This window comes from Rhizobium sp. LCM 4573 (genome assembly GCF_001854865.1).
GTDB lineage: Bacteria > Pseudomonadota > Alphaproteobacteria > Rhizobiales > Rhizobiaceae > Neorhizobium.
The window spans coordinates 1-40,565 of the sequence record NZ_MDDW01000016.1 but is presented as its reverse complement, the minus strand read 5'-3'; the positions used below and the strand labels follow the sequence as shown (position 1 = coordinate 40,565).

Below are 40,565 nucleotides of genomic sequence, written 5' to 3'. Positions count from 1 at the left end.
CATCGGCGCGCTGACCATGGCGACCGCCGCAATCGGGATCGGCCCGCGTGATCTGGGCAGTACGCAAGTCGGCATGGCTTTCGGCACGGTACAGAGTGCGTCCGCTATCGCCGTCGGCGTGAACCATTTCGTGACCGATCAGACCGTGTTCACCTTCAGGGGAGCCATCGGCACGAGCAAGGCCGTTTCCGGCGCCTCTATCGGCATCGTCAAAGGCTGGTAACAGCCCAGCGACGCCGCTCCAGCCCCTCCCATTCGGAAGGGGCTTTTTTACTCCTTCCCGACGAACGGTTGCGCAATGTTGCGCTAAATTGCGTTACTTTGCTTGCGCAGACTGTCCGCTTTTAATAGAATTGCGAACAACGAAACGCAAAACCCGACAGGGAGAAAGGACATGAACAAAGCGCGCCGCAAGCAAATCGAAATCGTCAAAGAGCGCATCGCCGCCCTCTTGGCAGAGGCCGAAGAAATCCGGGCCGAAGTCGAGTCCATCCGCGATGACGAACAGGAATACCGCGACGCCATGCCGGATTCGCTCGCGGATGGTGAGAAGGGCGAAAAGGCGGATTGCGCTATCGAGGCTTTGGATCAGGTCGTCAACGACCTCGATAGCCTGATCGAAAACGACTTCGAAAGCCCCCTCGATACTGCTGCTGAGTAAACCACCGTCGCCCGGCGGCCACTTCCGCCGGGCACTTGGAGCCTGAGCCATGAACCGCGAAAATCAACAGTTCGACCACTTCATGACTGCCTACTACGCGCATTGCGCCGCCCTCGGTGCGCGGTTGCCGTCAATCCCTTTGGTGCTGCTCGAAGAAATGCAGTCGGACAAATGGGAATGGGACAATCGCGTTTACCTGCGGGGCTGCTGGCAAGGTTGGAAGCTGCACCGCGAAAGCCTGAACTGGTCGCAAGAACAGCCGGATTCGGCCGGCGTCTATTGGTACTGGAACGGCGACCGCCGCTGTGCGCCGCTTTGCGTATCGGTTCGAGTTGCCGGCGGCCAGCCCGTCGTCTCCGATGTAGTCGGAGGCCGGGAATATGGYCCGATGACCGGCTGGTGGTTGTCGGTCGAGGCTGATCCACCCGCAACCCCTGAAATCCACTGACGGGCATCCGCCCCAACAACCAACAAGCCTTCGATCAAGAGGTGTCACATGAAACAAATTCTCTATTATGCCCTCCGGGTTCTCCGCTGTGTCTTCCGGTTCTTCTATTTCGCGTGGGTTGTCTGTGTCGTCTATCCCGCAGTCGCCCTGTTTTTCCTGATCGGCTTCGAAATACACGCTGCTGGAGGTGGAGCGGCGGCCTACGAGAGTGTTGTGCGTTACCTCGCCGAAGCGACGGCAGACACCGCGAAAACCGGCATGGTGCGGCTCAAGACCTGCTCCAGCGGTGAGCGCAACCAAGTCATTCCGTCCGCCTGTGACACTCAGGTTGTCGAGCTGGTGACGGTGGAGGATTTGGCCTCCCGCGATGCGCGCATGATCGCGAACTTCTATTTGTTTTGGGTCGTTTTCTCCAGCGTGTTGCACGCCGGTATTTTGCTGCTGTTTCGGTCGAGTTCGAGCCGGAGTCCCAGTATCGCGCGTAGCAAGCTCCCGAGCCGGTATCATGGTGCGCCGTGGCGGTGGCGGTGGGAGAGTTTGCAGGGTGCGGACGGCAAGAAAGTCTTCATTCCCGACCCGACAACCTCGGGTTCKACCCCTATAAGGCTGGGCGATCTGAAAGGCGACCCCGAACTTCTCGCCCTCTGGAAGAACAAGGCTCCCGGAGAAGGGAAGGACGCGGGAAAATGATGGGGGTTCCCGGCGAGGAAAAGGCAATGGCGCGGCTGCTGGGCCGCGCTTTAGCCAAAGGGCGCACCCTCAAACTCATCTTGGCGGTGAACGGGTGCTATTTCGACCAGATAGAGGCAGGAACCAAGATCGAGGAATACCGCCTGACAACTGACTATTGGCGCAAGCGCCTCGAAGGGCGGAGCTATCATTTCGTGGAGATAACGAGGGGATACCCGCGTCGAGACGATCACTCACGGCGCCTGTTGTTCAAGTGGAGCGGCTATCGGCGGGCGATGYTCGTTCATCCTCATTTTGGTGCCGATCCGGTCGAAGTCTTCGCTATCGACCTGCGCGAGCGGGCCGGGGGAGTAGCACGATGAATCGCACAACCGTAGCGAACGCCATCAGAGTTGTTTCCTTCATCGGCTGGCTGGCCGTGCTATGGCAAGCCATCAGGTGGATTCAAGGCGACATAGGWAATCCCGCCGCGCCGATATTTGACATGTTCACGCAAAGTCCGCGTGACTCAATCGCTGGCACCATTGATGCAGTGATGCGCGAGCTGTTCGGCATTTTGTGCTGGATGGGACTCGCACTTTGTGTTGCGCAGGCGGGGGTGATGCTGAGCCGTGTTGTCGAGGTCGGTTGGCGGCAATACCGGTTGGAGCAACACGAAGCGCGCTACAAACGATCAAATTCCGAAGTTTATCCGACGGACCGGCCGGAAGACACTGACCAGTCCAAACACCAGCCGCCCGGAACGGGCAGAAAGGAGGACCAATGCATGAGTGACCATGCACCCGAAATTCTGAGCTTCATGAACGACCGTCCTGCTCCATGTGGTTGCAGGGCTGAATACAGCAGGAGTCACCACCTCGACAGGAGTGGTGCGGGAGAGTATTCCGACAACATTCGCGTGACCCTCTGCCCCCGGCACTCCGATATAGAGCGCTATCTGTATCTGAGCCCGCCCGATATAGAGCGCTATTTGCATCTGATCCCGCGTCCGCAAATCGCTCTCGTTCCGGTCGTTCGCGACGAGTTTGGCTGGTGGATTCATCCGCAATATCCCGACCTGCCGGAAGGCTCGTCCAGAGAGGAAGTGAATGCCGCGTTTGCCGCTCTTGGACTGGAGTCAAGGATCGTTGCTATGGAAGACGACCCTGAGACGGAAGCCCTCTTTGATCGGCTGCTCGACGATGCAACGGCGTTGTGCGATTGGGAGCCTAGCCGTCCCGACGGGCTCGGTTGGGTGGAGTTCGCAATCTTCGATACCGAAGATGCCGGGCCGATCTGTGTATGGGTTCGTCCAGTTCCGCCGGAGGCCCCTGCATCCTGACCAAGCGTCCACAAAGAACAAGCCCGCAAACGCGGGCTTTTCTTTAGGAAAGACACCAAAGGGTAGGGGGCTTAAAGGTCGTGGCCTATGCCCCGCCTTGGAGGGGACAACAGGTCGGCGGGAATGGCTTTCTTCGCCCACTCAGGCATGTTGCGGCTGATCGTTTTCGTCTGTCCCTGCTCGATCTTCAAAATCAACCGGGGGCGGCTGCGGCTGTTGTCCAGCACATAAGCCCGGTCGCTGAGGCGGATCGCCGGCGCAAGGTTCTTCTGGCTTCGGTCGAAGCGCCGGAGAATGTCGGCAACCGGAACCGGGTGGCCTCCTTCCCGAACGCGCAGCGCGACACGGCTGCGGGAATGCTCGACGCCGCGCACGCCGACGAAAACGAGATTCACCTTGTAGCCTTGTCGCTTGGCCTCGGTCATCAAAGCCAGCTCGCCGCGTCCGGTCAGAGTGGTTTCGAAGGCGAAGCTGCGACGCTCGGCTAGCAGCCGCTGGCGTTCGGCAAGAGCAATCCGCCCGGCCTGTATCATGACGGACGTTTCCCCATGATGGCCGGGGCTGATCTGCTGGGCGATGTTGTCGGGGTTCACTACTGGAAGGCGGTCGGCCACGCCGTGGCGGCTGACCAGAGTCGATTTGCCGGCCCCGTTAGGACCGGCGAAGACCCACAGTTGCGGGGTATGTGCATTCATAGGACACGGATTACCTCGTCGCCGGCCTCGTTGAACCTGACCAGCTCGCGGTGCCCGTCCGGGTACTCTTTGATAAGCAGTCCTTCGGGGGTGTCGTCTTCGCTGTAGTAGATCGGCCGGCCGGCTTGTAGGTGGGCACGGGCTGCGCTGTCGTCGCCACGGCGGGCCGATGCTTCAATGTCACGCCAAAGGCGGTCAAGCGCTGGCGCTTCCTGCTGGCTGTGGGGGTGCTGGTTCATTGTCCTGCTCCTGTAGTCACTGCGCAAATCATAGCTCGATGTAGGGTGATCTAGCACGTTTAGCAGGAAGTTGCACTAAATTTCGTTGATTTGCCTTCTATTGCMTAACTGCTGCCGGGGTTCGGCGTGGCACTGGTGGCAGCTTCTTTCCTTTGGTGTCTCAACGGCTTTTCGCTCTGGCCTTTGGCAAAAAAAGAGAATTCGTGAGCCGACAGGCGTTTTAAGAGTTTTTATATTGTTTTAATAAGTTTTAGCCTGTGGAGAACCGTAATTTCCTTATCTGCATCAATCACTTACAGAATCGTCCGGTGTGCAATGTACGGAATCCGGTGGGTAAAGTACGGAGGCGGGTGTGCAATGTACGGGTTTCGGTGTGCAAAGTACGGGCTATCCACAGGCCGGTTGAGTTATCCACAGTTGAGGACAAACTGACCGAATCACTTCCGTACTTTACACACCTTCCAGCCCCTAAAAGGCCCCGGAAAACCCTTATGGAACAAGGGTCGTTTGGGGCTCCGTACTTTACACACCGGGGCAGTCGAGGCCGCTTTCGGGCTCGGGCAGGGGATCGCCTCCAGCGGCTCCACGGTATTGGATGACCAGCATCGGCCCGGCCTGACCCTCGGTTTCCGATATGGAGTATTCCGGCAAGTCGTTCGCCTCGATCAGCTTGCGCATCATCCGGCAGAACTCCTTGAAGGTTCCAGCGCTGCCGCTGCGCTCATAGATCGTGCGGAATAGCCAAGAGGCGTTTCCTCGACCTGCGGCCCGGCGGGCGAGCCTGTAGACGAACCGGCCTAGGCCCGGATCGATCAGGAAATAGTCGGGGTGAACGGTCAGAACATCGGGGCGGGTGCCTTCGACGACCTCGCGATAAATCCAGTTTGGTGCCTCGATTTCGACTGACGCGACCTTGCCGCTATCGGAGTAGGAGACGACCTTGTACCGGCTAATCAGGCCCTCGGCCTCAGCCTCGCGCATCGTCCGGGCTCCTTTTTTGGCGGGTCGCTCGCGAACGCTCTTGATCGAGGTTCCCTGCAAGCGGTCAAGTGCGGCCTCGACGTGATCGACCTGCTTGCCGCCGTCGCCACGGCGGCAGAACTTGAGGATTTCGGAGACGTGCGGGACGAACAGCTTGCCCGGCATCGGCCCGCGTCCCGCCTTGTAGCGGTTCATGGCTTCGGTCAGGTGGGAAATGAGCATCAGCACAATGTCGTAGTCCCAAATGGACGCCATGCCGTCGGGGCCGGCCTTCACCTCCACATAGCCGTCCGGCAGGTCGTAGCGGATCACTTCGCCGGCGCGGCGGTCCTTCTTCGACAGGCGGAACACGGCCACGTCCATGAGGCTCCGGTTATCTTTGGCCGCAACATCGTAGAGGGCGGGAACAAAGAAATCCTGCTGACTGTCGTCTTGGGGCGGCTTGCGCATCGAGCTGGGGATAGAGGGCGGCGTAGTGTCGCGGATCGTGTCTTGATCTTCGCGTTTGACACGTTCGGCCGCCTGCTCCCATGTCTCGCCCGGCAGGGCTCGGGATTCGACTCGCTTGCGCCATTGTTCGCGAACATTGGCGCCCAAGCGGTCAAGGCTTTTCTGTAGATCGGTCATAGGTCCCGCTCGCGTTTCTGTGAAGTGTTAAGTGATTGGCGCTGTAAGCGGAAATCCACGTCTGATACCATCATTCACCCCTTATTCAGAAAAGTGAACACAACATTGTTATGAAAGCAAAGAAGCCGGTGGATGACGTTCCATACGAGCGGCTTGTCTTCGCCAGAAACTTTAAAAAGGCTAGAAAAGCCGCCGGATTGACGCAACAGAACATCACTGCACGCACAGGTTTCGCGCAGTCATGGATCAGCGCGGTTGAGAACGGGAGGAGTACGATCAACCTTGACAACATGGCGGTGCTGGCGGAAACCGTTAATGTTTCCTTATGGAAGCTGCTCCGTCCATAACCCTTTCGAATCATTCTAAAATGACCTGACCATCAACCTCTAAAAGCGCTCTTTGTTCGGCGCGGCCCTTGCTGGCTTTATAGACTGTAGTATATAATCGCTACCGTCGGCCAGCAACAGGCCGAATTCCCCTTACATTGCTAGAGGTTGTGGTTATGGGAGAGTCGTCCCTTGTGACGGCGCCTTCGAGTCTTGCGGTTAGCAGAAGCGAGCACGGGCACCGGATCACGGAAAAACTGAAGCGAGAACTCGGCCCGGTCGTGGTCGATCTGCTGGGGGACAGCACCGTTCTCGAAATCATGCTGAACCCTGACGGGCGGCTTTGGGTCGAGCATTTCGGCGAGCCGATGCGGATCGTCGGGGAAATGCACAGGGCTCAAGCCGAGTCTCTGATGGGAACGGTCGCGTCCACCCTCAACACCCAAATTACCGCCCTGAACCCGATCCTTGAATGCGAGCTGCCGATAGACGGCTCGCGGTTCGAGGCGCTTATCCCCCCTGTGGTTTCTGGCCCGACCTTCACGATCCGGAAGAAGGCGACGCGGGTCTTCACCCTCGATGAGTACGTGGCTCACAACATCATGACCGCGACACAGGCGGCCGTGATCCGTCAGGCAGTCATCGCGAAAAGGAACATTCTCGTCGTCGGCGGGACCGGGACGGGCAAGACGACGCTGACGAATGCCATCATCCATTGCATGTCAACCGACGCCCCGGACGACCGGTTGGCTATCATCGAAGATACTGGCGAACTGCAATGTTCGTCGCAAAACGTCGTGACCATGCGGGCCGTGGATCACGTCGATATGACCCGCCTTTTGAAAGCAACTATGCGCCTGCGCCCCGACCGCATTCTTGTGGGCGAGGTTCGCGACGGGGCGGCGCTTGCACTGCTCAAAGCTTGGAACACGGGCCACCCCGGCGGGGCGGCCACTGTTCACGCGAATTCGGCACCTGCGGGATTGATCCGCATGGAACAGCTTGTGGCGGAAGCCACGCAGGCGCCGATGCACTCGCTGATAGCGGAAGCCATCAACCTGATCGTCTCGATTGAGAAGGTGGCTAACGTCGGCCGGCGAGTGAACGAGGTCGTCGAAGTCACTGGCTATGACGGCCGTCAATATCTGACAGAACCTATCGCTTAAGGAACCAAAAATATGAACGCACTCGCAATCGCGTCGCCGCTGTACCTGAAAACCCGCTCCATCCTGAGTAGCCCGCTGTTCTGGCTCTCGCTCGCCCTCATAGCCCTGCTGTTTTTCGGCGCCATGGACTCGGCGCATGCGGCCGATACGACCGGCGGCGGCGGGGCCGGCCTCCCGTGGGAAGGCCCCCTCGACAAGCTCAAAAAATCGATCAGTGGCCCGGTGGCCTTCGTCATTGCTCTGCTCGGCATCATCGCCTGCGGCGCGACCCTGATTTGGGGCGGCGAAGTGTCCGAGTTCACTCGCCGCATCATCTACGTCGTGCTGGTGGTCTGCTTGATCGTGTTCGCGAACACCCTGCTGACCGGCGCCCTGTTCTCCGGTGCGACCATTCCCGAAGGCGTCACCCTGACCTTCCCCGAGGTCAGTGGCGCCGTGTCGAACATGATCAGCGCCGGGGCAGGGGGTCAATGATGGAACCGATGGAAACGCGCCGTAAAACGCCGTTCCATCGGGCTCTGCACCGTCCGCAACAAATCATGGGGGGAGAGCGCGAGCTGATGCTTTTCTCAATGCTTGTTGCGGGCGGGTTGATCGTCTCGGCCATGAACTTGGTCGCGACGATCATTGGCTCGATCCTCTGGCTGTTTTGCGTTGGTGCCCTGCGGAAGATGGCGAAAGCCGACCCTGAAATGTCCAAGGTCTACGTCCGCCAACTGAAATACGGGCACTACTACGGGCCGTTCTCCCGGCCCTTCCGCGTTGCGAAGTCGCAGCGCCCCTACTGACTACAGGAGCGGCCTATATGCTCTCGTTGAAGACATTTCGCAGCAAGGCGGCAGGGTTGCCCGACCTGCTCAACTACGCGGCCCTGATCGATCCGGGGGTTGTGTTGGGCAAGGATGGGTCGCTCATGGCCGGCTTCTTCCTGCGAGGGGATGACGCGGCCAGTGCCACGGATTCCGAACGCAACTACCTGACCGCACTGGTCAACAACTACCTGAGCCGCTTCGGAAGCGGTTGGGCGATGTGGACGGATGCAGCCCGTCTCCCGTCGCCGGCGTATCCGGCGCCGGAGCTGTCGCACTTTCCCGAACCCGTCTCGGCTCTGATCGACGCTGAACGACGGGAAATGTTCGAAGCCAGCGGCGCGCACTACGAAACTGAATATGCCTTGGTGTTGCAGTATCTGCCGCCGACGCGGCGCAACTCGAAGCTGGGTGAGCTGGTCTATGACGACGACGGCCGCGACGACTCTTCGCCGGCGGATCGGTTGCTGGCCGATTTCAAGAAGCGGCTGAGCGAGCTTCAAGACGGGCTCGGCGCCGATCTGCATATGCGTCGGATGGGGGAAATYACGGTCGGGGAGGGCGACGCCGCCTATATCAGCGACGAGCTGGTGAACTACCTGCATTTCGCGCTGACCGGCGAGGAAGCCGCCCTGCGGATTCCTGATTGCCCGATGTATCTCGATTCGTGGCTGGGGTCGCCGGAGCTGTGGCCGGGAGATACCCCGAAACTCGGCAAGCAGTTCATCGCCGCCGTGGCCATCGAGGGTTTTCCCGGCGCCTCCTTCCCCGGCATCCTTGACATGCTGTCGGGTCTGCCGATCCCTTATCGGTGGTCCTCGCGCTTCATCTTCCTCGAACAGCATGAAGCTGTCGCAGCCCTGAACCGCTACCGCCTCAAATGGCAGCAAAAGGTTCGGGGATTCTGGTCGCAGGTCATGAAGTCGCAAAAGGGCATGATCAACACCGACGCCCTGAACATGACCGCTGAAACGGAGGTGGCCATCAACGACGCGAAGTCGGGCTTGGTGGCCTATGGGTATTACACCCCGGTCGTGATCCTGATGCACGAGGATCGCCGCGTGCTGGAGGAACAGGCGGACTATGTGAAGCGTGAATTGGTTCGGCTGGGGTTTGCTGCCCGCGTGGAGACGGTCAACGCGCTCGAAGCGTGGCTTGGCTCCCTGCCGGGGCATACCTATCCGAACGTCCGGCGGCCCCTGATCCATACTCTCAATCTCGCGGACATGTTGCCGCTCGCGGCTGTCTGGCCGGGCCTGCGGGAGAACCCTTGTGAGTTCTACCCGGAAGGCTCGCCGCCTCTGATGCAAGCCGTCACGACCGGGGCGACACCGTTTCGCGTGAATCTGCATGTTGGCGATGTGGGTCATACTTTGGTGTTCGGTCCTACCGGCGCCGGCAAGTCAACCTTGCTGGCGGTTCTGCAAGCGCAGTTCCGTCGTTACCGCAGTCGCCGCCGTATGGATGGCACGACTGTTCCAGCGACAATCGCGGCGTTCGACAAGGCTCGGTCGCTGCTCACGGCCTGCAAGGCCATGGGTGGCACGCATTACGACATTGGTAACGACGACGCCGGCGCGCTGGCCCTCATGCCGCTGGCGGACATTGATAGCGCGGCCGATGCGCTATGGGCGGAGGAATGGGTAACGACCTGTTACGAGTTGCAGGCCGGGAAGGCAGCCACCGTCGCGCAAAAGCAGGAAATTCATCGTGCGATGAACCTGCTGCGCGAGGCGCCGCGCTCTTTCCGCTCCCTGACCGATTTCGTTGCAACCGTGCAGGAGCCGGACGTCCGGGCCGCGCTGAACCACTACACGATCAGCGGCGCAATGGGCCATCTGCTGGATGGCAAGGAGGATGGCGTAACCCTGTCGTCCTACACGGTGTTCGAGATCGACGAGCTGATGAAGATGGGCGAAAAAAACGCCCTTCCGGTTCTGCTCTACCTGTTCCGCCGGTTCGAACAGTCGCTTACCGGCCAGCCGGCCATGCTGTCGCTGGATGAAGCGTGGGTGATGCTCGGTCACGAGGTGTTCCGGGGCAAAATCAAGGAATGGCTCAAGGAGCTGCGGAAGAAGAATTGCTTGGTGATCATGGCCACGCAAAGCCTCTCCGATGCGGTCGCCTCGGGCATGCTCGATGTGCTGCTGGAACAGTGCCCGACGAAAATCCTGCTGCCGAACCCGGAAGCGGATTTGACGGGCACGAAGGAGCATCCGGGGCCGGCTGACCTCTACAAGATGTTCGGCCTAAACTGGAAGGAAATCCAGCTTCTGAAAAAGGCGCAGAAGAAGAAGGACTACTACTATCGGTCCCCCCTTGGGCGCCGGTTGTTCGAGCTGGGTTTAGGCCCGCTGACGAAAGCCTTTGTTGCTGTGTCGGACAAAGAAGAACTCGCAGCGATCAGTCACATCGTCAAAGAGCACGGGGCCGACTGGCCTCTTGCGTGGCTCAACTACAAGGAAATCGACTATGCGCGCTATCTCTCGCAATCTGCGTAATTCTGGTGTCGCCTTCGCGGTGGCCCTGTCCGTCGTTACCGGCGGCGTCACGGTGGCGCCGGCGCCGGCCTATGCCATCTACTGCTCGAACTGCTCGACGTTCTATCAGCAATTGCTGGAGTACGCCGAAGCGGTGAACAACCAGATAAACACGGCCCAGCAGCTTACCCAGCAAATCAACATGTACAAGGACATGGTGAGGCAGGGTATGTCGCTCGACGGAACCGTCTTTTCCAGCCTCATGACCGACATGCGGCGCCTTCAAAGCGTCTATCAGGAAGGCCGTTCGCTCGCCCACTCTATGACCAATCTGGATTCCGCGTTCCGCGAGCAGTTCAAGGGCTACGACGACTACCTGCGTAGCGCCGGAAAGGCGTCGGAAATGATGCCGGATCGCTACACGAAGTGGGCCGAACAGGGCTTTGACAATGCCCGCACGGCGATGAAGGCGGCCGGCATGCAGACCAGTGCGATTGCCGGCGAAGAGGACGTGCTGCGGCAGCTCGTGAATCGCTCGTCCACGGCTGCCGGGCGGATGCAGGCGATTCAGGCCGGCAACGAAATCGCCGCGCAACAGGTCCAGCAGCTCCAGCGGCTGCGGGAAATGATCGCGGCGAATATCACGCTGCAAGGCAACYACATGGCCCAGCAGACCGAACGGCAAGCGGTTGATGACGCTTTCCGCGAGAAATTCCGCTCGGTTCCCGTCCAGAACACCGGCCGCGACAAGGGGTATTGATCGCTTTGGCCGACTGACAGGGCCGGGCCGTCTCTCTCGGGCGCCCGGCTCAAGGAGAAAAACATGCTCAATATCAAGACTTCGTTGTTCGTCCTTTCCCTCTTCGGCGCTGTGGTCGCCGGCGGCGGGGCGGGAGTGGTTGGCACCAAGGTTTTCAGTGGCGATCCGGTTGTGTGCCCGCCGGTCGTTTCCGAGCCGGCCGAAGGTCTGAACACCTTCAAGCGCGGGGTGCCTGTTCAAAACACCGGTCGGGATAAGGGGTACTGATATGCTCGGTCAAAAGCGCTTTTTGGCCGGGTTCTTGGTTCTGTTCGCTTTGGCGTCCTTTATGTGTGTGGGCGATGCCATGGCGGCAACCAATCTGGCCGACGGTAGCGGCTCGTTTACCGGGCTGCTCGACCTGATCAAGCAAGGGGCCGAACAGTGGGATGCGCGGTTGAGAAACTACGCCGTCACGCTGTTCTGGCTGCTCGCCGGCATTCAATTCGTCTGGACGTTTTTCCCTTTGGTGTTCCGTCAAGCGGATTTCGGGGAAATCATCGGTGAGCTGATCCGGTTCGTCATGGTGATCGGCTTTTTCTATGCCTTGCTCATTTATTCGTCCCAATGGGCGTATGCGATTGTCGATAGCTTCCGTGAAGCTGGAGCGGCGGCGGCAGGCGTTGGCACGAAGCAGTTGATGCCGGGCGACATGTTCGGGATCGCGGTCGAGCTGGCCGACATGATCGGCAAGGTCGAGACGTGGAACCCGCTCACTGCGACCATCGTTTCGCTGGCCGGCGTGATCGTCCTCCTTTGCTTCGCTTTCATCGCGGCGTTCATGGCCCTGACGGTCATTGAGTCCTATGTGGTCGTCAACGCCTCGGTCCTGTTCATGGGCCTCGGGGGGTCGCAGTGGACACGGGATTACGCCATCGCGATATTCCGTTACGCCTTGGCGGTCGGCGCCAAATTGTTCATCCTGACCTTGATCGTCGGTCTGATTTCGGCCTCGGCCAAGCAATGGCAGGCGGCCTACAACCACGACGACGCCTCAATGTGGACCATGGTCGGCCTGTCGCTGGCCTGCGCCTATTTGTCGAAGACAATCCCTGAGCTGATCGCGGGAATGATCAGCGGAACGTCCATGGGCGGCGGCGCTTCGATTGGCGGCATGGCAGCGGCTGCAATCGCAGGCGCGGTCACTGCTGGAGCTGCAACCGCTGCGGCGTTGGGCGCTTCGGGTGCTGCTGGAGCTGGAGCGGCCGGGGCCGCCGGAGCGGCAGGCGGTACGGGCGCGGCCGGGGCTGCGGGTGCTGGTGCGGCGGGATCAGTGGGTACCGGCGGATTGGCTGGGCTGATCAATTCGAGCATCGCCGGCGGACAATCCGCGAGTGGGGCAGGAAGCGCGGCCAGCGCGGCCATGGATGCCGGATCGAGCGCAGTGCAGTCGGTAGGTAGCCGGCTCGGCGGCGGCGGCACCCCTTCTTCTGGCACTGCTCCTTCTGGTTCCGCAACCCTGAAAGCCGGGGCTCCAAACAGCGGGCAGGGCGGTGCGGCGAGTGGGCCGCAACAAGCGGCAAAGACGCTCGAACAGGCCAAGCCGAAGGGGCGTGATGGGCAAGCGGACGCGCCGCAAGAAGCGGCCAAGCCGAAGCAGGACGCGGCCAAACCCAAGCCGTTGGAAAAGACAGCCGCCGCCGCCGTGCGGACTACAGGCATTCTCTCGGCTATTTCGGTTCCGGGCATGGAGGGGGCTGCGGGCCTGTCTCTCGGCCCTGTTAGTTCGCCGCCGGTGCAGGACAGCGGGAGAGAAGAACCGAATTTCGAGGTGGATGAAGGCGGGACCATTCGACCGGCAGACCCGGCCAGCGTACCGGAAATGCCGGCTACCCCGGTCGATCCGACTGGCGGCTCTGCGCCGGCCAGCGTTCCGACCAGCTCTCCGGCGACACCGGCGGATGCCGCGCCTCGGAATTACCCCGGAAACGGCGAGCCTTATGCGCCTCTGTCGGAAGCCCCGCAAACGCAGAAGCCAAGCCCGTCGGTGAAGGTCGATCCGGATCAAGGTCCATCGGGAGATAAACCATGATCGACTTCCTTCTCACCCTGCCGGGGGCTCTGGTCATGCTGTCTGCGTTCGTCGCTGTCGGAATCGRCTTTTGGAGCATCGGCCGGTGGCTGCGGACTCGCGGCCATGGCGACCAGCTCGACCGGATCGATGCCCGCGTGCAGGAAATCCAAGTAAAAGCACTACGGAATCTTGGTCCAATATCTAGTTTGGTGCTGGTCATGGGCCGGGGCTTAAGTCGTATGCCATTGCTTGGTTCGCCACGACAGCAACGGCAGTGGACCGACCTTCAAAATAAAGTCCGCGAAGACCGAAACCGCTAATCAACACCCTAGAAAGCCGTCCAGTTGTACTTGCAGACGGCTTTCGTATGGCGGAAAATATAGACTACAGACTATTATTTACTAACACCCGAGAGACGAAACTATGAAGCTGATGGAGAGAAAGAAAGCGGCGCAGGCTGTAGCCGCACCCCCTGCACCTCCGGTCGAGGAAAGCCCCTATCTCGCGGCTCGTCGCGAATGGAACGAGCGCTACGGCGATCACGTCAAGGCGTCCAATGACTGGAAGATTGCCACTTTCATGTCTTTGGCGGTTGCGTTCGTTGCGGCCGGCGGCATGGTCTACTACGCCAACCAACCGCGAACGATCCCGTATGCGGTCGAGCGGAACGAACACGGCGAGGTCGTGAACGTGGCGCGACTGGAGCGGGCAGCGCCTGTCGGTACGCGAGAAATCAAGGCCGCGTTGCGCAGTTGGGTGATCGGCGCCCGCACGGTGTACGTCGATAACCGTGCGACRCAGGATCGCGTCAATGCCACCTATAACCACACGCTCCCGGATAGCCCTGCCTACAAGGAGCTGGCGATGTATCACCGGGACAACAACCCCTATCAGCGCGCCGTCAATGAGACGGTCGAAGTGCAGGTGCACGCGGTGCAACCGATCAGCGACGAAAGCTGGCAAGTCGAATGGAGCGAAACGGTCAAGCAGCGCTCCGGAGCGGTCGTCGGCACCAAGCAGATGCAGGGCACCTTTACGGTACTCGTGGCGCCGTCGGAAGACGACGCAACGATGATGGTGAACCCGTTCGGAATCTACGTCCGGCAATTCTCGTGGACTACCCGGCTCTAAGCCGCCCAATCCCCTATAGGTGACTGAAACTATGAAAAGCCAATTCATTGGTGCCTTGTTCGCGGCTGCGGTCGCGGTTCCAACCTTCGCCCAAGACGTTCCGGCCCTCGCTGCTGGCGGCGCGGYTGCCGATCTGCCGCCGGTTCGCATGGTTTCGCCGGATCGCGTCTATCTGGACGGCAAGGAAGCCGAAGGCGTCCGGCTGTCGAACGAGTGGAAGAAGCACCCGGATCGCCCGCGCCGCTCTGGCGACGGCAGCGTGAAATACCTCTATGGTGCCACCCTGCCGACGTTGGTCTGCACTCCGTTGCAGGTCTGCACGATCAAGCTGCAACCGGGCGAAGTGGTCAACGACGTTCACGCCGGCGACCTCGCCCGCTGGAAGATCAGCCCGGCGACCTCCGGTACCGGGGCGGACGCAACCACCTACGTGATCGTCAAGCCGACGGACGCCGGCCTCGTCACGTCGCTGTTTATCTCGACGGATCGGCGGACGTACACGGTCAAGTTGGCCAGCACTCAAAAGGAATGGATGCCGTCGCTGTCGTTCGACTACCCGGACGATGTTGCGCGGGATTGGGCCGCCTACCGGGCCGCGAACGCCAAGCGGGCGAACGCGACCACTCTGCCGACAGGCGAGAACCTGGCTGCGCTCGACTTCAATTTCCGCCTGCGGGGTGATAGCCCGAGCTGGAAACCGCAGCGCGTCTACACCGACGGCCGCAAGACCTACATCCAGTTCCCCTCGGCCAGCTTCGGCGGCGAAGCGCCGGCCTTGGTCGCCCTCGGTGAAGACGGCGGCCTGTTCTCGCGCCCGAGCGAACAGATAGTGAATTACCGCGTGGTCGGTGATCGCTATGTGGTGGACCGCGTGCTGAACCGCGCCGCGCTGATTTCTGGCGTCGGCCGCAAGCAAATCAAAGTCACTATCGAGCGGAGCCGTTGATATGAAACGCATTCCCGTGGTCGCAGCGGTCATGATGGCCGTTCTGTTGAGCGCCTGCACTACGATGCGCTCGACCGTCTCCTATGTCTCCCCGGAGCTGACGCCGCTCGATGCGCAGTTGCTGGCCGCCGACTCGGCCTCGCATCTGTCTGGCGCTCTGCCGGCCGCAAAGACGACATTGGTCCTCGACCCGCCCGCCGGCGGCGACCGGCTCACGCCGGCGATGATGACGAAACTCCGCGACGCGGGTTTCGGCGTCGTCGAGGCCAAGAATGGCGATCAGCAGGTGCAGGGCGTTGCCCTGCGTTACCTCGCATCGCCGCTCGAGAACGGTGTGGTGCTGCGCCTGCAATATGAGGGCGTCGAAGCGTCGCGCTTCTATCCACGCACGGCTAGCGGCGCGCTTGCGTCCGCGTCGCCGTTCACTGTGCGGGAGCCCAAGCAATGACCGACAACAACAAGGTAGATCCCGAACTGGTAGCGGACGCGCAGGAATCCCCCGATTTCCTGCCGCCGCCGAAGAAGGGGAAAGGCGTCCGGCGGCTGAACCGTATTCCGCTGTTCGTGGTGGGCGGACTTATCGCGATGGCTGTCATCGGCGTCACTTACACCCTGTATCAGCGGCAGGCGGCTAACATGGCCGCCGGGAAAGGGGAAAAGCCGGTGGTGACGACGACGGCCACTCCGCCGGTTCGTCCGGATACGGACTATGCCGCCCCTCCGACGCCTCCTGTCGAGGTTGTGACGCCAGCGGCTGGCGGGCCGGCCGAAACGACAGCGGCCGGGACGGCTGCGGCGCCGGCGCAAGCGCAGCCCAATGAGCGGCTGGAACGTCGGCTGCGGCTCATCGAGCGGATCGAGGAACGGCGTCTTTCCAAGATGGAAGAAGCCCTTGACGCAGATATGGGCGTGCAGTCGTTCGCGCAACGCAACGCGAACGGCAAGGCTGACGCGGCCGAAGCCGGGCAGGGCGGGGCGAACGGCGGTCGGCTGTCCGGGGCTGATCTGGTCGCGAGAATGGTCGCCGCGCAGAATGGCGCCGGCGGAATGGGCGGCATGGGTGGTTTCGGCGGCATGGGGATGGCCGGCATGGCCGACCCGAACAGGCAAGCCGAGAAACGGGCGTTTCTTTCGGGGACGCCGGAAGCTGATACCTATCTGGCCAGCACCCGGACGGCTGCGATTGCGCCACAACAGGAAGTGAAGGCCGGGACCGTGGTTCCGGGCGTGCTGATCAGCGGCATCAACTCCGATCTGCCGGGGCAGATTATCGCGCAAGTCAGGGAGGATGTTTACGACTCCGCAACCGGCGCGAACCTGCTGATTCCTGCCGGCGCGAAGCTGATCGGCACCTATGACAACGGCGTGACCATGGGTCAAAGCCGCGCTCTGGTGGCGTGGACGCGGATCATCTACCCGGACAGCTCGTCGGTGTCGTTGAACATGATGCCGGGTGCAGACCTCGGGGGGTACGCCGGCTTCAACGATCAGGTCGATAACCATTACCTGCGCATCTACGGCAATGCCCTGATGCTCTCCCTGTTCTCGGCCGGGATTCAGCTTTCCCAGCCGCGAAACAACAACGGGGACGGGTACGACAGCCAGCAAATCATGGCGGCTGAGCTTGGYCGGCAGTTGGGCCAGCTCGGCATGGAAACCACTCGCCGCAACATGGATATTCAGCCGACGCTGAAAATCCGCCCCGGCTACCGGTTCAACGTCATGGTCACGAAGGACATCATCCTCCCCAATTGGGAAGGGCATCCGCTGGCCACAGGCCAATAGCACCAAAAAGGGGAGGGGGCGCGGTGTGCGCCTCGCTCTCTATCCACGATTGAGGTGATTTTTATGCAAAGAGCAATGGACCCAAGAACGGAAGCGACCCTGACTGCCATCAGCCATCGGTTCGGGTGTTCGATGGAAGAGGYCGCGCAGCGGTGGAAAAGTGGCAGGGGCGCCGCGATGGCCCCTGTGCCGAGTGAAGCCACCTGTGCCGTCGAGTTAACGTTCGCAAGGGAAAAAGACGGAAAACTGGAAGGGGAGTAAACTCATGAACTACAACRCAAAACAGACCCCGAACAGCCTGAACCCGATCAAGCCGACCACGGTGATGAAGCCGGAAGGCTCGCGCAAGATTTCCGTCCTGAATGGCAGCAGGCAGATAGATCAGGTGATCGGCGGCGAATGGACGACAATCAAAGTCTTGCCAGAGAACGGGCTACCACGCGGCGTTCATCAACTGGCCGACGCGGTGAAAGCGGGGACCGATCCGCGACAGCAAGCCTTTGAAGGCCAGCTTCTGCACATCGATTCCAAGACGGTCTATCAATTTCACGGCAAGGGCATCGTCATGCACGACCGCGCCGTGTTCAAGGAACTCGAAGACAAGGGGCAACAGCCTGTCGTCGGGCGGGTCTATGCCGTCTCCTACGAAAGCGGTCGCGGCAAGGTCGTAAGCGAGCGCGAAGCGCCCGCGCAGGCCCTGCGCTCGCCCTCGGTGAAGGGCAAGGGGGTCGGCCTGTGAAAACCCTACGCGAGAAGATCGAGCAGACCATTGTCGCGGCCTACTCGACGGTGAACGTCAATAACCCGGAACACGCGGCTTTCTGCGTCTGCAATCTGCTCGATGCAGAAATAGAGCTGCGCGGGCGCGGGTGGCTGACCGATCCTAATATGCAATCCAAGGTGGCCGAAGTGATCGGGGCCGCCTTCGACGGCGCCGGCGACGGTTCCGGACTGGCCGGCTCGATGCCGAATGAACAGGCCGCGATTGCGGTGTGCCGACTGCTGGAGAAGGAAACCGGCCTCGGCGTGGATGGCTGGTTTGCTGATGATGATGAACTGCTGGATATTCTGGAACTCGAAGCGGCGTAGTCGCTCGATCTGGAAGCAAAAAGAAAGGGCCGGGAAACCGGCCCTTTTCTTTTCGCCTTTTACATTCGCTCTTATCGCTGGATGCCCGGCATGTCGTCGGGACAGCCATCTTGATATTCAGCCAAGCCAAGCAAGGCTTCATGAACGGCTTCCGCCGGGCACTTATCCCGAACGATCAGAGTCATCGCCAAGATAAAGACCGTAGTTTTTCGATACTCGAAATTGCCAGTTCGGATATGTGTATAACAAGCAAGCGACGTGCTTCTGTATTGATCGCTTTGCCTTGCAGTATCTGGCCAAGGAATCAAAGCCACGTCGGCAGTGCCCGGATTCCAGCACAGCATCATCGAGGTCGCATCAGCGACAGTTGTCATGTGTGTTTCTCCTGTTCTGACTTTCGCTATTGGTGTCGAGCCGATCAGGCTCGGCGGCCCGCCGCCGCGACGTGCTTCATCAGGGCGTCCAGCGCTTTCGGCAGAGCCCAGCGGGCGACGACGATGAYGGCCAGCCAAGCGGCGGGCTTGACGTAGGCGCCGTAGTGCTCAAGGCCCGCAGTGGACCCGAATGCGTTCGCCATGTAGGCGAAAGCAGCGGTCAAGCCGAACTGCACGAGGAACAGCCAGAAGGCGAACTTCAACAGCACGGCGCTGACGTTTTTGGTGCGGAACAGCATGGAATAGAGGGTGGCGTGGTTCATAGCGGCTTCTCCGTTCGTTGTTGGGGCCTGTTGCAAAGTGAATAAGCGACTGATGAAGCGGGATTGCACCCGACGGGCCGGAACGCAGTGGCGGACGCCGCAGGCGTTGCGATCCTGCGCAGTCGCTACACTGCCAGCGACAGGCCCAAACGAGCGGAGAGGTTTTCAGCCGCGAACAACGTTACCCCTCCTTGCCTGTACCGCCCTCAGCGGCCAGTGCTTTGTAAAGCGCCGTCTTTCCGACTTTCAGGACGGCGGCGGCCTGTCGAACAGACAGGCCCTTGCCACTCTCCTTGTCCATGAGCTTGCGGGCCTTCTCCAGCTTAGCAGAATCAATGACCGGCTTGCGGCCGGTGCTGATGCCGCGTTTCTTCACTGTCGCTAGAGCGGCCTTGGTCCGCTCGCGGATCAAGGATCGTTCGTAGTCCGCCATGATGGCGGCCATTCCATACCACATTCGCCCCATCGGAGTCGTCGTATCAATGTCGCCGTCGGTTAGCGACTTGAAGGCGACGCCGCGCTTTCCCAGCTCGTCGATCAGATGAACCAAGTGGGAGAGCGATCGRCCCAGCCGGTCGATCTTCCAAACCACAAGGGTGTCTCCCTTGCGCAAGTAGTTCATGGCTTCGGCCAGCCCCGGCCGGTCGTCTTTCGCCCCGCTCGCAACRTCGGTGAAGATGCGATGACAGCCGGCCGCCTCAAGGGCCTTTTTCTGTGTTTCTAGGTTCTGCTCCTGCGTCGAGACGCGGGCGTATCCGATTGTGTTAGTCACTGCATCAACCCAATCGATAGTGTCGTTGTCGTGTTCGTGTTTCACGCTGTTCCCTTGGGCTCAGTGAATAGAATCCCGCTCCAGCCATAGTCGCGTGCTGAATGGGCRAGATCGCAGAGTCGTTCCCACTCATCCCCGCTGAGAAATTCCGAATAGAAAAGCCCTCTCAGGAAGCCGTTAAGCTCGGCGTAGCGCCATTCCCGCGCATTGAAAGACATGTCCTTAAAGCGGAGGTCCATCAGGGAGTCCTTCAGCATCATCCGCACACGYGCAAGAGTGTGAGGATTTCTCTGAATCGCTCTGCGGACGACGCAGGCCAACGCCTCGGCCCYTTTGAGGCTGCTCGCTGATCCGACTACTTCGTAGTCCACCGAAACCTCAAAAACCGGATTGGGTGCTCCGGGGGCGTAGGCTTCCTCGACTCTAACTCTGCTCATATGTTCATACCCTCTGGTCTGGCTGTCCGTTTTCTGTCCGTTATTGTAAAGTGTCCGCTAATGTTCTGTAAAGCTCATTAGACGGACAAAACAGCGGTGTCCGCTTTTCGATCCTTTTTCGGACAGGCGGTAGTGGCACGATTCTCTACCCGTCTCCTAAGATTGGATTGTGCAATCCAAAAACCAGAAAGAGGAACGATGCGTGAACGAACTCATAAACTCCGACCACAAGACCTACGCGCTCATGGGCGCAGCCCTCGTAGGGCTCATCTGGCTCGTTGATTTCATGTTCAGCTCCGGTGAGTACGTTGAACCCAACGTAAGCGCCGAAAGGATAGCTGCCTATCGCGACTCTCCTTGTATGAGTAGCTGGCTGGAGGCTCGGCTTTCTGGCGCCTCTTCGAAAGAGGGGCCGATTACCGAAAGCGAATTCGGGCGCGCTTATGGTCAGTGCAAACAGGCCGCAGAGGATCGAAAAGCTTTCGCGAAACAGGTTTTTGCCCTGACGGAAGTTGATCTAAGCCGGGCCGTGATCTTCTACCCAAGCGCGCCGGGCTGCACCATTGATTTACCAGATGAAGCCCTCCTGCCAGAGATCGCTTCCACCGTGTTCGATCAAAAGCGGATCGCTCCGTTGGTGAGAGGAAGCCGTCTCTCGGCGGCCTGCCTGATTGTCCATCCGGTGAAGGGCGACAAGGCGGTGAAGAACGCTAGCTCGCTGACGTTCAAGTCGTGGGTCGCCGGCTGCGAAAAGCCGAAAAGAGCAAAAGAGAGGATCGTCACACAAGGCGCGGTTCTGACCCGTGAATGCTTCGAAGTCGAAGGGGCAGCCAGCGCCGGGCCGRCAAAAATGCCGGAGAGGGTGAAAGCTGTCGATCTGTGGCCGAGTGCGCCGGGCTGCGTGATTTGGGAAAAGGGCGCCAATCGGCCGATGACATTCGATGACAAGGTAGGGTTTTCGCAACTGAATGGGCCGCTGACCGCAACCCGCGACGCGGTGGAGTACACGCCGCAATGCCTCGGGATGCCTCGGCCGGGGTTTGAGCCGTGAATCCGACCCTGCAAGCCTATGCCGAGCTGCAAGAAGCCTACGACCACTACAATGAAGCACTGTTCGACGGGGCCTTGCCGTTCTGCTTGATCACTATGCAACGCGAAAAGCGGACCTACGGCTATTTTTCGCCGGAACGGTTCGTGCATCGCAAGGACAAGAGCAAGACGGACGAGATAGCCATGAACCCGTCTTACTTCGGCGTCATCCCGCCGCTCGAAATCATGCAGACGCTCGTCCATGAAATGGCGCATCTGTGGCAGTTCCATTTTGGGAAGCCCGGCCGGCGGGGATATCACAACAAGGAATGGGCCGACAAAATGGAGAGCATCGGCCTCATGCCGTCCAGCACCGGCCGCCCCGGCGGCAAGCGGACTGGCGAAAAGATGGCCGACTACGCCATCAAGGGAGGCTTGTTCTTGCAGGCTACCGCCGAGCTGGATGAACGCGGTTTTTTCATTTCTTGGCTCGACCGGTTCCCGCCGGCAACGTCGCCCGTTGCGATGCTGCTCAGCCAAGGGAGTGTTGGGCCGAGBGTGCAATCTTTCGCGGGGGTGGACACCGACGATAGCGACGAATTCGATTCCTTTGGTGCTGACGCTTTCGATAACGACGACGATGATTCCGATAGAGAGGCGGCGCTCGCGGTGCTGGCCGAAACGCTCGGTGATGTTCTGCAACCGAAAGAGGCGGACAAGTCGAACCGCGTGAAATTCACCTGCCCGGAATGTGGCGCCAACRCATGGGGCAAACCGAAACTCAAACTGCTGTGCGGCGAGGGAGACTGCAACGCCGCCCCTATGATGYCGGCCAACGCCGGGGAGGAATACGTATGAAAAGACTGTCGAGAACCATGCCCATCGGCGCACTGGTGATGCTCTCAGGCATTCTCATGGCGGCTATCGGAAATGAATTTTTCTATGAGCCAGAAAAGCCCCTGATCATTGTGCTGGGTGGGATCACCTTCATCGCGGGGCTTCTGACGGCAGTCTCTCCGCTATTCGATGACAACTGAGACTGGTGATAGCACCAAAGGCGAGCCCTCTGCGTTGCACGGATTTATTGTCCTAGATCATGCCTCGTTCGGGGCATGATCTATACTCATTGGCGCCGCCGGTAAGGGGCGAAACAGAAAGGAGATTTCCGTCTCACTACATTTCGAGGACTAAGAAATGACGTTCAAAACTACGTGTTTGCAGGCCGCCATCGTTGCGGCTTTTCTTTCGTCTGCTGCTCTCGCGGCTGAGAAAGGAGACGAAGGCACGTTCGCTAAACCCGGCCAGCCGGACCAGATGCTGACCACGGAGCAGGCCGTCGCGGCCGACGTCGATGCTCTCGCCAAGGCCCTGAACGTATCGCCTGAGCGGGCGCGCAGCATCATCAACGTGGAAGCTCAGTCAGCCGGCATCGTCGAGAACCTGCGGGAACGCTACAAGGATCGCCTCGCCGGCATCTACATCGAGCACGATCCCGCGCATCGACTGGTGGTGCGCCTGACCGGGACTGATCCGGTTGCACCRCAATCTCACCAGTTCGGTGACGATACCTTGGCGGTCGAGTTCCAGACCGGCGCYGCTCATACGCTCAAGTCCCTGATCGGCGCTCTGAAAGTGGCGACGCAAGGGGAGTTGGCGGGACGCCTGCCGGGCTCGCACGGCGGTTATGTCGATGAGCGCACGGGTGAACTGGTGATCGAGGTCAAGCCGGACAACAAGAAAGCTCAGGCCGGCGACTACAAGGCCCAAGCTCAACAATCCTTGGGCGTCCCCGTTCGGATCGAGGCGGCCGAGCCAGCGGTAGTCAATGCCGTATTCGGTAGCGGCACTTTGGCCGACGGTTGCACGACCGGGTTCACCGTCAATCACGCCGCTTCCGGGCTGCACGGCGTTTTGACGGCCGGGCATTGTCAGACCTCGACCGGCATCGACACCTACACCGGTATCGACGGCGCAACAGCGACCCTCGGTCAACAGGGCTGGGTGAAGAACGCGAATGCCGATCTGCTCTGGTACACCGGTTCGACGGGGGTCACCTTCGGCCCGTGGTTCTACGCTGACGCATGGCGGCAGGTCACGGGCCGCCGTAGTCAGGCCGCAACAACGGTCGGCTCCAGCTTCTGCCATTACGGCAAAAACTCCGGCTACTCCTGCGGAACCATCCACACCGTTTATTCAAGCCCCGGCTCGATCTGCGGCCCGTCTTATACGGCTCCCTGCAATGCGACGTTCGTGCGCGTTGGCGGGTCGAACGTCCGCTGTGTGGGTGGAGACAGCGGTGGTCCATGGTTCACCGTCGGCACCCTTGCGGCCGRCATTCACTTCGCCGGCGCTGCAAGCGGCGTAGGCGCGTGCTGGTACACCAGCACCGACTATGCTTACTCTGACCTCGGGCTGAATCTGCTCTACTGATCCCGCCCTAGAGTTGCCCCACTGTCGGGCGAGAACGGTCAAGTCCTCTGCTTGGTGGGCTTGGCCGTTTTTTTTGAAGGGTTATTGGGAATGAAGTCGTTTTGTGTTTTCGCGTTAGTGGGCCTTGTGGCTGGCCCTGCGTTTGCAACTGATGCGCCGCGTCCGGCGAACCTGCCGGACGGTTACACGGGGGCTGTCATGGAGAGCGCGGCGGATACCGGGCCGCTCGTCGAGCGGCTGCGGGCAACCTATTCGGATCGGCTGGCCGGAATTTTCGAGCATGCGCCCGATGTGCTGGTGGTGAGGCTGACTGGCGATCAGCCGGTGAAGCCGGAAGCTCACCAGCTCGGAAAGCACCAGGTGAATGTGATTTTCCGCGTCGGAGCCGAACACTCCTACAAGGCCCTTTCTGATGCTCTGGAGCAGAACGAGGCGGCCATAAGCGATGTGCTGCCGACGGCTCACGGGCGCCACGTCGATGAAAGGACCGGCGAAGTTGTGATTGCAGTCAAGCCGGGCAGCGCGGCCGGAGACGATCAGCGGGCCAAGCTGGAGAAGCTGCTAGGGGTGCCCGTCCGGATCGAGCCGGAAGAACCGGCGGTGCTCCAGCATAAGGCCGGATAACCCTTCCTTTTGGTGCTGAATCGAAAAGCCGGGCTACTCCCGGCTTCTCTGTGCGGTTTGCTAACTGGACAGACGGGATTAGCCACCCTTGTTAAGCATCGCCTTGTCTTCGTCCGGTGAAATAAATCCGTCGCCGTTCGCATCGATGACTTTGAATTGGTCGCCAAGATTCGGATTGGCGGCTAGGGCCTCGTCCTTGCTGAGCYTCCCGTCACCGTCCTTGTCGGCCGCCTTGAACTCTGCCGACCAAGCCGCTTCGTCAAACGCTTTCGAAGGGCTTTGTGCGAAGGCGGGAACTGCCAAGCTCGCGATCAGCAAGCCGCTAACAGCAATCTTCATAGTCATTTCCTTTGGTCAGGTTTAACGGTAATAACGTGGCGGCGGTATGAGGCATTTTTCGGGCGGCAAGTGTCTTAAGGTCTGCAACTAACTTAATAAGAAAAAGGGCGACCAAAGTTAAACTCTGATCGCCCTTAATTACATCACTTACTCACGATGTTGCATTGTTATATGCCGTCGCGCTCCCACTTCTCTTCCAGAAGCTGACGGTGCGGGTGCTCTTCTTGCAGTAGCTTTTCCGTTACCACGACGGTGGACTCGATGGCCAAGCGCGTCATTTCCTGCGCGAGGTCGTAGAGCAGCGCCTGATGGTGCAAGGTGTAGAGCGGATCGTTGAGCCGGATACTTTCACGCAGTTCGTGCGCGGCGCGTTGAGCGGAAGCGGCCAGCACCTTCGCCATTTCGACATACTGGTTTTCGGCCGGCACTTCTTCGAAGCTGGGGCCAGCTTCGCCGGAGGCCGGGACGCCGTTTTTGGTGTCCAGRACGCGCAGACCGTAATTCAGTACGAATGCGTTGCTACGTTGCAGGCCCGTCAGAACCGGCGCGAAGGTGTCGATGCTGGTCGGATCGGTCTTTCGCATCTCTGCAATCGCGGAGACGTAGGCGAACAGATTGCGTTCCAGCTCGGCATCGACAGYGACGGCCTGATCGGCATAGGGCACGCACACATCGTCGCGCATGTACGCTTCGAGGTTGCCCTTGATTTCGTTCCAGTGGGCTTCGTCGAAGTGTTCATGCTGCTTGTCCAAGCCTCGCGATTTGCACCGGCGGCCGGGGGAAATGCAATAGCAGACAGTATAGGTAGAACCCATTGCTAATTACCTCAATTACATCGGTTAATGAAAAGGAACCCGATCTTCGTCGGCTTCCGCTTTTTGCTGTGGTGTCACAGCAAATCTAAATGAGATTACGAATATTTACTGCGTTAAGCCCCATAGTATTGACCATAATTCCGATAGTGCAAGGTAGGTGAATAGGCTGGYAGACCGTGGATTATGCGGGGCTGGGCCGGCCATTCTGTTACGCCTTGAGACGATTGTATTGACCTGCGTCAAGGTTTTGCGTCGGCAAAATCTGTGGTGCGGACGGAAGTGGTCTACGCTTGCTACGGCATCGCGGCGCCTATCCATCAGGGTAAGTGCTTAGACGGTGCGCTGACTGGAGATAATCTATGACTGCGCTACAAGAAACCTTGAGCACCATCCGCCAGAACCCGGCGGTCAACAATGCGTTCTACGACGCATGGTTGGGGGGTCAGCTCACGCCTCGCCAGTTGGAGGTCTTCGCGGAAAACTACTCCGCGTGGGTGAGGTCGTTCCCCGACTGCCTCGCGACCTTGGTCGGCACGACGAAGGAAATCGACGCCAAGGTGGAGTTCGCAAAGACGCTCCATTCGGAGCTGGGCTATGGCGATCCGACCAAAGCTCATTCGGTGCTTCTGGACTCGTTCTTTCTCGCCCTCGGGCGGCGCATGGGTAACGAAGGCGCCATTCTGGCGGCCCTGCAAGCGCCTGCGCCTCTCGACTCGACGAAGGCGCTGATCCACGGCGAAGCCGCTCTTTACTGCGACCAGAACCGGCGCAAGGCCGCCGGCGCTCAACTCGCGCTGGAATGGCAGGCATACACCATGCTCCGCAAGCTGTACGAAGGGGCACGGAACTACGCCAGCCTCTGGAACGATGAAGACGAGTTCCACGAGGACTGTGAGTATTTTTACGCTCACATCGGCGCCGCCGAAAAAGACCACAAGGTGGAGTCCCTGAAAGGCGTGGAACAGTTCATGCCGAACGGGGAGGGYCTGAGTGAAGTGCTGGAAGGGTACAATGCCCATCTGGAGCTGATCGCGGGCCTTTGGAACGGCATCGCCGCTAAAGCCGAAATGACCGCGAAGTGATCCCTCTAGGAGGGAGATAACAAAGGCCGGGGCATGCGATTGCTCCGGCCTTTCTATTTGCAAAAAACAAACATACCGGCTTGTTTGTTTGTTTTTTTGACGCTATGTCTGCGCCTGAGAAGTTGCCCGGAATTCAGGTGGAGTGTTCGACGTGAAACCAAGGACACAGGAAGAACGACGTGCGGAGACGCGCCGGGCTCTCATGGAATCCACAATTAAACTGCTGCTTTCAAAGGGCTATAACCGCCTCACAACAGCAGATATTGCGGTTGAAGCGGGAGTGTCACGGGGAGCCCTGACACATCACTTCGAGTCGAAAGAAGACATAGTTGCAGCCTCGATCAAGCATCAGCTCGAAGGGGCGATAGCAAAAATCAATTCCTTCTCTGCCCGGATAAATCCACCAGAGACGACGCTCGACGATCTAATTGATTTCCTGTGGGATTTAATGAGCGACGGCCTTTATTACGTCACGCTCGAATATCTGCCGGAAACTCGCCACAACGACGAATTTAGAAGAAAGATCGGGCCGACAGCCAAAGAGTTTCATCGTTCATTGAACGAGGTGTGGGAAAGCGTCTCTCTGCCGCTCGGCCTCGATCCCCAAACAGCTAGCGTCATGCTCAATGCGACCATGTGTTTCATCCGTGGAATGATGGCGCAGACGGTTTTCAGAAATGACGCCGCTTACTTCGAAGAAATGATCTCCTTCTKGAAGAAAAAAGTCTCTCCGCGAGGCATGTGATGCAATCGGGCGCACCTGTGCGCGATATCCGGAGTGAGGACAATGTTTATTCGGAACGCGGCCATTGTTGACGGGCTTACGGAAGAACGTCACGAGCCAGTAGATATTAGATTTTCCGACGGGAAGGTGGTCGAGGTCGGAAAGTCTCTCCCAGGGCGATCTGACAATGACATTGACCTTGCGGGCCTGACCGTTCTTCCCGGTCTGATCGACTGCCATGTTCACGTCATCGCCGCGACGGCGAATCTCGGGCGAAATGCCGAACTGCCTAACTCCTATGTCGCACTGGCGGCCGGACAGATTATGCGCGGCATGCTCATGCGCGGCTTCACRACGGTGCGCGACCTTGGGGGAGCGGATCATGGCCTAGTGACCGCGCTCGACAGCGGGTTAATTCAGGGTCCGCGTCTGGTGATCTGCGGCAAGGCTCTATCCCAAACGGGCGGGCACACCGATTACAGAGACAGGGCCAATCGGCGGTCGGTCGATCACTATCCTGACCAGCTCGGCGCGTTGGGGCGCATCTGCGACGGCGTAGATGCTGTACGGCGGGCGGCCCGGGAAGAGTTGAAGGCAGGGGCCGCGTTCATCAAGGTAATGGCCAATGGTGGCGTGTCGTCCCCGACAGACCCGATTGACGCGCTGGCTTTCAGCTCCGGCGAATTGCGGGCCGCCGTCGAGGAAGCGGCGAACCAGCATACCTACGTCGCGGCTCATCTCTATACCGACGAAGCGATAGCGCGGGCGCTCGATTGCGGCGTGCGCTCAATCGAGCATGGAAACTTGATCAAGTCCGACACTGCTGCGCGGGTGCGCGAGGCCGGCGCGGTCGTTGTGCCGACCAACATCACTTATGCCGTGGTTGCGCGGGATGGCGCCCGATACGGCATGTCGGCGGAATCGCTCGAAAAGGTCGGGTTCGTTCTCGATGCCGGGCTGGCCGCTCTTGAAACGCTTCGGGATGCCGGCGTGGTCATGGGCTACGGCTCCGATCTGCTGGGAGAAATGCACGGGCACCAGTCAGAAGAATTCGTGCTGCGCGGCCGGGTGTTGAGGCCACACGAAGTCATCCGATCCGCCACGGCGGATGCCGCCCGTGTCCTCGGCATGGAAGGGCAGATTGGCGCACTGGTGCCGGGCGCGCATGCCGATCTGATCGCCGTCGAGGGCAACCCGCTCGACGACCTTGCCATCCTCACGAACGAGAACCGAATTCGCAAAATCATCAAGGCCGGGCGACTGGTGAAAAATGAATAGCGCCATCTAACGGACTTGCTGGCCATCTAGGGAGGGAGTAAGCCAAGTGTCTGATGTTGCGTGGAATAATATAACTGACCGCATAGAACGCCTGCCATTCTCACGATTTCACCTAAATCTCTTATTCATTGGCGGACTTGGGTTCGCTTTTGAAGGACTCGACGTAGCAATTATTGCTTTCGTCCTTCCAATTCTAAAGCCGCTTTGGGAACTAACTTCAATTGAGGTTGGCTTTCTCGGAAGTGCAACCTTTGTCGGCTATTTCGCAGGCGCAATGGGGGCGGGTCTTCTCGGTGACTTGATCGGCCGCCGAGCGGTGATGATGTACGCGCTCATTTTCTATTGCGTCGCCTCGGTCGGAAGTGYGCTCTCCACCGATTGGACATTGTTTCTTGCTTGGCGGGTATTTGCCGGTGCTGGTTGCGGTGCGGAAGCGGCAATTATTGCTCCGTTCCTGAGCGAGTTCGTTGCTAAGCGCTACAGGGGAAAGTTCGTCGGAGCCCTAACCGGATTCTTTTCATTCGGTTTCGTTGGTGCCGCCCTTCTCGGCTATTTCGCGGTTCCAGCCTTTGACAGCGCATGGCGCTACGTCTTGGCCGGGACCGGCTTGCCGATCCTGATGCTCTTGTGGTGGCGGCGCTCACTGCCCGAGTCGCCTCGGTGGCTTATCAGCGTCGGCCGCCACGCCGAAGCGAACGAAGTCGTCTCGAAGATGGAGAGCAAAAGCGGATTTCCAAGCCCGATAGCGACGACGTTTGCCAATGAGCCGGCAGGCACTGCCGCGAAAGAATCGGCTGCCGGCAAGCTGAAAGCGCTGTGGTCGCCCGGATTGGCGAAGACGACGCTGATGTGCTGGCTTTTGTGGACGACGCTAACGTTCTGCTACTACTCGTTTTTTACTTGGATTCCGAGCCTTCTCGTAGAGAACGGCATGACCATAACTAAGAGTTTCGGCTACTCGCTGGCAATGTACTTGGCACAAATACCGGGCTTCTTTTCGGCGGCCTACATGAATGAAAAAATCGGCCGGCAGGCGACAATTGTCGCTTACACGGTGCTGGCCGCGATTGCGGCGTTCGGGCTCGCTATGTCCGAAAACGACAATCAGATAATGGTTGCGGGCATCCTGCTTTCGTTCTTCATGAATGGAACCTATGCCGGGGTGTATGCCTACACGCCGGAAGTCTACCCGACCAATCTGCGGGCCACGGGAACGGGCGCGGCGTCTTCAATCGGCAGGATCGGCGCGATCATCGCCCCGATCCTTGTAGGGTGGCTATATCCTATTCTTGGTTTTGCCGGGGTGTTCAGCGCAACGACTGTCACGCTTCTCGTCGGCGCTGCTGCGGTACTGTTCTTGGGCGTGCCTACCACGAACAGGTCGTTGGAAGAAATCGCGGCCACCGTGCCGCGAGCAAAGCGACCGCCAGCCAAACCGGAATAGTTGCTGCTCGTTTTTCAGGCGGCGGCCTTGCTCCGGCAGGGCCGTCATTTTGTCACTGTGGCGTTCGCCGGGGGTCGGGGAATGAAGAAAAACACTGCTGGAAGCGCCTTCGGCCCGATGCTCGTGTGCATCGCGGCCATGCTATGGGGAACGGTAGGGATCGCCTCCAAGGTGCTGTATGGGATCGAGGACGTTCCCCCGCTTGTGGTCGGTTTTTTCCGCCTTGCGCTTGCCGTCCCCCTCCTTGGTGCATGGTGCTGGTGGAGACTTGGGGCGAAGACGTTCCGCTTTCCGGGCAAGGACTATCTGCGCGTGGCCGGATTGGGCGCGGCAATGGCCCTATATCAAGTTTTCTACTTCAAGGCCGTTGCGGAGATAGGTGTGGCTCTGGCGAGCCTCGTAACCATCTGCGCGGCCCCGATCTTGGTCGGGATCGCTGCGGTCTTCGTCTTGGGCGAGGCGATGACCCGACGGATTGCGATTGCCTTGGCCATCGGCCTTGTCGGCGCTGGCTTGCTTGTCGGTGTCCCGTCTGATGCCGCGAACGCGGCCGGCATCCTGTGGGCGGYGGGTGCCGCCCTCGCCTACTCCGTCTTTGTGCTGTGCAGCCGGTCATTAGCCCATCATGATCCGGGCAAGATCATCGTCGTAGGCTTCGGCGCTGGAGCGGTTGCGCTCGCGCCGTTCGCGCTGGCCTCTGGCGTAGCGATGAGCGCATGGCCGCCATCGGTGTGGGGCTCCCTGCTCTACATCGGACTGATCCCGACGGCGCTCGCCTATGTCCTGTATTTCCGGGGAATGCGGGACACGGCGGCAACGCCGGCAAGCGTTCTGGCCCTGATAGAACCCCTGACGGCGACCGTTCTTGCGATGGCGGTATTCGGGGAGCGTCTGTCGGCGCCGGCATTGTTGGGGGCCGGACTGCTCGTCGTCTCGATGTTCATCCTGCTGCGCCGGCCGGAACCGGCGTAGTGGGCACCAAAAGAAAGGCCGGGGAGAGCCCGGCCTTTGGTTCTACTGCACGTCGTTGAGTTACGAGGAAATCATACCCTCGGCCAGCTTCTTGCGCTTCTCAGCGCCGGGCGCGCCGAAATCGACCTGCTCCACCTCGAAATTGTAGTCGTAGCGCTCGACCTGATTGCTGTCGGTGAAGTTGTTGTTGCTGATGGTGGCGTGGACTATGAGCTGGTCGCCAATCATGCAGTTCTTGGCGATCAGTTCCGCCCTCGCCCCGAAGGYGGTGAAGGGGATGCTCACTTGTTTTTCGATCCGCTTGCCCGTTTCTTTGTCCTTGCCGGCGTACTCGTTGCGGATCAGGCGGAAGCGCAGCACGTTCGTCTCGCCGTGGGTTTTCAGTTCGGGAGCGGCTGCAAGGCGGCCATCGAAGATGAAGATATTCATCGGGTGTTTCTCCTTTTGCTGTGACGCGGGTTAGCCCGCTTGGGTCAGGATCGGCTTTCCATCGGCGCCGGTCTTGTAGGTGGCGTCGCACTTCGGATAGCCGGTGCAGGAATAGAAGTCGTAGGGCTTCGGTTTGACGAGGACGCCGCCGACCTTCTTCGCCTTCGTCATGCCTTGGCGGCGGGCGAGTTCCTTGCCGCACTTCGGGCAGTCAATGCCGGTCGGCGCCGGCGGGGCCTTCCGCTCGCCGGGCTTGCCCTTGGYGTCGGGGGCGGTGACAGTGCAGGCGGGATAACCGCTGCAACTCCAGAAAAAGCCGTGCTTGCCGGGGCGCCGGCGCATGGCCTTGCCACATTCGGGGCACGGATGCGCCGGGGCAATGTTGAGCGATTTCAGCGCTGCAAGCTCGGTTTCAATGGACTCCCAGCATGTCGACACGACAGCAGCGAAGTCGRCCTTGCCGCTCGCGATCTTGTCGAAGTCCTCTTCGACCGACCGGGTGTAGTCGTATTCCATGAAGGAAAACCGGCCGACAAGGGCGTCTCGAACGGTTTCGCCCAGCTTCTCGGGGCGCATGAAGCCGCTTTTATCAATCGAGACATAGCCTCGACCCTTGATGTTCTCGACAATCGCGGCATAGGTCGAGGGACGCCCGATGCCTTTGCGCTCCAGCTCGGCAACAAGGGTCGGCTCCTTGTAGCGCGCCGGCGGCTTGGTCTGCTTGGACAGGACGCGGCCAGCGCTGGCCGTCAGCGCGTCACCCTGAGCGAGCGTCGGAATCGGGTTGTTCGATTCGGTGGCGTCGCCCTTATCCTTGCCTTTGGCCTCTGCCTCGTCCTCGTTGTCGCCATAGACGGAAAGCCATCCGTCGCTGATCAGCGTCTTTCCCTTGGCGATGAAGGTCACGGGCAAGCTGTCGGCATCGCCGGTCGCGGGGACCGTGCCGGCTAGCGTAGCCGTGCGAACCGCATAGAGGGCGTCGGCAAGCTGGGAAGCAACGGCACGTTGCCATATCAGTCTGTAGAGTGCCCGCTGTGCTTCGTCCTCGCCAGCTTCCAGCACGGCGGCATTGGTCGGTCTGATGGCTTCGTGGCCTTGYTGGGCGCCTTCTTTCGCCTGCCAAGTACGCGGCTTGGGCGCGAGCGGGAGCCCGGCGCCGGCGGCGTATTCGATGATGTTCGCAACGCCGGCGGGATCGATATTCGGGGAGTCGGTGCGGTGATAGGTGATCGCCCCCAGCTCATACAGCCGCTGGGCCGCGTCCATGGCCTTCTTCACGCCCATTTTCAGCCGATGGCCGGCGGCCTGTTGCATGGTGGAGGTGGTGAATGGAGAGCCCGGCGCCCTCGCCTTTTTGGTGTCCTCGAAGCCTTTCACCGACACGTCGCGGACAGCGGCCACGCGCTCGGCCAAGGTCTGGTCGAGCATGTAGGTTTCGCCGTCCTTGATGTGAGGCTTGGTATCCCACTGAGCTTTCCAGCTCGTCTCGTCGTTGATATTGAAGGACAGCTCGGCACCATAGTGCTGCGTGGATTGGAAGGCGGAAATCTCGCGTTCGAGGTCCACGACGAGGCGAACCGCGACGGACTGGACGCGGCCGGCGGACAGGTTCTGACCGGCCCGGTCGGACAGGACCGGGCTAACCTCCCATCCTACGATGCGGTCGAGCGCCCGGCGGGCTTCCTGAGCGCGAACCAAGGAGYGGTCGATTCTGCCGGGGTTGCGTACTCCCTCCACGACCTTTTCTTTCGTAATGGAGGTGAACTTGGCTCGCGCAGGGTCTTTGAGCTTCAAGGCATCGGCCAGATGSCAAGAAATAGCCTCCCCTTCGCGGTCGTCGTCGGTCGCGAGAATGACGTTATCCGCGGCAGCCACGGCCTGTTTCAATTCGGCCAGAACGCGCCGACCGCGTTCGGTGGCGAAATAGGTCATTTGATACGTTGACCGGTCGATGCCTATGTCCTTGGGCGGCAGGTCGCGGACGTGACCGATACTGGCTTYCACAACGTAACCGGCCCCAACGTAAGACCTGATGCTGCTTATCTTGCCGGGGGACTCAACGATAATGAGGGTGGTCATGTATTTCGCCTCCTTAGGCGAAGCGGGCCGGCAAACCGGCCCGCCCTTGTCGTCATGGTTGTGGTTGGAAGGGACTACAGGCCCGCGTCGAGGCCCGCGCTACGGCGCGGCTTCGGCGTTTCGAGCCCGGCCAGTTGGCGCAGCTTGGCCGGCGCATCGTTCGGCAAGGTCACGTCGCGGCCTTCCCGCACGGCTTGTTCCTTGGCTTGGCGAACCTCTTTCGGCAGCTTCTTCCAAGAAACCTCCGTCGCCGCGTCGTCGGCGTGATGCAGGACAGTTTCCCGCTCCTGCTTCTCCGTCTCTTTCATCTTGGCCGCCGAACGCTCAACGCCGGCCAAGGTGGCGGACTGCGAGCGGGCGGCCTTCGGATCGCTCACAAGGCCATCAGCGACCTTGCTCTTGATTTCACTGGCCTGCGCCGTGCTGTTGGCCATCAGCTCGGCGGCTTTTGCCCGCTCGCTGGCCACCATTGCGTCGTCCGCACTAGTGGTCGGATCGTTGCGGGCCTCGGCGTCGCGCTCACGCGCAAGCGTGGTGATCCGCTCGGCGGTAATGCCTGCCTCGACCTTGGCGACGGCCAACTGTTCGGCCAGATGCCGGCGCATGGCGTCGGAACCATGGGCGCGCTCGTAGTCGTCCCAATCGCTCAAGCCTTTGTCGGCCTCCTTGAACTCAGGCGCGAAGACGCCGGCGCCATGCTCCTTCGCGGCGGCCTTGGCGCTCTCCATGCCGACGTTGAGGCCGGGCTTGCCGTTGCTCTGGATTTTCAACGGGGCTTCATGGTCGTTGTCCGCGCCGATCAGCTTCTGTTTCTCGGGAAGCTTCGCCCCGACTTCCCGGATCACAGAAGACAAGTTGCCGCTGTCGAAGGTGACGACCACCGRCTGTCCGATGGCCCGGCTGATCGCGACACTGGTTGCGAAGCCTTCGGCGAACACCAAAGGGGAAGAGTCGGCAGCAAGGGCGCGCATAGCGTCCTTCTGCTGAACACCTTCCGGCAGGCCGGCGACGGTAAACAGTCCGTGCTTGCGCCCTTCCTTCATGAAGCTCTTGAAGTAGGGGTTAACGCTTTGCAGGGACCAGATTTCACCGTCGGTATCGCGCAAGGCAATGAGCAGGTCGCCGGCCTTGAACACGCGGGCTTTCGGATCGGCTTCGCGCATCGCCTTGGCCTCGGGCGCGGTCTTGGCGATCTTGATCCCCAAGGCTGCGGTTTCAGGGCTGACTGTGGCCGGAACTTCGCGCAAGCCCAAGGCGCCGGGGTTGGTGATGCCTTTGATCTTGCAGTAGGCGTTCTTCTCGGTCGCTTCGGGCGCCTCGTTCCACAGGGCATACGCGGCGGCCTTGGTCGCCGCGTACTGCTGCGCTGTCGCTGCTTCGCGGTTCGCGCGATCCTGCGCAGCCTCGGCGGCTGCGGCGGCCTTCTGCTCAGAGGTCAGCGCTTCGACAGCGCCCTCTGGCCGCCAGTGGATCACCTCTTTCGTGCGGTGGTTCTTGATATAGCCGCCGGGGGTGACGCCTTTCAGATGCCCCGCATAGGCTCCGCCTCTTTCGGAACCCTTGTCGCCCGCGATCTTGCACCGGTGAATCTCGCCGTCCATGATGGCGTCGCCGTCCAGTTCCAGACCGGCAGCGCGGATAGCGTTCGCGAATTCACGCTCTGGTCTTTCCTTGTTGGGCTCGACCTTGACGACATTCGGGCCGTTGTCGTTCCAGCGGGCAAGGCCCGATTTAGCAACATCAACTCCTTCCGGGGCATACCATGCCTTGGCGTCCTTATCCCACTTCGCGCCAAGCTTCTTCGCCTCGTCCTTTTCCTTGAACGGGACGGCGAGGTAGGTGCGGCCAATCGGCACGTCCGGCTTTTCGTCAGCCTCCGGAGCCTGTTGACGGCCGGCGGCGTTCTCCACGGACTCCAATGCGGCGACTATCTTTGCGTCGAGCGTATCGACGTCATCCGGAAGGGAATGGCGGCTCCAGAACTCATTTTGCGTATTGAGGGGCAACATCTGGTCAAGAACCGCTTGCATCCGCTCGATTTGGACCGGAGTGGCCTTTTGCAGAACCCTATCCATAGTTCCGCGCTCAAGCTGCGACAAAAGCCAGTCTTCTTCGTGCTGAGTGGTGGGGGCTTCATGGCGCACGAGAGGCTGYGCGGACTGATCCACGAAATCCGGGGCGGGCTGCTGCTGGGCAAAGGCGCTCTGTACTTCGTACACATCAGGCCCCGCTTCATACTCCAGTTGCTGGCGTTGCTCGGCTGAGCCGCGCAAGAAAGCCTGAATGCTTGGGATGTGCGACCGATATTCATGGTCGGCGCCGTCGCGAAGCCACTCGCCCGAAATGAGCGTGTACTTGGCCGGGTCACGCAGTACAGCGGCGCGGCCCGCCTCGGTGCTGGCATCAACCGGTTCGTTCAGCCGGGTTTCATAGGTGGTATCACCCCTCGGCCGCAAGCGCAGGTCAGGCGCGTCGTTGGCGGAGCGCCGTTCCATCACGGCAAGCGCTTCGGTGAGGCTTGCGGGGGTGGCGATGACGCTGCGCGGGCCGGTCGTGCCGTCTCGGGCGGTAACAACCAGCTCCGGCAGTTCGTCAGAGAGAACCGGCGCCGTGGCGGGAGGTTCCATGYCCTTGTAGTAGGTGTTGGCGTATGCCTCGATGCCGCGCATCACGGTCGTTTCGAGCGTTTCACGTGAAGAACCCGGTTCGGCTGCCAACATTTCGGTCATGCCGGGGACGATGCTCACGAACTGATGGGTTTCTCCGATCCAGTCGCCGTAAACGAGCGGGGAGTGCGCCGGGTCGAAGCGGGTAGCAGGTTCGTTGAAGTCCGGACGTTGGGTGATACGGCGGTCAAAGGTACGGTCCCCGCTCGGCTTGAGGTAAAGCTGAGGTGCGAGCGTGGGGTTTACCTCCTTGAGGGCGTCCACCGCCTCGTCAAGATACTGGTGCTTGCTGAGGATGCGGCGCGGGCCGTCGAGCTTGTCGGTAACGCCGATAACGAAGCTGTCGAAACTGAATTCGGGCTTGTTCACTTGCTCCTTCTCCTGAGAGGGGACGGATTGAGCCGGGGCGTCATCGCGCTCGGCCGGGGAGACTTTCTGCTTCGCTTCCATTTCCGCGAGATAGTCATGCCGCTCTTTGTCTATCGCGGGATCGCCTGTATCTCTCCCCAAGTCCCGTACCGTTTCGTAGACCCGTTCTTTTACGACCGGGTTTAGCAGGACGTTTTCATGTATCCACTGCGCCGCCTCGTCCAAATCGGGCTTGCGCTCCGCGAGCAATGCTTGTTCCTCGGGGGAAGGTTCAAAGCTCATTTCCTCGTAATGGTTAAGCTCCCGTGCAAGGCGCCGCGCCCTGTCATAGTCCGGGTTCCCGGTGGCTACCGCCATTTCTTCATCGAACACCCGGCACGCCTCGTAACGCCATGCGACAGGCACCGGCGCGGGCTGCTGCTCCGGCTGCTGCTGACGCTCGACGGTCTGCATTTTCATTTGCTCCAGCTCGAAGCCCATGACCATGTTCGCGATCTTCTGAGCGTCCGACGCGGCCCGGAAAATCTCTTTCGGATCTTCTTGCAGAGCCTTGATCCACGAGCCGACATAGGCAACGTGCTGGCCCGGATCATGACCGATTTCCAGTTTTTCACCGATCATCAGCGACGCGATTTCGGCTYGGAGTTCTTCGCGGGCGTAGCCTTCCGAGCCGAAGGGGTGGCCAAGATCGCGGTCGAGGCGCGTCGGATGGCCGGTCCRGTGCCCGAGTTCATGCAGCGCGGTCGCATAGTAGCTGTCAGCGCTGTGGAACTGGTTGCGCAGCGGCAGCGTGATCGAATCCGTTGACGGCCGGTAAAAGGCGCGGTCGCCCTCAATGTGGTTGATCACGGCGCCGGAGTTCGCAAGAACGGTTTCGGCGCGGGCATGACGTTCGGGCTCGGGTGCCGTGGTCTTGGCTTCCAGCGGCGGCAAGCCGTCGATCTGTTCGGCGTTGAAGACGACGGCAGAGAAAGAGCGCGGGCGCTCCAGCTCGACGGTGATCGTCTTCTGTTTGCCGTTCTCATCCAGCACGGGATTGYCGGCGGCGTCCACCTGCTTCCGTTCCTCGCGGAATTTCCAGTAGACGATAACGGTGCCCTTGCTGCCCTTGCGAACCTGCGCGCCGGCGTCGGCCGCCTGATTGTAGGTGAGCCAGCGAGGATCGCTGCGGCCCTGCATGCTGAGCCACAGCGAGTTGAACCCCTGATATTCCTTGCCGGTCGTGGGGTTGTAGGGGGTCCGGAGTTCGCCGGGTTTCCAGGGCTTTTGCCATGGCGCGGTCCCTTGGGAAAGTTGTTCGATGATCCGCGCCGCGACTTCTTCTGCGTAGTCTTTTTTCATGATTATTCACCGTCTCCCGATGCGGCCGGGACGTTGGTCGGGGTGGTCGAAGTCAGGCTTACGGACTGGCGGACGTTGCGGCCGCCGACCACGACGGCGGTTGCGTTATCGTCGGCTATGTCCGCATTGGCCTCCCATGCGTCGCCCTCGCTGATCGCGGTTTCTTCGAAGGCGCCGAAAGCTTCGGCTTGGTCGGGGGTATGCTCGATCTGCACGCCGGGGGTGCTGCCGTCGTCGGGCGAACGGCTCACGACCGGGGCGGCGCGGGTGGTGGTGGTGTCGGTATTGTTCGCTTGCATTGGTGCCTCCTTGGGCTGGGATTGCTGGGYACTGCGGGAGAACACGGCGGTTCCCGCCGTGAATGGATTGATCGCAGGGACAGGCGGAAGGGCGTCAGCGCTGGCCGACCCGATGCCGTAGCGGGCCAAGTAGCCATTGAAGAAACCCTTCTCGAAATCGCCCGTGTTGTAGGCCGACAGGGCCGCCCGCAATGCGGGTTGGCCGGGCGCGTACTCTTTCAGGGCGCGGGAGTAGAAGGCGGTGAGCACACGGGCGCCGGCGGCGACGTTCTTGCAGGGCACGAACATGTCTTCGACCGTGTAGCCAAGCCATTTCAGGTTCATGCTGTTGACCTGCATGTAACCCATATCGACGGAATGCCCTGCGTCGATGGCGGCATAGGAAACGGTCACGGCATCCTGAACCGTCTTTACCTCCATCGGCATAACGAACTTGACCAGCCGGACCTTCGGCTTTCCGTTCGCGTCCAGCACGGGCTTGCCGTCCTCACCACGCACGACAACGCGCTTCGGATTGACGTTGATTGCGAGTGGATCGGCGGCGGCGTTCTCGACTTTGACGATCTGCTGAATGGTTGGGGGCGCGACGTTCGGGGCGCATGCCGCGATAAGCTCGATGCCAATCATTGTTGCTTGCTCCGTAGGGTCATGTCGCCGGGATTGCCGTGGGTCAGGACGGGCGAGGCTCGACCACGCACGTTCACCAAGGGGACCGGGCCGAAATACCGGCTGTCGAAACTGCCGGGGCTGTAGGTGGAGAAAAGCCAGACCTGCCCCGGTTGAACCGGGTAGGTGCCGTCCGGCCAAGCCGGGATGCCTTGCTCTGCCGTCGTATTGGGGAGAGGTTCGCCGTTGACCTCGGCCGGGTTGCCCCGGCGAATGGTCACTCGATCCCCTGCAACGGCGGCGACAGGCTTAAGCAGGGTAGTCACGCCGCCCGGCGAACAGTCTCCCGATGACAGGTAGCCGCGTTCGCTCATGAGGCTGACGATGCGGGCCGGCGGCGGACAGACCTCGACCAGCTCCCCGCGCTGTATCGCGGCAAGCTCCACCGGAACGACGCGCCATAGGCCCGACGGGGCGGAATGAGTCAGGTTCACGCGATAGCCGGCCGAATAGGCAAAAGCGGCAGTGATCCCGATGCCGGCAGCAAGCGCCCAGCTTGCTACGGCGACGTGACGGGCCTTCATTTCACGACGAACCTGCTGGTAGTCTCGGGCGCTGCCTCTGCCTCTGGCTGCGGTTCTTGCGGTTGTGGTTCTTGTGCCGGCTTCAAGCCGCCGTATTCCAGCACGCGGTCAGGAATTACGTCTGTAGCCAGCGGGGGCGCGATTTTCGACCGCTTCGAAAACACCGGGTCGAGGAAGTAGAGAATCTGGCGACCACGGATGACGGGCTGGCCGGCGACGAAGATAAGCATTTCGCCGGGCTCCAGAACGTCGCCGGTCTTCGGGTCTTTCTTCGGCCCCGGCAGGCGCATGATTTCGTCCGGGGTCATCAGCGGGCGCTGTACCTCGTTGAAGCTGGTAGACACTTGCTCAAGGACCATTCCGAAGCGCTTACCGGACGTGGAAACCTGTTCCTTGATAACCGTCGTTTGCCCGGTCATTTTGCTCATCCACTCGGCCGTTTCGACCTTGTTCGGAGCATAGGCGACCCGGACATGGCAGTTGCTGATGATGCTCTCGAAGTTGGTGTACGCCTTGTAGAGCTGCATCACGTCCTGCGTGATGATGTAAGCCTTCATGCCGTAGCCCGCGATGTAGGCCAGCGCACTTTCGAAGACTTCCAGCTTGCCCAAGGTCGGGAACTCGTCGAGCATCAACAGCAGCCGGTGCTTGTGAGCAGTTTTGGAACGGCCGTCGTCGAACTCCATGCGGTCGGCCAGCGTCAAGACGATCTGCGTCAGAAGGAGACGCGCAAGCGGCCGCATGCGGTCGGCATTGCGCGGGGTGGTGATGAAGTAGAGCGAAACGGGTCGGTCGTGGTCCATGAGGTCGGACACGGTGAAATCGCACCGGGACGTATTTTCGCCAACGATGGGGTCACGGTAGAGCGCAAGCGCGTTATTTGCCGTGGAAATGATGCTGCCCAGCTCACGGGCAGGAGTGTTCCCCATGCGGCGCCCTGCCCCGCTGATGACTAGCCGCGCTTCGCGCTCGGCTGCGTCCGGGTTGGCCATGTTGGGCAAAGYCACGTCGCGCATTTCATCGAACAGCCCGGCAAGGGCTCGCGGGTCGCCCTCGTCGTTCTCGACAAGATCGTTTTCGGTGTCCGGAGCGGCGAAGTCTCCGACGCCGGTCAGCATGTGCGCGCAGTCTTGAAGGCACGGCAAGCGGCCGACCTGTTCGGACTTGTAGAGCGCGTGCAGGATCAGGCCGACAAGCAGCTCATAAGCCGCCGTGCGGAAGTGGTCGCCGTCGATACCCTTGCCGTCGCTGTCGATCACCATCAGAGCGATGTTTTGGGTGTCGCTGACCTGATAACGGGTCCGGAAGCGGATTTCGGCAAGGGGGTTCCATGAGCAGCCGA

Annotated in this window: 45 protein-coding genes; 31 read left to right on the top strand and 14 right to left on the bottom strand. The window is 60.5% G+C overall.

Annotated features, from left to right (window positions below; genetic code table 11):
- From LCM4573_RS18035 to LCM4573_RS27425, 6 genes are all read left to right on the top strand, one after another.
- Positions 1–223 (top strand): YadA-like family protein (locus tag LCM4573_RS18035; protein ID WP_206744582.1); only part of this gene is annotated, 223 nt, incomplete at its 5' end.
- Positions 224–394: 171 nt separating this feature from the next.
- Positions 395–661: a hypothetical protein gene (locus LCM4573_RS18030; protein ID WP_071007769.1), complete on the top strand. Its 267-nt coding sequence runs from the start codon at positions 395–397 to the stop codon at positions 659–661.
- Positions 662–710: 49 nt separating this feature from the next.
- The gene (locus LCM4573_RS18025; protein WP_071007768.1) at positions 711–1,109 is read left to right on the top strand and encodes a hypothetical protein; all 399 of its coding nucleotides are present in this window, start codon (positions 711–713) and stop codon (positions 1,107–1,109) included.
- A 48-nt stretch (positions 1,110–1,157) separates the two neighbouring features.
- Entirely contained in the window at positions 1,158–1,799 is a 642-nt protein-coding gene (locus tag LCM4573_RS18020) for a hypothetical protein (RefSeq protein ID WP_071007767.1), read from the top strand.
- Positions 1,796–2,161 (top strand): ASCH domain-containing protein, encoded by a 366-nt coding sequence (locus LCM4573_RS18015; protein WP_244505357.1) that lies wholly within the window; start codon positions 1,796–1,798, stop codon positions 2,159–2,161. The genes LCM4573_RS18020 and LCM4573_RS18015 overlap by 4 nt, the downstream gene beginning before the upstream one ends.
- Entirely contained in the window at positions 2,158–3,120 is a 963-nt protein-coding gene (locus LCM4573_RS27425; RefSeq protein ID WP_083347519.1) for a hypothetical protein, read from the top strand. Before LCM4573_RS18015 ends, LCM4573_RS27425 begins: the two co-directional genes overlap by 4 nt.
- Positions 3,121–3,191: 71 nt before the next feature.
- Here the strand turns inward: LCM4573_RS27425 and LCM4573_RS18005 are convergent, their stop codons facing one another.
- The 3 genes from LCM4573_RS18005 to LCM4573_RS17995 form a co-directional block, all read right to left on the bottom strand.
- Complete coding sequence (locus LCM4573_RS18005; RefSeq protein WP_071007766.1) at positions 3,192–3,815, bottom strand: AAA family ATPase; 624 nt, start codon at positions 3,813–3,815, stop codon at positions 3,192–3,194.
- Positions 3,812–4,054 (bottom strand): hypothetical protein, encoded by a 243-nt coding sequence (locus LCM4573_RS18000; RefSeq protein ID WP_071007765.1) that lies wholly within the window; start codon positions 4,052–4,054, stop codon positions 3,812–3,814. The genes LCM4573_RS18005 and LCM4573_RS18000 overlap by 4 nt, the downstream gene beginning before the upstream one ends.
- Positions 4,055–4,576: 522 nt before the next feature.
- A complete protein-coding gene (locus LCM4573_RS17995; protein WP_071007764.1) occupies positions 4,577–5,662 on the bottom strand; it encodes a replication initiator protein A in 1,086 nt (361 codons plus the stop codon).
- 110 nt (positions 5,663–5,772) lie between these two features.
- Here LCM4573_RS17995 and LCM4573_RS17990 point away from each other — a divergent pair, with 110 nt between their 5' ends.
- The 15 genes from LCM4573_RS17990 to LCM4573_RS17915 all read left to right on the top strand — a co-directional run bounded on the left by LCM4573_RS17990 (position 5,773) and on the right by LCM4573_RS17915 (position 18,207).
- Entirely contained in the window at positions 5,773–6,009 is a 237-nt protein-coding gene (locus LCM4573_RS17990; protein ID WP_071007763.1) for a helix-turn-helix domain-containing protein, read from the top strand.
- Positions 6,010–6,182: 173 nt separating this feature from the next.
- Positions 6,183–7,154 carry a P-type conjugative transfer ATPase TrbB gene (trbB, locus tag LCM4573_RS17985; RefSeq protein ID WP_071007762.1) on the top strand — a complete coding sequence of 324 codons (972 nt, stop codon included), beginning with the start codon at positions 6,183–6,185 and terminating at the stop codon, positions 7,152–7,154.
- Positions 7,155–7,166: 12 nt separating this feature from the next.
- Positions 7,167–7,628, top strand: a complete 462-nt coding sequence (locus LCM4573_RS17980; RefSeq protein WP_071007761.1) for a TrbC/VirB2 family protein — start codon at positions 7,167–7,169, stop codon at positions 7,626–7,628.
- A complete protein-coding gene (locus LCM4573_RS17975; RefSeq protein WP_244505358.1) occupies positions 7,628–7,942 on the top strand; it encodes a conjugal transfer protein TrbD in 315 nt (104 codons plus the stop codon). Before LCM4573_RS17980 ends, LCM4573_RS17975 begins: the two co-directional genes overlap by 1 nt.
- Before the next feature lie 17 nt (positions 7,943–7,959).
- Positions 7,960–10,464, top strand: a complete 2,505-nt coding sequence (locus LCM4573_RS17970) for a transporter (RefSeq protein WP_071007760.1) — start codon at positions 7,960–7,962, stop codon at positions 10,462–10,464.
- Positions 10,436–11,203, top strand: coding sequence for a P-type conjugative transfer protein TrbJ (trbJ, locus tag LCM4573_RS17965; protein ID WP_071007759.1), 768 nt, complete (start codon positions 10,436–10,438; stop codon positions 11,201–11,203). The genes LCM4573_RS17970 and trbJ overlap by 29 nt, the downstream gene beginning before the upstream one ends.
- 63 nt (positions 11,204–11,266) lie before the next feature.
- Positions 11,267–11,470, top strand: coding sequence for a hypothetical protein (locus tag LCM4573_RS17960; RefSeq protein WP_071007758.1), 204 nt, complete (start codon positions 11,267–11,269; stop codon positions 11,468–11,470).
- Position 11,471: 1 nt separating this feature from the next.
- On the top strand, positions 11,472–13,274 hold the full coding sequence (trbL, locus tag LCM4573_RS17955; RefSeq protein WP_071007757.1) for a P-type conjugative transfer protein TrbL: 1,803 nt from the start codon (positions 11,472–11,474) through the stop codon (positions 13,272–13,274).
- Positions 13,271–13,576: a hypothetical protein gene (locus LCM4573_RS17950; RefSeq protein ID WP_071007756.1), complete on the top strand. Its 306-nt coding sequence runs from the start codon at positions 13,271–13,273 to the stop codon at positions 13,574–13,576. The genes trbL and LCM4573_RS17950 overlap by 4 nt, the downstream gene beginning before the upstream one ends.
- A 112-nt stretch (positions 13,577–13,688) precedes the next feature.
- Positions 13,689–14,387 carry a VirB8/TrbF family protein gene (locus LCM4573_RS17945; RefSeq protein WP_071007773.1) on the top strand — a complete coding sequence of 233 codons (699 nt, stop codon included), beginning with the start codon at positions 13,689–13,691 and terminating at the stop codon, positions 14,385–14,387.
- A 31-nt stretch (positions 14,388–14,418) separates the two neighbouring features.
- A complete protein-coding gene (trbG, locus tag LCM4573_RS17940) occupies positions 14,419–15,333 on the top strand; it encodes a P-type conjugative transfer protein TrbG (RefSeq protein WP_071007755.1) in 915 nt (304 codons plus the stop codon).
- A gap of 1 nt (position 15,334) precedes the next feature.
- Positions 15,335–15,781 (top strand): hypothetical protein, encoded by a 447-nt coding sequence (locus LCM4573_RS17935; RefSeq protein ID WP_071007754.1) that lies wholly within the window; start codon positions 15,335–15,337, stop codon positions 15,779–15,781.
- Positions 15,778–17,118 (top strand): TrbI/VirB10 family protein, encoded by a 1,341-nt coding sequence (locus LCM4573_RS17930; RefSeq protein ID WP_071007753.1) that lies wholly within the window; start codon positions 15,778–15,780, stop codon positions 17,116–17,118. Before LCM4573_RS17935 ends, LCM4573_RS17930 begins: the two co-directional genes overlap by 4 nt.
- 265 nt (positions 17,119–17,383) lie before the next feature.
- Positions 17,384–17,857: a KfrB domain-containing protein gene (locus tag LCM4573_RS17920; protein WP_116285589.1), complete on the top strand. Its 474-nt coding sequence runs from the start codon at positions 17,384–17,386 to the stop codon at positions 17,855–17,857.
- The gene (locus LCM4573_RS17915) at positions 17,854–18,207 is read left to right on the top strand and encodes a hypothetical protein (RefSeq protein ID WP_071007751.1); all 354 of its coding nucleotides are present in this window, start codon (positions 17,854–17,856) and stop codon (positions 18,205–18,207) included. The genes LCM4573_RS17920 and LCM4573_RS17915 overlap by 4 nt, the downstream gene beginning before the upstream one ends.
- Positions 18,208–18,278: 71 nt before the next feature.
- On the opposite strand, the gene LCM4573_RS17910 is transcribed toward LCM4573_RS17915, so the two are convergent.
- The 3 genes from LCM4573_RS17910 to LCM4573_RS17900 form a co-directional block, all read right to left on the bottom strand.
- Positions 18,279–18,581, bottom strand: coding sequence for a hypothetical protein (locus LCM4573_RS17910; protein WP_071007750.1), 303 nt, complete (start codon positions 18,579–18,581; stop codon positions 18,279–18,281).
- A 44-nt stretch (positions 18,582–18,625) separates the two neighbouring features.
- Positions 18,626–18,904, bottom strand: a complete 279-nt coding sequence (locus LCM4573_RS17905; protein WP_071007749.1) for a hypothetical protein — start codon at positions 18,902–18,904, stop codon at positions 18,626–18,628.
- Positions 18,905–19,085: 181 nt separating this feature from the next.
- Positions 19,086–19,721, bottom strand: coding sequence for a recombinase family protein (locus LCM4573_RS17900; protein ID WP_071007748.1), 636 nt, complete (start codon positions 19,719–19,721; stop codon positions 19,086–19,088).
- Positions 19,722–20,315: 594 nt separating this feature from the next.
- Between LCM4573_RS17900 and LCM4573_RS17890 the strand changes: the two genes are divergently transcribed.
- The 5 genes from LCM4573_RS17890 (at position 20,316) to LCM4573_RS17870 (ending at position 24,196) form a co-directional block, all read left to right on the top strand.
- Complete coding sequence (locus tag LCM4573_RS17890; RefSeq protein ID WP_071007746.1) at positions 20,316–21,164, top strand: hypothetical protein; 849 nt, start codon at positions 20,316–20,318, stop codon at positions 21,162–21,164.
- Entirely contained in the window at positions 21,161–22,000 is an 840-nt protein-coding gene (locus LCM4573_RS28410) for a SprT-like domain-containing protein (protein ID WP_071007745.1), read from the top strand. The genes LCM4573_RS17890 and LCM4573_RS28410 overlap by 4 nt, the downstream gene beginning before the upstream one ends.
- Positions 21,997–22,179 carry a hypothetical protein gene (locus LCM4573_RS17880; RefSeq protein WP_071007744.1) on the top strand — a complete coding sequence of 61 codons (183 nt, stop codon included), beginning with the start codon at positions 21,997–21,999 and terminating at the stop codon, positions 22,177–22,179. Before LCM4573_RS28410 ends, LCM4573_RS17880 begins: the two co-directional genes overlap by 4 nt.
- A gap of 157 nt (positions 22,180–22,336) precedes the next feature.
- Positions 22,337–23,572, top strand: coding sequence for a S1 family peptidase (locus LCM4573_RS17875; RefSeq protein WP_131818980.1), 1,236 nt, complete (start codon positions 22,337–22,339; stop codon positions 23,570–23,572).
- A gap of 198 nt (positions 23,573–23,770) precedes the next feature.
- Entirely contained in the window at positions 23,771–24,196 is a 426-nt protein-coding gene (locus LCM4573_RS17870; protein ID WP_071007742.1) for a hypothetical protein, read from the top strand.
- Positions 24,197–24,274: 78 nt separating this feature from the next.
- On the opposite strand, the gene LCM4573_RS17865 is transcribed toward LCM4573_RS17870, so the two are convergent.
- On the bottom strand, positions 24,275–24,535 hold the full coding sequence (locus tag LCM4573_RS17865) for a hypothetical protein (protein WP_071007741.1): 261 nt from the start codon (positions 24,533–24,535) through the stop codon (positions 24,275–24,277).
- A gap of 167 nt (positions 24,536–24,702) precedes the next feature.
- Positions 24,703–25,287, bottom strand: coding sequence for a hypothetical protein (locus tag LCM4573_RS17860; RefSeq protein WP_071007740.1), 585 nt, complete (start codon positions 25,285–25,287; stop codon positions 24,703–24,705).
- 422 nt (positions 25,288–25,709) lie between these two features.
- On the opposite strand from LCM4573_RS17860, the gene LCM4573_RS17855 reads away from it, so the two are divergent.
- From LCM4573_RS17855 to LCM4573_RS17835, 5 genes are all read left to right on the top strand, one after another.
- Positions 25,710–26,432 carry an iron-containing redox enzyme family protein gene (locus tag LCM4573_RS17855; RefSeq protein WP_071007739.1) on the top strand — a complete coding sequence of 241 codons (723 nt, stop codon included), beginning with the start codon at positions 25,710–25,712 and terminating at the stop codon, positions 26,430–26,432.
- A gap of 202 nt (positions 26,433–26,634) precedes the next feature.
- On the top strand, positions 26,635–27,177 hold the full coding sequence (locus tag LCM4573_RS17850; RefSeq protein WP_083347515.1) for a TetR/AcrR family transcriptional regulator: 543 nt from the start codon (positions 26,635–26,637) through the stop codon (positions 27,175–27,177).
- Between the two features lie 33 nt (positions 27,178–27,210).
- Positions 27,211–28,434 carry an amidohydrolase family protein gene (locus LCM4573_RS17845; RefSeq protein ID WP_407071752.1) on the top strand — a complete coding sequence of 408 codons (1,224 nt, stop codon included), beginning with the start codon at positions 27,211–27,213 and terminating at the stop codon, positions 28,432–28,434.
- A 46-nt stretch (positions 28,435–28,480) separates the two neighbouring features.
- Positions 28,481–29,878 (top strand): MFS transporter, encoded by a 1,398-nt coding sequence (locus LCM4573_RS17840; protein WP_071007736.1) that lies wholly within the window; start codon positions 28,481–28,483, stop codon positions 29,876–29,878.
- A gap of 81 nt (positions 29,879–29,959) precedes the next feature.
- Positions 29,960–30,850, top strand: a complete 891-nt coding sequence (locus LCM4573_RS17835) for a DMT family transporter (protein WP_071007771.1) — start codon at positions 29,960–29,962, stop codon at positions 30,848–30,850.
- 60 nt (positions 30,851–30,910) lie between these two features.
- Here the strand turns inward: LCM4573_RS17835 and LCM4573_RS17830 are convergent, their stop codons facing one another.
- The 6 genes from LCM4573_RS17830 to LCM4573_RS17805 form a co-directional block, all read right to left on the bottom strand.
- A complete protein-coding gene (locus LCM4573_RS17830) occupies positions 30,911–31,279 on the bottom strand; it encodes a single-stranded DNA-binding protein (RefSeq protein ID WP_071007735.1) in 369 nt (122 codons plus the stop codon).
- Between the two features lie 30 nt (positions 31,280–31,309).
- Positions 31,310–33,358, bottom strand: a complete 2,049-nt coding sequence (gene topA / locus LCM4573_RS17825) for a type I DNA topoisomerase (RefSeq protein ID WP_071007734.1) — start codon at positions 33,356–33,358, stop codon at positions 31,310–31,312.
- A 74-nt stretch (positions 33,359–33,432) separates the two neighbouring features.
- On the bottom strand, positions 33,433–37,734 hold the full coding sequence (locus LCM4573_RS28350; RefSeq protein WP_083347513.1) for a zincin-like metallopeptidase domain-containing protein: 4,302 nt from the start codon (positions 37,732–37,734) through the stop codon (positions 33,433–33,435).
- A 2-nt stretch (positions 37,735–37,736) separates the two neighbouring features.
- Positions 37,737–38,660, bottom strand: a complete 924-nt coding sequence (locus LCM4573_RS17815) for a lytic transglycosylase domain-containing protein (RefSeq protein ID WP_071007733.1) — start codon at positions 38,658–38,660, stop codon at positions 37,737–37,739.
- Positions 38,657–39,223, bottom strand: a complete 567-nt coding sequence (gene traF / locus LCM4573_RS17810; protein WP_083347512.1) for a conjugative transfer signal peptidase TraF — start codon at positions 39,221–39,223, stop codon at positions 38,657–38,659. Before traF ends, LCM4573_RS17815 begins: the two co-directional genes overlap by 4 nt.
- Positions 39,220–40,565, bottom strand: a 1,346-nt coding sequence (locus LCM4573_RS17805; protein WP_157895522.1) for a type IV secretory system conjugative DNA transfer family protein, incomplete at its 5' end; no start/stop codon positions are given. The genes LCM4573_RS17805 and traF, both read right to left, overlap by 4 nt.

What these genes read in the sequence shown, in the direction of transcription:
- LCM4573_RS18030 (WP_071007769.1), top strand. Translation starts at nt 395, where the DNA reads ATGAACAAAGCGCGCCGCAAGCAAATCGAAATCGTCAAAGAGCGCATC.
- LCM4573_RS18005 (WP_071007766.1), bottom strand. Translation starts at nt 3,815, where the DNA reads ATGAATGCACATACCCCGCAACTGTGGGTCTTCGCCGGTCCTAACGGG.
- LCM4573_RS18000 (WP_071007765.1), bottom strand. Translation starts at nt 4,054, where the DNA reads ATGAACCAGCACCCCCACAGCCAGCAGGAAGCGCCAGCGCTTGACCGC.
- LCM4573_RS17995 (WP_071007764.1), bottom strand. Translation starts at nt 5,662, where the DNA reads ATGACCGATCTACAGAAAAGCCTTGACCGCTTGGGCGCCAATGTTCGC.
- LCM4573_RS17990 (WP_071007763.1), top strand. Translation starts at nt 5,773, where the DNA reads ATGAAAGCAAAGAAGCCGGTGGATGACGTTCCATACGAGCGGCTTGTC.
- LCM4573_RS17980 (WP_071007761.1), top strand. Translation starts at nt 7,167, where the DNA reads ATGAACGCACTCGCAATCGCGTCGCCGCTGTACCTGAAAACCCGCTCC.
- LCM4573_RS17975 (WP_244505358.1), top strand. Translation starts at nt 7,628, where the DNA reads ATGGAACCGATGGAAACGCGCCGTAAAACGCCGTTCCATCGGGCTCTG.
- LCM4573_RS17960 (WP_071007758.1), top strand. Translation starts at nt 11,267, where the DNA reads ATGCTCAATATCAAGACTTCGTTGTTCGTCCTTTCCCTCTTCGGCGCT.
- trbL (WP_071007757.1), top strand. Translation starts at nt 11,472, where the DNA reads ATGCTCGGTCAAAAGCGCTTTTTGGCCGGGTTCTTGGTTCTGTTCGCT.
- LCM4573_RS17935 (WP_071007754.1), top strand. Translation starts at nt 15,335, where the DNA reads ATGAAACGCATTCCCGTGGTCGCAGCGGTCATGATGGCCGTTCTGTTG.
- LCM4573_RS17910 (WP_071007750.1), bottom strand. Translation starts at nt 18,581, where the DNA reads ATGACAACTGTCGCTGATGCGACCTCGATGATGCTGTGCTGGAATCCG.
- LCM4573_RS17880 (WP_071007744.1), top strand. Translation starts at nt 21,997, where the DNA reads ATGAAAAGACTGTCGAGAACCATGCCCATCGGCGCACTGGTGATGCTC.
- LCM4573_RS17870 (WP_071007742.1), top strand. Translation starts at nt 23,771, where the DNA reads ATGGAGAGCGCGGCGGATACCGGGCCGCTCGTCGAGCGGCTGCGGGCA.
- traF (WP_083347512.1), bottom strand. Translation starts at nt 39,223, where the DNA reads ATGAAGGCCCGTCACGTCGCCGTAGCAAGCTGGGCGCTTGCTGCCGGC.